We start from the raw sequence: 55,799 nt of genomic DNA, 5'->3' as shown, positions 1-55,799 counted from the left end.
GGTGGTGGCGCTGACCTTCATCGGCTTGCCGTTTGTCGTGCGCACCGTGCAACCGGTGCTGGAAGACGCGGAAAAGGAACTGGAAGAAGCGGCCGCCAGCCTGGGCGCCAATTCCCTGCAAACGTTTCTTCGCGTCATCTTCCCGACAATTATGCCCTCGCTGCTGACGGGCTTTGCGCTGGCCTTTGCCCGTGCCACGGGCGAGTACGGTTCCGTGATCTTTATCGCCGGCAATATGCCGATGGTGTCGGAAATCACGCCGCTGTTCATTATTACCAAGCTGGAGCAATACGATTACGCAGGCGCCACGGCCATCGCCGTGGTGATGCTGGTGGTGTCCTTCCTGCTGTTGTTGACGATTAACCTGCTGCAAGCATGGACGCGCGGAAAGGCGAAGAAATCATGAGTACGAATACGACTGCCATCGCTGGCGTGGACAATGCACGACCGACAGCGCGCCGTTTTGAGCCGAATGTCGGTCCCGTCGTGCTGGAACCTTTGTGGGTGCGCACGGTATTGATCACCATCGCCTTGCTGTTTCTGACGACCTTCCTGATCGTGCCCCTGGTGGCTGTGTTTGCGGAAGCGTTCAAGAAGGGCTGGGAAGCGTATATCGCCGCCATCATCGATCCGGACGCGATTTCCGCTATTAAATTGACCCTGATCACGGCCGCCATCGCCGTGCCGCTGAATCTGGTCTTCGGCGTGGCCGCTTCCTGGTGCATCGCCAAGTTCGAATTCCGCGGCAAGAGCATTTTGCTGACCCTGATCGACTTGCCGTTTTCCGTCTCGCCCGTGATTTCCGGCCTGATCTATGTGCTGATGTTTGGCGCCCAAGGCTGGTTCGGTCCGTGGCTGCAGGCGCACGACATCAAGATCCTGTTTGCCGTGCCCGGCATCGTGCTGGCCACCATCTTCATCACCTTCCCGTTTGTGGCGCGCGAACTGATCCCGCTGATGCAATCGCAGGGCAGCGAAGAGGAAGAGGCCGCCATCGTGCTGGGCGCCTCGGGCTGGAATACTTTCCGCAGAGTCACCTTGCCAAATATCAAGTGGGGGCTGCTGTATGGCGTGATCCTGTGTAATGCCCGCGCCATGGGCGAGTTCGGCGCCGTGTCCGTCGTCTCCGGCCATATCCGTGGCGAAACCAACACCATGCCTTTGCAGGTGGAGATTCTGTACAACGAGTACAACTTCGCCGCCGCGTTTGCCGTCGCCTCCCTGCTGGCCTTGCTGGCGCTGGTGACCCTGGCCTTGAAAGCTTTCATTGAGTGGCGTTTGAACGAGAGCGACGCCGACGATTCCGCCTTACGTTCTACGGAGCACTGATCATGACCATCGCAGTTAAAAACATCCACAAGCGTTTCGGCGATTTCGTCGCCCTCGACAATATCTCGCTGGACTTTCCCGCCGGCGAATTGACGGCCTTGCTGGGCCCGTCCGGTTGCGGCAAGACCACCTTGCTGCGCATTATTGCCGGCCTCGAGCATCCGGACAGCGGCCAGGTGCTGCTGGACGCGGAAGATGCGTCGAACCGCCACGTGCGCGAGCGGCAAGTGGGTTTTGTGTTTCAACACTATGCGCTGTTCAAGCACATGACGGTGTTCGAGAACGTGGCCTTCGGCTTGCGCGTGAAGTCGCGCAGCGAGCGCCCGTCGGAAGACCAGATCCGCCGCAAGGTGAAAGATTTGCTGGAACTGGTACAGCTGGACTGGCTGGCCGACCGCTATCCGCCGCAACTGTCGGGCGGGCAACGCCAGCGTATCGCCCTGGCGCGCGCGTTGGCTGTCGAGCCCCGCGTGCTGTTGCTGGACGAACCGTTCGGCGCTTTGGATGCCAAGGTGCGCAAGGAATTGCGCCGCTGGTTGCGCCGCCTGCACGACGACTTGCACGTCACCAGCATTTTCGTCACGCATGACCAGGAAGAAGCGCTGGAAGTGGCGGACCAGGTCGTGCTGATGAACAAGGGCACCGTCGAGCAACTCGGTTCCCCGGAGCAAGTCTACAACCACCCGGCCTCACCCTTCGTGTATGGCTTCCTGGGCAACGTCAACCTGTTCCACGGCCGCGTGCACGACGGCGTGATGGCGACCGGTGACGCCAGCTTCGAAGTGCCCGATTACGCGGGCGTGAGCGACAGCAAGGGCACGGCCTATGTGCGTCCCCACGACCTGGAAATCGACCGCTACACGCAGGGCGCCGAAGGCATCGTCGTGAAACTGAGCCGCGCGCATGCGATCGGCCCGCTGGCCCAGCTGGACTTGCAGCGCGTCGATAACAGCGAACTGATCGAAGCAGTGATGTCGAACGAGCGCTTCAGCCATTTACAGTTGAAGGAAGGCGAGACCTTGGTTGTCCGCCCGAAACGCCTGCACGTGTTCGTCGAACCAACAAGAACCTAAGAGGCTGGAACACCATGAATTTTCAACAATTGCGATCGATCCGCGAAGCGGCGCGCCGCGGCTATAACCTGACGGAAGTGGCCAACGCCCTGTTCACGTCGCAGCCGGGCGTGAGCCGGCAAATCCGCGAACTCGAGGATGAGCTGGGCGTGGTGATTTTCGAGCGCAACGGCAAGCGATTGACGGGCTTGACGGAGCCGGGCAAGGGCATCCTGAAGATCGTCGACCGCCTCTTGATTGAGGCGGAAAACCTGCAGCAGGCCAGCCTCGAATACAGCGGCCAGACCAGCGGCACCTTGTCCGTGGCGGCGACGCACACGCAGGCGCGCTATGCGCTGCCGAAAGTGGTGCAGGGTTTCCGCGCCGCTTTCCCCGACGTGCGCATTGCGCTACAACAAAGCGCGCCCGAGCACATCGCGGAATGGGTGCTGTCGGGCAAGACCGACATCGGCATTGCCACGGAAGGCTTGAGCCAGTTTCCCGACCTCGTGTCGTTCCCGTGCTACCGCTGGAGCCATCTGATCGTCGTGCCCGACGGCCATCCGCTGCTCGAGCACTCGCCGATCCGCCTGGAAGACCTGGCGAAATACCCGTTGATTACCTACGACAAGGGCTTCACGGGCCGCGGTCATATCGACGATGCGTTTGCCAAGGCGGGCGTGGCCACCGACATCATCCTCACGGCCATGGATTCGGACGTCATCAAACAATACGTGGCGCTGGGCCTGGGCGTGGGCATCGTGGCCTCCATGGCTTTCGATCATGGTCGTGACAAGGGCTTGCGGGCGGTGGAAGCGTCGCACCTGTTCGCCACCAACACGACGCGCCTGGCAGTGCGCCGCGGCGCCTACCTGCGGGCCTATGCCTACGAGTTCATCCTGCAGCTGGCGCCGGATTTGACGCGCGAAGACATCGACCGCGCCATGGCGGGAGAGGACGCCCTCTAGGCGATGGCTGCCCGCTGCGCGCGCGTCAGGCTGGCCACGGCGCGTGCGTAGCTAGCCTGTACCAGTTCCGCCAGGTAATCAGCCGGGAAGCGCGCCACATCGACGATCGTCACCCAGTGAAAGCGGCCCATGTAACGGGCCGGTTTCACGCCGGGCATGTCCGTCAGTTCGATAAAGCGCTCCGCGCCGACCCGCAGGCTGAAGCGCCACTGTTCCGGTGCGCTGGTCTTAAAATAGGCAAACTTCTTGCCGCCCACTTCAACCACGAGGATGTTCGACGGCGCACCGTACAGCACGGCTTGCGCGCCGGGCAGGGCCGCGCAAAATTCCTTCAGTTCATCTGTTGTCATTCTTCAACCGCCATGAATTGTTGCGTGTTGTGGTCGAAAGCATAGGCTGACCCGGCCGGAGAATTCAGCAGGCGGATGAAACGGTCATCCACGCTGAGCACGGCGCCCAGCGACACGAGCGCCACGTTGGCGCTGTCGTTGATGTAGTCGTCGCTTTCGTCGTTGGCCGTGAAGCGCCAGCCGCTGTCGTCGGCATTGTCGGGTTCCTCGCGGTACAGATAGCCGACGGGCGCGCCATCTTCCAGCACGCGTTTTGTAACGAAGCACAGGGCTGCGTAGCGGTTGACGAGGTTATCGTCATCGTCGTGCTGGGTATTGATGATGTGGCGCGCCGTGAAGGCGATGGGGTCTTTGGCGTGCAAATCGGCGATGTAGCCGGGCATGTTGTCGAGCTTGCCGGTGAAGTGCCCATGCGGCTCGATCGTCTCCACCAGCACCCACATGCGTTCGGCACCCGGCGCCTGCGGATCGTCGCTGTGGAAGGCGAAGATCAGCTTGACCACGTCGCCGGGACGCACTTGGGCGATGGCCTCGGGCGGTGATTTATAGAAGGTGTAGGGGTGGCGCGCCGCCAGTTCGGCAGCGTCGGCCAGGTGCCAGCTGGGCATGGTTATCCGTCATCAAGAAGAGTAAGGCCCATGGTAGCCGATTGCAGGCCAGGATGGCCACCCGTACGCCAGGGGGGAGGCCGGAATAAAAAACGGGAGGCAGATGCCTCCCGTGCTGCGTTGCTACTTTTCTGTTACCAGCTATAACCCGCCTTGGCGTAGTAATAGCGGCCGTTGAAGCCGTTCGGCGCGAAGATGCTGTATGGCTGAGTGCCGTTGACGCTCAGGTTGCCAGCGCTTGTCACTTGCGCCGGGTAGCGGTTGGTGACGTTGTCGATGCCGGCCACCAGACGCCAGTTCTTGCCCAGTTTCACGGAACCGGACACGTCCAGCACCCATTGCGGGTCATACGTCTGGTCCAGCTTGACGTCGTTTTGCGGCACGGTGAAGCTGCCGTAGCGCGTCACTACGCCGTGTGCATTCCAGATGCCGAAGCCATAGTCGGCGGCCAGACTGAACTTGTCCTTTGGCGACGCCACCGTGATGCGGTCGATGCTCTGGCGGTCGATCAGTTTCAGGTTGTTGGCCGTCAGGATGGCCGGATTGTCGGCGATTTTCCGTACCGTGCTCTTGTTATGGTTGTAAGCCACGGTGAGGTCCAGGCGGTCCTTGTCCTGCAGGTCGATGCGGTAGGTGCTGACGATGTCCACGCCTTCCGTGCGCGTATCGACGGCGTTGGTGAAGTAGCGTCCCGAGCCCACCGGCGTGCCCTGCGCGGCCAGGATGTTCTTCAAAGCATTGCTGAGGATCAGATTGGCCGAGAACAGGATGCGGTTGTCGATGTCGATGCGGTAGGCGTCCACTGTCGTCGTGAAGTTGCGGCTAGGCTGGAACTGCAGTCCCAGGCTATAGTTGCGGGCCTTTTCCGGTTTCAGGTCCTGTGCGCCCAGAGCGCGCGCCTGCGGCGTATTGACGGCGAAGGTGCCTGTCTCGATCGGCGTGTTGACGCCGTTGACGACCTGGAAGTTGGTGGTGGTGATGGTGTAGTACTGCTGCGCCAGCGATGGCGCGCGGAAGCCGCTCGACACGGTGCCGCGCAGGGACAGGGCATCGGTGAACGAGTAGCGCGCCGAACCCTTGGCCGAGGTGGTGCTGCCGAAGTCGCTATAGCGCTCATGGCGCAGGGCCACGCCACCGGACAGTTTTTTCGTCGCTTCCGCTTCCAGGTTCACATAGATCGACTCGTTGTGGCGCGAGTGGCTGCCTGCGTTGGCCGGACGGAAGCCGGCAAAGCCTTGCGAGCCGCCGCCCGTGTACGACGCTTCGTCGCCTGCACCGATGCTGTATTTTTCATGGCGCGCTTCGGCACCGACAGCGACAGTCAGCGGTCCCGTAAAGTAAGAGACGGGAAATTCGCGCGCCGCATCGAGGTTGAACACGGTCTGTTCATTTTTCAGCGAGCCGGCATAGAAATGCGTGGGGCTGCTTGCGCCCAGCGACTGGTTGACCGTGTTGTCCAGGTCCAGTTCGAACTTGTTGCTGCCGTAATTGATGCTGGCATCCCAGCGCCAGCCGGCCGCTTCGCCGCGCAAGCCCGTGACGATGGACTGGTCGGTCAGAGTGCTGTTTTGCAATGGCAAGAAGCCTTCCGGGAAGAGCGGCGTGCGCTGGACGAACAGCTTCGAATTATTCGGGTCCTGGATCAGGGCCGTGCGCCAGGTGGCGGCGGCCGAGGTGTCGCGCTTGCCGTAGTTGCCGAAGGCGTACCAGTCCACATTGTCATTGATGTGGTATTCGCTGTTGAGGAAAATCGTTGCCGGCTTGCTTTTCGGATCACCATAGCGCTGGTTGACCTTGCCATAGCGCGGCTCCAGCGGATTGCGGAAATCGGCGCCGGCGCGGTTGGTCGGGTCGCGTTCGGCCACTTCGGCCGAAACACGCACCCAGCCGTCGTTGCCCAGGGCGAAGCCGGCCGAACCCTTGATGGATTTTTGCTTGCCGTCGCGTTCCTGCGTCTGGCCATAGCCCACTTCGATATCGCCGCCGGCCGCGCCTTTTTTCAGGATGATGTTGATCACGCCGGCAATCGCGTCAGAGCCGTACTGGGCCGCCGCACCATCGCGCAGCACTTCGACGTGGTCGATGGCGGCCAGGGGAATGGCGTTCAGGTCGACGGGCGCCGAGCCGCGGCCCAGCGAGCCGTTGACGTTGACGACGGCCGAGGTATAGCGGCGCTTGCCGTTCACCAGCACCAGGGTCTGGTCGGGCGACAGGCCGCGCAGCTGAGCTGGACGCACGGCGTCGCTGGCGTCGGCGCCCGTGGCGCGGGCGAAGTTCAGCGATGGCAGCAGGCGCGCCAGCACGGTGGCCAGTTCGGCCGAACCCGTGCTTTGCAGGTCGCGCGAGGTGAGGATGTCGATCGGCGATTCGGAATCGATGGTGCGGCGGTTCTTGGCGAAGGTGCCGGTGACCACCACCGATTGCAATTCACCTTCGGCCGGCAGCTCTTGCTGCGCTTGCGCCTGCATGGGCAGGCTGAAGCAGGCGATCAGGCTGGCGGCGATAACGGTTTTCAAGGGGAGGGCGGGAATCTGGGAGCGGGCAGTGCTTGAACTCATCGACGATATCTCTTCGGTTGGTGGTTGCGCGAACCATGGCGGTCCGGTGATGCAATCAGATTAACAGTGGGCACTTGGCAGGCTTACGAATCGTTCTGTCTATCGATATGCAATAAATATCTGAAACACGCCAAAATGGCGCGAGTAGCGCATATGGCCTCGTATCCAGCATACGACCGGGCATGGCAAGGCCGCAATGCTGCACAGCAGTAAATTGTTAGCTGTTGTATAAATACGACTATGTGCGACGAGAGTGGGTAGTCTGGCGCTACGTTGCGTTGAGCTGCGCCGCCAGACGGAGGGCGTTTACTGTCCCGGATTCGGCAGGCTGGCGTGGATGGCATCGACAGCCGCCACCAGTTCTGGCGACAAGATGACTTGATGGGCATCGATATTTTGCTGCAACTGCGCCACGCTGGTGGCGCCGATGATGGTCGAGGCCACGAACCAGCGCGTGTAGCACCAGGCCAGTGCCAGCTGCGCCGGGGTCAAACCGTGCGCGCGGGCCAGCGCCGCATACTGGCTGGCTGCCGCGATGGTGGCGGGGCGCACGTAGCGGGGACTCCAGCCGGCCGGGAAGCGCGTCAGGCGGCCCTTGGCCTGCGGATCGTCGAGGTATTTCGCCGTCAGCTGGCCGAACGCCAGCGGGCTGTAGGCCAGCAAGCCGACGTTCTCGCGGTGGCAGGTTTCGTCGAGCAGGCTCGTCTCGAAATGGCGCGCCGTCAGGTTGTACAGGTTCTGGATGGACGCGATGCGGGGCAAGCCTTTCAGCTCGGCTTGCTTGATATATTCGCATACGCCCCACGACGATTCGTTCGACACGCCGATGTGGCCAATCTTGCCTTCCTCGACCAGCTTGCCCAACACGGCCAAAGTGTCTTCGATGGCAACCGAGGCGTGTTCCTTGCGCGGGTTGTACACGCTGGCGCCGAAGATGGGCAGGTTGCGGCTGGGCCAGTGCAACTGGTACAGGTCGATGTGTTCCGTCTGCAGCCGGCGCAAGCTGTCTTCGACGGCGGCGCGGATGTTGGCCGCGTCGTGGTCCGTCTTGCCCTTGCGTATCCAGTGCATGCGCGAGTTCGGCCCGGCCACCTTGCTGGCCAGCACGATGTCGCTGCGCCTGCCGCTCTTCTTCAGCCAGCTGCCAATGTAGCGCTCGGTGCTGCCCTGCGTCTGGGCGCTGGCCATCACCGGATACATTTCTGCCGTGTCGATGAAGTTGATGCCCCGCTCGAGCGCGTAATCGAGCTGGCTGTGCGCTTCGGCTTCGCTATTTTGCTCGCCGAAGGTCATCGTGCCCAGGCAGATCCGGCTTACTTCCAGGTTGCTGGATCCCAGCTTGACCTTGTTGATCATTTCGCCTGTTTGCCGTGCAGCGCGCGGGCGCAATCCTTGATCAAGGCCGGACCGGCGTAAATCAGGCCGCTGTAAAGCTGCACCAGCTGCGCACCTGCCTCGAACTTGGCCACGGCGTCGCTGCCTTGCATGATGCCGCCCACGCCGATGATGGGCAGCGCGTCGCCCAGTTCCGCCTTCAGCAAACGGATGACATTGTTCGACAGTTCGAACACGGGCGCGCCCGACAGGCCGCCCGCTTCCGCGCCGTGCGGCATGCCTTCGACGGCGCTGCGCGACAGGGTCGTGTTTGTGGCGATGACGCCGTCGATCCGGTGGCGCGTGAGCGAGTCGGCTATGCTTTTCACCTGTTCTCCATCCATGTCCGGGGCGATCTTGAGGGCCAGCGGCACGTAGCGTTTGTGCTTGTCCGCCAGGCGCGCCTGCGCTTCCTTCAGTTGCGACAGCAGGGCGTCGAGTTCGGACGCGCCCTGCAGCTGGCGCAGGTTCTTGGTGTTTGGCGACGAGATATTGACCGTCACATAGCTGGCGTAGGGGTAGACTTTTTCCAGGCACAGCAGATAGTCGTCGGCCGCCCGTTCGATGGGCGTGTCGGCGTTCTTGCCGATGTTCAGGCCCAGCACGCCGGCGCGGTTCTGGTAAAACTTCGACGCCTGCACGTTGGCGACAAAGGCGTCCACGCCGCCATTGTTAAAGCCCATGCGGTTGATGATGCCCTGCGCCTGCGGCAGGCGGAACATGCGCGGTTTCGGATTGCCCGCCTGCGCGCGCGGCGTGACGGTGCCCACTTCGATGGAGCCAAAGCCCAGGTCGGCCAGCGCATCGATGTACGCGCCATCCTTGTCCAGGCCAGCGGCCAGGCCCACGGGATTGGGGAAGGTGATGCCCATCACCGTGCGCGGATCGGCTGCAGGTTTGCCGGCCAGCTTCGTCAGGCCCAGCGCGCCAGCGCGTTTCAGGGCAGGCAGGGTGAGATGGTGGGCCGCTTCGGCATCCATCGAAAACAGCAGCGGGCGGGCGAGGGAGTACAGGAATTTTTCAGACATGGGGCGCTTTGAGTAGGTGTGCGGGCCGCCGGGAAAGGCTGGCGGCGCGCGAAATAAGTGGCGTATTTTACCGTGTTCCACGCGGCTGCCGGGTGTATAGTTCTTGTTGGTTTAATGCAATGTTGATTCGTTACTAATTCGCATTCGGCCTTGGACTTTCCTGTTTCTTCCCTGTTTTCTTTACTTCATAAGCGAGACATCGATTGAAAAAGACACGCATCCTGACCGCCATCGCGGCCGCCAGCGCACTGCTGCTGAGCCACCCGGCCCTGGCCCTGCCCAATACGCAAGACACCCGCATGCTGAGCGAACCGGCAGTCTCCAGCCGTCATATCGCCTTCATCTATGCGGGCGATGTATGGCTGTCGAACCTCGATGGCGGCGGCGCGCGGCGATTGACGTCGGACCTGGGCGACAAGTCCAATCCCGTGTTTTCGCCCGACGGCAGCCAGATCGCATATAGCGCCAACATCGATGGCAATGTCGACGTGTATGTGATCGCGGCGGCGGGCGGTGTGCCGCGCCGCCTGACCTTCCACCCGGGCGCAGACCTGGCGCAGTCGTTCACGCCCGATGGCCAGGCCGTGATGTTCACCTCGCCCCGCGCCGCCTTCAACAACCGCTTCCAGAAGCTGTTTACGGTACCGGTGGCGGGTGGCGTGGAAACCCAGCTGGAGATCCCGAACGCCTCGCGCGCCACGTATTCTCCGGACGGCAAGCGCATCGCCTATAACCCGCTGATGCCCGCCTTCAAACAGTGGAAGCGTTACCGGGGCGGCACCAATTCCTGGCTATGGCTATTTTCGTCCAGCGATAAATCCATCGAGAAAATTCCCCAGCCCACCACGCGCTCGAACGACGTCGACCCCATGTGGCTGGGCGACACCGTGTACTTCCGCTCCGACCGCAACGGCGAATTCAATCTGTTTGCCTACGACGTCAAGACGAAAGCCGTGCGCCAGCTGACGCAGCACACGGATTTCCCCGTGCTGAACGCATCGGCGGCGAACGGCACCATCGTCTACGAGCAGGCCGGCTACCTGCACTCGTTTGACATCGCCAGCGGCCAGGCGCACAAGCTGAGCATCGGCGTGGCCAGTGACCTGGGGCAGACGCGCCCCCGCTGGGTCAAGAATGCGAAATATATCCGCGACGCTTCGATTTCGCCGTCGGGCGCGCGCGTCGCCTTCGAATACCGGGGCGAGATCGTCACCATCCCCGCGGACAAGGGCGACGTGCGCAACCTGACGCAGACGGCCGGCGCCCACGAGCGCACGCCCATCTGGTCGCCCGATGGCCGTTCGGTCGCGTATTTCTCGGACGAGTCGGGCGAGTATGAATTGCATGTGCGGGCGCAGGATGGCAAGGGCGCCGTGAAGAAACTCAAGCTGAATGGCAGCGGCTTTTATGACAACGCCGTCTGGTCGCCCGACAGCAAGAAGATCGCGTTTGCCGACAATGGCTGGAGCATGTACGTGATCGACGTCGGCACGGGCAAGGTGCAGAAGGTCGCCACGGAACCGATGTATGGCGTCGACAAGAGCATGCGCGCCTCGTGGGCGCCCGATTCGCGCTGGCTGGCCTATACGCTCAATTCACCCACCTACACGCGCAGCGCGTATATCTATTCCGTCGAGCAGAACAAGTCCATGCCCGTGACCGATGGCCTGTCCGACGTGGCCCAGCCCGTGTTCGACAAGAGCGGCAAATACCTGTACTTCTTCGCCTCGACGAATGCAGGCCCCAGCAACAACTGGTTCTCGCAGCAGAATGAAGACAACCTGGTGACGCGCACCGTATGGATGGCCGTGCTGCGGCGCGACTTGCCATCGCCGCTGATCAAGGAAAGCGACGAGGAAAAGGCTGCCAGCTCGGACGCCAAAAAAGACATGGCGAAGGCGGAGCCGGAAGCGAAAAACGAGCCGAAGGTCGATCCGAAGACGGGCCGCGACGACCCGAAAGTGACCGTGGCGCCGGTGGCGCCGATCAGCATCGATTTCGACGGCATCGCCACGCGCATCGTCGACCTGCCGTTGCCGGCCGCGCAGTTCTCCAGCCTGACCGCCGGCGCCGCGGGGCAGATATTTTTGCTGCGCGAAAGCGACGGCAAGAAGGCCGTGCAGCGCTTCGACCTGAAGGAGCGCAAGGCGGAAACCGTGGTGGCGGAGGCCGATGATTTCGAAGTGTCGGCCGACGGCAAGAAGCTGCTGTACCGCCAGAAGGACAACTGGGCCATGGGTAGCGCCACGGGCAAGCTGCTGGCGCCCGGCGAAGGCAAGATCAAGGTCGACGCCATCGAAGTGAAAGCCGATCCGCGTGCCGAGTGGACGCAGATTTTCAATGAAGTCTGGCGCATCAACCGCGATTATTTCTATGACCCGGGCATGCATGGCGTGGACTGGAAGGCCATGCGCGACAAGTACGCCGTCTTCCTGCCCGAGCTGTCCAGCCGCGCCGACCTGAACCGGTTGATTCAGTGGATGTGCAGCGAACTGGCAGTGGGTCACCATCGCGGTGGTGGCGGCGACGATTTTATCGAGGCGAAGAAGGTGCCGGGGGGCTTGCTGGGCGCCGATTATGATGTGAGCAACGGCCATTACCGCTTCAAAAAAGTGTATGGCGGCTTGAACTGGAATCCGGCCCTGCGCGCGCCGCTGACGGAGCCGGGCCTGAACGTCAAGGCGGGTGAATACCTGCTGGCCGTCGACAGCCGCCCTTTGCTGCCTCCGACGAATATCTACAGCGCCTTCGAGAACACGGCGGGCAAGGCGATCGACCTGACCGTGGGACCATCGGCCGATGGCAAGGGCGCGCGCACGATTACCGTGGTGCCCGTGCCCACCGAAGATGCCTTGCGCAACCGCGACTGGATCGAAGGCAATATGCGCAAGGTCAATGCGGCCACCGGCGGCAAGGTGGCGTACGTGTACGTGCCGAATACGGCTGGCCTGGGCCACACCTACTTCAAGCGTTATTTCTTCCCGCAGGCGGACAAGCAGGCGATCATCGTCGACGAGCGTTTCAATGGCGGCGGCAGCGTGGCCGATTACTACATCGAGATCCTGCAGAAGAAGGAAATCGCCTGGTGGACCATGCGTTATGGCGCCGACATGAAGACGCCGTCCGCTTCGATCCAGGGACCGCGCGCCATGCTGATCGACGAGACGGCCGGTTCGGGCGGCGACCTGCTGCCGTGGATGTTCCGCAAAAATAACATGGGCCCGCTGATCGGCAAGGCCACCTGGGGCGGCCTGGTGGGCGTGCTGGGCTTCCCCATGCTGATGGATGGCGGCTTCATCACGGCGCCGAACCTGGCGTTCTGGACGCGCGAGAATGGCTGGGGCGTGGAAAACGAAGGCGTGCCGCCCGATATCGAAGTCGAGCAAACGCCGGCCGACGTCATTGCCGGACGTGATCCGCAGCTGGAAAAGGCGATTGAGGTGATCCAGGCCGAACTGGCGAAGAACCCGCCCGCGCGGCCTGCACGTCCGGCGTTTCCGGACAAGAGCAAGTAAGGATCAATAAGAAAAAGGGGCGCAAGCCCCTTTTTTACAGGATCACCCACTGGCCCTTGATGCGTGCTTCCAGCGGCTTGAAGTTGATTTTATACGCCATCTTCGGGCTTTGCGCGATCCAGTAGCCCAGGTAGATGTAGGGCAGGCCCAGCTCGCGCGCCTGGGCGATTTGCCACAGCACGTTGTAGGTGCCGTACGAGGCACCCGGCACGTCGGGATCGAAAAAAGTGTAGACGGACGACAGGCCATCGGCCAGCACGTCGATGATGCTGACCATGCGCAGGATGCCTTCGGCATCGCGAAACTCCACCAGGCGCGTGTTGACCCGGCTTTGCAGTAAAAATTGCGCATACTGGTCGCGGCTGTCCTGGTCCATGCCGCCGCCCGCGTGGCGCGTGCTCTGGTAGCGCAGGTACAGTTCGTAGTGCTCGTCGAGGAAGGACAGGGTGGCCACGCCCGCCTGCAGATCGGCGTGCCGGTTCCAGGCACGGCGCTGGTTGCGGTTGGGCGTGAAGGACTGCGTGACGACGCGCACGGGAATGCAGGCCTGGCAGCCGTCGCAATACGGCCGGTAGGTAAAAATGCCGCTGCGGCGAAAGCCGTTGCGCACCAGTTCCGAATACACGTCGCTGTTGATCAGGTGTGATGGCGTGGCGACCTGCGAGCGGGCCTGGCGGTCGTCCAGGTAGCTGCACGGGTAGGGTGCCGTCGTATAGAACTGCAGGGTGGCAAACGGTAGTTCGTTCAGGTGCGTCATGCTGATCCTGTCTGGTCTGTCCGCGGCAATGGAAGTCTGCGTGGAGATATCATAGCTTTTTTATGCCCGTGGTGCAGCATGCCAATCCGTGATTTGCGCAGCTTCAATGGCGACGCGTACATGGGCCAGGAAGCGCGCGCGCGAAATGGGCGCCGCGCCCAGCGAGGCCAGGTGTTTTGTTTCTTGCTGACAGTCAATCATGGCCACGCCGCGCGCGTGCAAAAAGCGCACCAGCTGCGCCAGCGCGATCTTCGAGCCATCCGTCACGCGGGCGAACATCGATTCGCCATAGAACATGCGCCCGATCGACACGCCATACGCGCCGCCCACCAGTTCACCATCGAGCCACAGTTCCGACGAGTGCGCGTAGCCCAGCTTGTGCAAGCCTGTGTAGCCGGCGATGATTTCGTCGGAAATCCAGGTGCCCGGGCCATCCTTGCGTGGCGCCGCGCAGGCGCGCATGACGGCGTCGAAATCGCCGTCGAAGCGCAACTGCCAGCGCCCGTCCGTGGCGGCGCTGCGCTCGACCTTGCGGATCGCCTTGGCCAGGCTGTCGGACACCTTGAAGTCCTCCGTCATCAGCACCATGCGCGGATCGGTGCTCCACCACAGAATGGGCTGGCCTTCGGAAAACCAGGGAAAGATACCGCGCCGGTAAGCGTCGAGCAGGCGCGCGGGTGACAGGTCGGCGCCGGCCGCCAGCAGGCCGGGCGCCTCGTCCGTCAGGGCGCGTGAGACGTCGGGAAACGGGGTGTGGGTGTCGAGCCAGGGAATCATGCGGCGTCAGAGGTGGCGGGTGATGGGGGCTTACTCTGCATCCGTGCGCGCCATCGGGCGCGTGATGTCGCCCGTATGGACACCGTAGCTGCCGCCTTCGCGGATTTTCACGCGGTCGGCAAAGAACAGTTCCAGGGTGGCGCGGATGGTGGGGAAGGCCAGGTCATCCCAGGGAATCTGCGCTTCCGTAAACAGCTGCACGTCCAGGCTTTCGATGCCCGGGGCGAAATCGAGGTCGCGCAGGCGCGCCAGATAGAATAGGTGCACCTGGTGCACGCGCTGCACGTTCAGCAGCGAAAACAGGGGGCCCAGTTCGATATTCGCGCCCGCTTCCTCCACCGTTTCGCGCTCGGCCGCGTCGGAAGTGGTTTCATCGTTTTCCATGAAGCCGGCCGGCAGGGTCCAGTAGCCCAGGCGGGGCTCGATGGCCCGCTTGCACAGCAGCACCTGCAGCTGGCCATCTTCTTCCCAGACGGGAATCGAGCCGACCACCATTTTCGGGTTCTGGTAATGGATGGCGTCGCAGTTGGCGCAGACATAGCGCGGACGGTTGTCGCCTTCCGGAATGGACAGGCTGACTGGATGGGCGCATTCGGAGCAGAATTTCATGGGTGGACTTGGGAAAATGGGTGTCTAGTGTAACGCTTACTGTACACCGATTGCGCGCGGCGTGGCGTGATGGGCGGACACATTGTCAGCTGGCAGTTGATCGAACTTTTTCACGCACTTTTAATTTAATGGCTCTATTACAGTCGAAGTTGAGATAGCTATTGCCTAAGCCACCCGTTTGCCCTTATAATTCAAGTGCGGGGTGGAGCAGTCTGGCAGCTCGTCGGGCTCATAACCCGAAGGTCACAGGTTCAAATCCTGTCCCCGCAACCAATACCTGAAAGCCGCTGACTCTTGAAAAAGATCAGCGGCTTTTTTCATCGCTAGCCAAAGCCAAACGCCGCAAGGCGGGGCGCGAATGACATTGTCAAATCATGCCCTTTACGCCGCGCAACAATCTGGTATATAATTCTGCTGCGGGGTGGAGCAGTCTGGCAGCTCGTCGGGCTCATAACCCGAAGGTCACAGGTTCAAATCCTGTCCCCGCAACCAATTCGAAGCCGCTGGTTCCTCGCAAGAGGGCCAGCGGTTTTTTCGTTCTACGGCGCTTCTTCTTGCGGCACTTGGCGCGCATACACGACCAGCCGCAAATGGCGGTCCGCATCGATGGTCAGCGAGGTGTGCTCATGGGCGACCTGCTCGCCATCGATTGTCAGGCGGCGCACGCCTGCACACGGTGCATGCACGTCGTGGCGGCGCCACCATAGCTTGAATTCGGGCGACACTTTTTCCAGTTCTTCGACCAGAGCGTGGATATCGGCTTCCTGCGTGGCGCGCGCGTAGTCGCGGCGAAAGCTCGACAGCATCAGCGGCGCCTGCTCTTCCCAGGCCGTGAAGCGTGACCGCAGCAGCGGGTCGGTAAATAGCAGCCACAGCAGGTTGCGGCGCGCGGCAGCATGCGCGCCGAAGCCGAACAGGGCGTCCGCGCCCGCATTGAACGCCAGCACGTCCCAACGCAGGTTGAGCACATACGCCGGATGCGCCAGTTCGTGCATCAAGCGGCGCACCGGCGGCGGCACCACGCAAAACGTCTTGCCCTCTTCGGCCGGCGGACGCGCATGCGCCAGCAGGAACAGGTGGCGCCGTTCTCCGGCGTCGAGTTTCAGCACTTCGGCCAGCTTGTCGAGAAAGGCGCTGGAGACACCGATGTCGCGCCCCTGCTCCAGCCAGGTGTACCAGGTCAGCCCCACGCCAGCCAGCGCCGCCACTTCTTCTCGGCGCAAGCCCGGCGTCCTGCGCCGCCCGCCACCGGGCAAGCCCACGTCTTCGGGGGACAGCCGCGCGCGCCGCGCCTGCAGGTAGGCGGCCAGTTCGTGGCGGGTGCGGGCCAAAGTGCGCATGGTGCTGCCTTTCCGGTGAAGCTGTTGCTATCAGTAATAGCATAAACAGTTAAATTGTAATTGTTTATATTGTATTCCAGAATGCCTGCTTTCTTCCCGAAAGCTTGAACATGTCTGACTATTCTTCCTCCAGTGGCCTCGCGCCTGCCACTACCACGCTGCCTGCCACCGTCTACCTGATCGCCGTGGGTGCGTTCGCGCTGGGCATGGCGTCGTATGTGACGGCGGGCCTGATGCCGATGATCGCCGGTGCGTTTTCCATTTCCCTGGCGATGGCCGCGCAGCTGGTGACGGCGTTTACCCTGGCCTACGGCCTCGGCTCGCCCCTGGCCGTAGCCTTGCTGCCGGCGCGCGCGCAGCGCTCCGGCCTCTTGATCGCCCTGGCCGTGTTCGTGCTGGCGAACGGGGCCAGCGCGCTGGCGCCCGGTTTCAGCAGTTTGCTGGCATGGCGCGCCATCGCCGGCATCGGGGCCGGTGTCTATCTGGCGCTGGGCATCGCGGCGGCGGCGGGCGTGTCGGCGGCGCCGCAACGGGGCAAGGCCATCGGCGTGATCATGGGCGGCATGGCGGGCGGCACGGTGCTGGGCGTACCCTTGAGTTTGCTGCTGGCGCAGCAGCTGGGCTGGGCCGCGGCCCTGTGGCTGGTCGCCGTGCTGGGCGCGCTGGCGCTGGCGGGCTTGCTGTGGAAGCTGCCCGCGCTGCCAGTGGCGCCGGCCATCTCACTGCGCCGCAAGCTGGCCTTGCTGGCCGATGGGCAGGTGCTGGCCATCCTGCTGGTGTCGCTGCTGGCGGCCGTCGCCAGCCTGGGCATGTACACGTTTGTTGCGCCGCTGCTGGCATGGTCCGCGCACGGCGTAGCGATGTCCGCTACGCCTTTCCTGTGGGCGTGGGGCGTGGGGGGGATCGTTGGCAGCGTGCTGGTCGGGCCATGGGCCGACAAGGTGGCGGCGCCGAAACTGACCTGTTTCATCTTGCTGCTGCTGGCGCTGGCCCTGTGCGTGCTGCCGCTGGCGGCCGGCTGGTCGGCGTGGCTGATGCTGGCGCCAATTGCCCTGTGGGGCGCGGCTGGCTGGGCCCTGCAAGTGCCGCAAAACCAGCAACTGCTGGCCGTGCGCGCGCGGCAGGGCGACGGCAACCTGGCCATCGCCCTCAACGAATCGGCGCTGTACCTGGGCAGCGCCATCGGCGCCGCCGCAGGCGGCCTGCTGCTCCTGCTCAACTGGCCCATGTGGCTGCTGGCGGCCGCCGCCGCCTTTGTCGCCGCCGCAGCGTTGCTGCTGCAGTTGCCTGCTGCGCGGCGCTCCTAGCTACTCAGCCTTTCTTCGCCAGCTGCATGCCGACGGGCAGGGCGCGGATACGCTTGCCCGTGGCGGCGAAGATGGCGTTGCACAGGGCCGGGGCGATGGGCGGCGTGGCCGGTTCGCCCACGCCGCCCAGTTCCATGTCCAGGGTGCCCGGCACCAGGTGCGTGTGGATCACGCGCGGCGCGTCGGCGGCGCGCAGCACGGCGTAGTCGTGGAAATTGCTTTGCTCGACCCGGCCATTCTTGAAACTGATCTCGCCGCTCATGGCCAGCGACAGACCCATGATGCAGGCGCCCTCGATCTGCGAGCGCACGCGGTCCGGGTTGATCTGCGGTCCGCAATCCATGGCGATATCGACCCTGGGCACGATGACTTCGCCGGCCGCATTGATCTCCACTTCGATCACGGCCGCCACATAGGTGACAAAGCTGTAGGACACGGCCAGTCCCAGTCCCCGTCCCTTGGGCAGCTTGCGGCCCCAGCCCGCCTTGGCTGTCGCCAGCTCGATCACGTGGCGCATGCGGCCTATGTCGACCGGATACTTCGCCGGGTCTTCGCCATAGTTCCAGCCATCGGACAGGTCGGCCGGGTTGATCTTGCGCGCAGGACCCAGCAGTGCCAGCAGGTAGTCGCGATGGTCCTTCTTCGCCGCATGCGCCAGTTCGGCCGTGAACGACTGGATGGCAAACGCGTGCGGGATATTCGACACGGAACGGAACCAGCCGATGCGCGTGTGGGCCGGCACCTCGGGCACTTCGACGCGGATGTTCGCAATGGCGAACGGCACGTTGATGGCCGACATGCCTAGCTCGAACGGCGCCTGCTTGTTCGCGCCGGCGGCAAAGGTCGAGGTGATGGTGGGCGCGGCCGTGCGGTGCAGCCAGGCCGTCGGCATGCCTTTCGCATCGAGTGACGCTTCCAGCCGTTCGACGGACACCGTGTGCAGGTAGTCGTGCTGCAGGTCGTCGTCGCGCGTCCACGTCAGCTTGACGGGCGCGCCATCCATGGCTTTTGACAGCAGCGCCGCCTCGACGGCGAAATCGGGTTTCGATTTGCGCCCGAAGCCGCCGCCGAGCAGGGTCACGTGGACGGTCACGTCGTCATACTCCAGGCCCAGGGCCTTGGCCACGTTGCTGCGCGTCGCCTGCGGCGCCTGCACGCAGGCCCACACTTCGGCCTTGCCGTTGGCGATGCGCACGGTGGCGGCGGGCGGCTCCATGGTGGCGTGGGCCAGGTGGGGCAGATAGTATTCGGCGCTGAATTTCCGCGCGGCGGGAGCGGCGGCCAGGGTGGCTACCGTCTTGCCCTGGTCGCGCGCGGGGCTGGCCGGCTGGCGCACGGCCGCTTCCAGCGTCTTGCGGAAGGCTTTCGAATCGTAGCCGCCGTTCGGGCCATCTTCCCATTCCAGTACCAGCGCTTCGCGGCCCTTGATGGCGGCCCAGGTGTTGCTGGCGATGACGGCCACGCCGCCCAGCGGATTGAACATGGCCGGCGGCGGGCTGCCCGCCAGTTCGACGATGCGCAGCACGCCAGGCACTTTCAGGGCCGCCGTCTTGTCCACGCTTTTCAGCTTGCCGCCAAATACGGGCGGACGGGCGATGACGGCATACGCCATGCCATCGAGGTGCGTGTCGATGCCGAAGTGGGTGTTACCCGTGACGATATCGTGCAAGTCGATGCCGCGCGTGCTGGTTTGTCCGATGTAGCGCAGCTCGCCCGCCGTTTTCAGGCTGATGCGCGCGCGTGGCGGCACCGGCAATTTGGCCGCTTCCCCGGCCAGGGCGCCGAAGGACAGCGAGCGTCCGCTGGCCGCATGCACGACCGCATGGTTGACGGCTTTGACTTCCGTCACTGGCACGTCCCAGCGCACGGCGGCCGCCGTTTCCAGCATCAGGCGCGCCGTGGCGCCCACGTGGCGCATGGCGCGGAACGAGTGGCGCATGCTGCGCGAGCCGTCCGTGTCCTGGCTGCCGTAGCGCGCTTCGTCGGCGGGCGCCTGCTGCACGCGCACCTGCGCCCAGTCGGCGCCCAGTTCATCGGCCGCCACCATGGGCAGGCTGGTGCGGATGCCCTGGCCCATTTCGGAGCGGTGCGCCACGATGGTGACGATGCCGTCGGCACCGACCGACAGGAAGACCAGGGTGTCGTCGACCACGCCGCCAGCCATCTTGTCGCCGCCGTATTTGACGGCGTCGGCAGCCATCACGAGGCCGGAAGGACCGGCCACCAGGGTCAGGCCGGCCAGCGCGCCGGCGGCCTTGAGCCAGTTGCGCCGCGCAGGCGAATGTGCGGCAGGAGTGTCATGCATGCTCATTTGGCCGCTCCTTTCGCGTTGATGCTGGTCGCGGCCTGCTTGATGGCCGCGTGGATGCGCGTATAGGTGCCGCAGCGGCAGATATTGCCGCTCATCGCTTCGCGGATTTGCTTGTCGTTCGGCGCCGGCGTCTTGTGCAGCAGGGCCGTGGCCGACATGATCTGCCCGGCCTGACAGTAACCGCATTGGGGCACGCCGTGTTCCTGCCAGGCTTGCTGCAGGGCCAGGCCGACCTTGTCTTCGCCCACTGCTTCGATGGTGGTGATTTTCTTGCCGGCGGCGGCCGATACGGGCGTCACGCAGGAGCGGATGGCGTCGCCATCGAGGTGCACGGTGCAGGCGCCGCACAGGGCCATGCCGCAGCCGAATTTGGTGCCGGTCATGCCCAGTTCGTCGCGCAGGGCCCACAGCAGGGGTGTATCTTCAGGCAGGGCAAGGTCGTGCTGCTTGCCATTGATGGTCAGGGTCGTCATGTTTATTCCTCGGGGTGGGGATGGTACGGGGAAGCGCGACGGCCATCCGCCATACGGATTAGCTCATCAGTATGGGATGGTAGCACCAGCCGCCCTGCGCTGCAGGGTGTGGGGTCGGTGGCGGCCGTCGGGTGCCACCACGTCGACCTGTTTCAGCGTGCCTGCTCCAGCTGCGCATACACGACGTCGGCGATCTTGCCCAGCGCCTGTTTGGGCAGGCTCGCCGAGAGGGCGTAACCGAGCTGGCCGTCAATCCAGTAAAACACGCTCAAGTCCTTTTCCTGCGTGTAGCGGAAAGCCGTTTCCTGCCTGCCGGCCCGCTCCTTGGCCACATACAGGGTCAGGCGCTGGCCTTTGCCATCCTCATACATGAATTGCGCCACGGGGCCGTCGCCATCGCCGGGCAGCAAGCGGCCGCCGATCAGCTGGTAGCCGAGCGGCGACAGCGCGGGCGGCTGCAGTTTCGTGCCCAGGCGTTTCGACAGCCATTGCACCAGGTGGGCCTCTTGTTCAACCCCCACTTCCACAGGGTGGCGCACTTCGGGCGTATAGACGGCGTGGGCGATGGCGGCGCTGCGCGCCAGGGAGATCGGGCTGGCGCTCACGCTGTCGCCGCCACGCAGCAGCCAGCCGCCCGCGCCGCCCGCGATGACCAGCAGGATAGCCGCTGCCGCCTGCATGGCGGGGCGTTGCCAGGCGCCGTACGCCGCCGGCGGGGCCGCCACCTGCCGCAGCGCCGGTGGCACGGCTTCGTCCAGCACGGGATCGAACAGGGCGCGCAATTGCCGGCTCTGCTCGCGCCACGCGTCCACCCTGGCGGCGTCCCCGGGATGCGCGCGCAGGTGGGCGTCGATGGCTGCGCGCTGTTCCTCGGGCAGGACGCCGTCGGCCAGGGCGTGCAATTGCGCTTCGCTGATGGCTTGCGTTGTCATTTCACGACTTTCAGGGTAGGGGTGCCGCCGCCCTGGCTGCCGGCCGGGCGGCCGTCGAGCAATGCGCGCAGCCGGTCGCGCCCGCGCGACAAACGCGACATGACGGTGCCGACGGGGATGTCCAGGGTGGCCGCCACCTGCTCATACGGCATCTGTTCGAGCGCGACGAGCAGGATGACTTCGCGCTGCCCCAGAGGCAAACGGGCCAGCGCCGCATCCATCTCGCCGATGGCGATAGCCTGTCCCGGTGCGTGTTCGGGCGCGGGCAGCAGGGCGTCGTCGTCGAGTTCCTGCAGCGCCAGGCCGGGGCGGCGCAATTGATCCACGTGCAGGTTGTGCATGATGGAAAACAGCCAGGGCCGCATCTCGGCGCCGCGCTGCCACTGGTCGAACTTGCGCCAGGCCCGCTCCACGGTGTCCTGCACCAGGTCGTCAGCATGCACGGCGCCGACCAGCGCGCGCGCATAGCGGCGCAGGCCGGGCAGGCAGGCTTGCAGCTGGCGGCTGTCCTCTTGCTTGGTCATCGTGGAGATGGGGCGGGTAGCTTAAGGCTTGACGACGTGCCACACGTTCTTGAAATTGTCGCCGGCCACGTCGCCCGGCTTCTTGTCTTCCTTGTACAGGTACAGGGGCTTGCCCTTGTAGGTCAGCTGCATGGCGCCGTTGTCCTCGCGCTTGATGCTGCCATACGGGGCGGCGGGCGCCGCTTCGGTGGCGATGACGGCGGGCCAGGCCGCCAGGCAGCCGCCGCTGCAGGCGCTCTTGCCGCTGTCGGCGACATCCTTGTCGAACACATACACGGTCATGCCTGTGGCGTTGACCAGCATGCCGTTGGCGGGCATGACGTCGGCGGCGAAAGCCAGCGGGGCGGACATGGCGGCAAAAAGGGCGGTGGCGGCAAAAGTGGTAAAGCGCATGATGGTCTCCTTGAGGTTTTGAGGGCTTGCAAGTGATAGACGCATGCCGTCCGCCGTTTATTCCCTGGCAGGTAAAATATTTTTTTCCGGCGCGTGCAGGCTGGCCCATAGGTGGGCGGCCGCCATGGTGCGGTGCGGCGCGTACTGACGCAGCCACTGCTCCGTGCGCGCCATGTCCGGTTTTACGTCTTCGCCGAGCAGCTTTTGCAGGGCGGCGCGGATGGCCACGTCGCCGTGCAGCGAGCAGTCGGCATAGCCGTAGCCGCGCAGCAGCGCGTAGTTGACGGTCCACGGGCCGATGCCCTTGACGGCCAGCAGCGCTTGCGAAATGGCCGCCACGTCGCCGGAGGGAGGCAGCTCCAGCGACAACTCCCCGTCGTTGACGAGGTGTGCCAGGCGCAGCACGGTTTCCGCCTTGGCGCGCGAGAATTTGCGGCTGGTCAGGTCGTCGATCGCCAGCTTGGCCACGTCGCGTGCCTCCGGATAGCACCACAGGCCGCTGCCGTGCCGGCGTCCCGCCTTCAAAATGAAGGTGCGGCGCAGAGAAATAGCGAACGGCAGGTTGATCTGCTGGCCGATGATGGCCCAGGTCAGCGCCTCGAACGGGCTGGCCGATTGCACGATGCGCAGGCCCGGATTGACGCGGACCAAAGGCGCCAGCAGCGGGTCGGCGGCGGCCAGTTGCGCAAACGGCTGCGGGTCGATGCGCAGGCCGAGGATGTTAAGGAGGGCGCCGTGCAGCGGCGTTTGAAGGTCGGCATTGTCATCGCCATCGATGTCTGCCTGGCAGATGGCAGTATCCTGCGTGAAGGCGACGTCCAGTACTACGGGTACGCCGGCAAGCAGGATGCCCTTGCGCAGGCCTGCCGGCGTGACTTGTTCGGCAACGGCTTCCGCATCACGGCTGTGGAAGGCGATGACATCGTCGCGGCGGTAGCCGGCGGGCAGGGGGAGGGTCCAGTGCAGCAGGGTCATGGTGGGCCAAAGTCAGGGACGGTATCAGGGAGGCGGCGCGGGCGCACCGCGTTTCTTGCTGTTGTCTTTAACGCGCGCAGATGTCGGTGCCGGGCGGGCTCAGGGCCGCCGCGTGCTGGATCTGCAGCGCGTCGGGCACGCCGTTTTTCACGGCCGTCAGTTCGGCCAGGATGGAAATGGCGATTTCGGCCGGCGTCTTGCTGCCGATGTACAGGCCGATGGGGCCGTGCAGGCGCGCCAGCTGTTCCGCGCTGACGTCGAACTGCAGCAGCCGCTCGCGGCGCTTGGCATTGTTGGCGCGCGAGCCGATGGCGCCTACGTAAAACGCAGGGGATTTGAGCGCTTCCATCAGGGCCAGGTCATCGAGTTTGGGATCGTGCGTGAGGGCGACGACGGCGCTGCGGCTGTCGAGCTTTAATTCCAGCACGAGGTCGTCGGGCATGGCGTGCAGCAGGGGCACGCCCGGCACGTTCCAGCCGCCCCGGTATTCTTCGCGCGGGTCGCAGACGATGACGTGGTAATCCATGGCCGTGGCGATTTGCGCCACGAAGCGCGATAGCTGGCTGGCGCCGATGATCAGCAAGCGCCACCGCGGGCCGTGCTGCGTGGTGAGCGCCCCGTCTTCCAGGGCCAGCACGGCGCCCGGCGCGGCGCGCTGCAGGGTGACGGCGCCGGTGTGCAAGTCGAGGCGGCGTTCGACCAGTTCATGCGCTTCCAGGCGCGCCAGCAGTTCGGCCACGCCGCTGTCCGCATGCAGCGGTTCGATGGCCAGTTCGATGGTGCCGCCGCAGGGCAGGCCGAAGCGGTGCGCCTCGTCGGCGCTGATGCCGTAGCTGACGATTTCGGGCTGCGTGCGCACGATGCCGTGCACGCGGACGGTGTCGATCAGGTCATCCTCGATGCAGCCGCCGGAAACGGAACCGACCACCGTGCCATCGTCGCAGATGGCCAGCGTGGCGCCCACGGGGCGGGGGCTGGAACCCCAGGTCTTGATGACGGTGACGAGTTCGCAGCGGTGGCCGGCGGCGAGCCAGGCGGCGCTGGTTTTCAGAACTTCAAGGTCGATGCTGTCCATGGCGCGCGCGGGTTACATGCCGCATGTTTGCGGCAAAGTATGGAAAAGTATTCAAGATTGTGGATATACTACCTGTTCCACCACCCTGCGGAGAATTTTCATGTCAAATGAAGTCAAGACGCAAGAAGAGGGTATTCCCAAGTTCGGCAAGCTGCTCATCGTCCTGTTTTTAGCCGTGGTGTTCTGCGGGGCCCTGACCTGGATCATGGGTACCTATTTCCCGAATTTCCCGGGCGCCTGACCAAACCTGCTGCGCGTCGCGCTTTGCGGCCTGCGATGCTCACCGTGCTAGAGCACGGTTGCGCTTCTTAGCCACAAATCACTGCCGCTCGCGACGGTTTTGTCAGGCCCCCTCTTTTTTGGCTTAAGGCTTGAGCGGCTTCTTCGCCGCCTGCTTGGCGCGCACGTCGGTGACGGCGCGGTTGATGGCCGCCATGCGCGAGTTGGTGCCAGGATGCAGGGCAGTGTAGCCATTGGCGACCGTCGCCGGCACTTGCGTGGCCAGGCGCTGCCAGAAGCGGGCGGCGTTGTCGACGTTGTAGCCGGCGCGCGCCAGCAGGTAGATGGCCAGGGTGTCGGCCTGCACGTCGAGTTCCTGCGGCATGGCCTTGATGCCGGCGGCGCCCGTCAGCATTGACACGTCGGGCTGCACGGCGCCCAGGCTGTCGATGATGCTGCCGGCCGTACCTGCCGTGCGCTGGCTGCGCGCGTGGTCGAGGATATTGTGCGCCATTTCGCGGGCGATCACGAAGGCGATGCCTTCGTCGTTTTGCGCCGCATTGACCATGCCGCGCGTGAGCATGATGCGCGCGCCGTCCGAGTATGCGTTGATATTGTCCGCATTGCCCAGGGCGACGCGGAAGGCGCAGGCGCGCGTGACGGGAATTTTCAGGTCCTGCTGCTGGCCATCGCGGGCGATGGTCATGTTCAGGCTCGCGCTTTTCGAGGCCAGCGGGCCGACGATGGCGCCGAACGGACCTTCCGCTTTCGGACCGGCCGGCAGCGGCTTGCCTTCTGCAGCCAGCAAGCCGTCGCCCTTGCGCAAGCCGGCGCGGGCGGCGCCGCTGCCCGGCAAGACGCCAGACACTTGCATCTGTTCGCCGTAGCCGAGCGCCGCCTGCGCCGCATCGGCATAGATGCCAGGGTAGGAATACTTATTCTGCGCCGTAAAGCCCAGCAAGTTGCGCGCATACGTCTTGCACAGGTCCGCATTGTTGATCAGCAGGGGCGCGGAGACTTTCGACAGGCGGTCCTGTAGCGCCACCATCTTCACCAGCTCTTCCTGCGCAGCTTTTTGCTGCGCCGTCGGCGCAGGCGCATCGGGCGCCGGCACGACGTTGAACGGGCCGCTGACATTCGTCGTCGGCGTGGTGCAGCCGGCCAGAATGGCCGCGCCGGCCAACAGGAGGGGAGTGGCCAATCGGCGCAGCGAAGTCGGGGCTGGGATCAGATGGCGGAAGCCTGGCATAAGAAAATCCTTAATGTTTGCCGGTGCTGCCGAAACCGCCAACACCGCGTTCGCTGTCGCCGAATTCTTCGACGACGTTAAAGCCCACTTGCAGCACCGGCACGATAATCAGTTGCGCCAGGCGTTCCATGGGATTGAGCGTGAAAGCGCTCTGGCCCCGGTTCCAGGTCGATACCATCAGCTGGCCCTGGTAATCGGAATCGATCAAGCCTACCAGATTCCCCAGGACGATGCCGTTTTTGTGGCCCATGCCGCTGCGCGGCAAGATCATGGCCGCATACGACGGGTCGCCGATGTGGATAGCCAGGCCGGTGGGAATGAGCACGGTCTGGCCAGCTTCGATGGTGATGGCCTCGTCTATGCAGGCGCGCAGGTCCAGGCCGGCGCTGCCGGGCGTGGCGTAGGCTGGCAGCAGTTCTTTCATGCGGGCGTCGAGGATCTTGATGTCGATATTTTTCATTAATCTAACTAACTAAGCTAAGTCGTATAAAGGGTTACTTGAGGAGCGAATTTTTTGCCAGGCGTTTCGATATTTCCGAAATCAGCTGGCGCGCCAGGTTCAGTTTCGAGGCGCGCGGCAGCACGGTATGGCCTTCCTCGTCGAACAGGATAATGGTGTTGTCGTCCTGGCCAAACGTGTTCTGGCCGATATTGCCGACCAGTAGAGGGATGCCCTTCTTTTCGCGCTTGGTCGAGCCGAATTCCACGAGGTTTTCCGATTCGGCGGCAAAGCCGACGCAATACGGATAGCCGGCCAGGTTGGTGCGCGCCGCCACGGTGGCCAGGATGTCGGGGTTTTGCGCGAACTGCAGTTCGGGCACGGAGCCGTCGGCCTGCTTCTTCATCTTTTGTTCGCTGGCGTTGGCTACGCGCCAGTCGGCCACGGCGGCCACGGCGACGAAGACATGCTGGCCGTCGACGTGGGCCAGTACCGCATCATGCATCTGCTGCGCGCTTTGCACATCGATGCGGCGCACGCCGAATGGCGCGTCCAGGGCCGTGGGGCCGGAAATGAGCAGCACCTCGGCGCCCGCTTCGCGCGCCGCGCGCGCCACCGCATAACCCATCTTGCCCGAGGACAGATTGGTGATGCCGCGCACGGGGTCGATGGCTTCGAAGGTGGGGCCGGCCGTGACCAGCACGCGCTTGCCCGCCAGGACTTTCGGCTGGAAGGCGGCGATCAGCTCCGTCAAGAGCTGCTCCGGTTCCAGCATGCGGCCCAGTCCAACTTCGCCGCACGCCTGTTCGCCGGCGGCCGGGCCAAACAGCTTGATGCCGTCGTCGCGCAGCTGCTGCACATTGCGCTGCGTGGCGGGGTTCTGCCACATTTCCACGTTCATGGCCGGCGCCACCAGCAGGGGCAGGTGGGCAGGGCGGGCCAGGCACAGGGTCGACAGCAGGTCGTCGCACACGCCATGCGCCAGCTTGCGCATAAAGTCGGCCGAACACGGGGCGATCAGGATGGCGTCCGCATGGCGCGTCAAATCAATATGCGCCATGTTGTTGTCGATGCGCGCATCCCACTGGCTCGTGTGCACGGGGTGGCCCGACAGGGCCTGCATCGTGACTGCCGTAATGAAGTGGCTGGCCGCATCCGTCATCACCACTTGCACCGAGGCGCCTGCCTTTGTCAGCGCGCGGCACAGTTCCGCCGCCTTGTAGCAGGCGACGCCGCCCGAAAGTCCCAGGACGATTTTTTTGCCGGACAATTCCATGCCGTTCTCCTGCGTGTTTATTTGTTTACCCGGCGCAGTTCATCGATGATGAACAGGGCCGCGCCGATGCAGATGGCGCTGTCGGCGATATTGAAAGCGGGGAAATGGCCCCAGCTTTTCCAGTGGAAGTCGAGGAAGTCGACCACGTGGCCATACATCAGGCGGTCGATGGCGTTGCCCAGCGCGCCGCCGAGGATCAGCGCCAGGGCCCAGCAGAACATGCGCTGGCCGGCATGTTTTTTCAGCAGATAGATGATGTAGATGGCGGCCGCGAGGGCGATGCCGGTGAAGAAATAGCGCTGCCAGCCACCCTGGTCGGACAGGAAGCTGAACGCGGCTCCCTTGTTATACGCGAGCACCAGGTTGAAATACGAGGTGATGACCATCTCTTGCGCATAGCGAAAGGTTTTCAGGATCGTGATCTTGGTGATCTGGTCGAACAGGATGACGATGGCGGCAATGCCCAGCCAGGGCACGAGCGACGAAGAAGATGACGATTTCGATGAAAAACGGTTTTTAGTGGCCATATTTTTCCAGGGAAGATAAAGCCGCCGCCTGTTGGCAGGCGGCGATTGGACTCAAAGCATACAACGGCGGGCAAAATCGTAGCGAGCGGCAGCGAGTTGTGGCCGAGACGCGCAGCTGTACTTTAGTACAGCGAGCATCGCAGGCCGCAAATCGCGACGCGCAGTAGATTTTGACGACGTTGTTTATGCGAAGCGGCGTTTCTCGCCCGCACCAAACAGGTTGCTGACGCAGCGGCCGCACAGGGTAGCATGCGCAGCGTCCGTGCCCACGTCGCTACGGTAGTGCCAGCAGCGCTCGCACTTCGGCGCCGTCGACGCGGCCACGACCACTTCCTCGGCTGCTTCGTCGGCCACTTCGGCCACGGTTGCCTGCGAGGTGATGAAAACGAACTTCAAGTCCTCGCCCAGGGTGGTCAACAGCTTGTACTTCATCGGTGCGGCCTTGATCGTCAGTTCCGCCTGCAGCGAGGAACCGATGGCGCCCGAGGTGCGCAAGTCTTCCAGCTGTTTTGTGACGTCCGTGCGCACGGCGCGCAGTGCCGTGTATTTCTCCAGCAGGCCGGCGGCGTCCGCGACTTCCGGCAGTTGCCACCAGGTTTGCGTGAAGATGGTTTCATCGCTGGCCGCATAGGCCTCCGCACCGGCGAAGACGGCCCACGCTTCTTCCGCCGTGAACGACAGGGCCGGTGCCATCAGGCGCAGCAGGCTTTGCGTGATGTGCCACAGGGCCGTTTGCGCGGAACGGCGCGCGTGCGACGTCAGGCCGGAGGTGTACAGGCGGTCCTTCAGGATGTCCAGGTAGAAGCCGCCCAGGTCTTCCGAGCAGTACGTCTGCAGCTTCGACACCACCGGGTGGAATTCGTAGCGCGCGTAGTTGTTCTCGATCTGCTGCTGCAGCGAGGCCATGTTGGCCAGCGCATAGCGGTCGATTTCGAACATCTCTGCGACTGGCACGGCGTCCGTGGCCGGATTGAAGTCCGACGTGTTCGCCAGCAGGAAGCGCAGGGTGTTGCGGATGCGGCGGTACGATTCCGTCACGCGTTTCAGGATCTCGTCGGAGATCGACAGCTCGCCCGTGTAGTCGGTCGAGGCGATCCACAGGCGCAGGATGTCCGCGCCCAGGGTGTCCGAGATCTTTTGCGGCGCCAAGGTGTTCCCCAGCGATTTCGACATCTTCTTGCCTTCGCCATCGACCGTGAAGCCGTGTGTCAGCAGGGCTTTATACGGCGGACGGCCATTCAGCATGGACGACACGAGCAGGGAAGAGTGGAACCAGCCGCGATGCTGGTCCGAGCCTTCCAGGTACAGGTCGGCCGGGAATTGCAGTTGCGTCGAATGCGAGCCGTGCGCTTGCGGGCCGCCCAGCACCGTCTGGTGCGTGGCGCCGGAATCGAACCACACGTCCAGCGTGTCCTTGTTCTTGGCGTAGATGGCCGCTTCGTCGCCGATCAGGTCCTGCAAGTCCAGCGCCTGCCATGCCTCGATGCCGTTCTTTTCGATCAGCTTGGCCACTTGCTCTAGCAGTTCCGGCGTGCGTGGATGCAGGTCGCCCGTTTCCTTGTGCACGATGAAGGCCATCGGCACGCCCCACTGGCGCTGGCGCGAGAGGGTCCAGTCAGGACGGTTGGCGATCATGCCGTGCAGGCGCGCCTGGCCCCAGTCCGGGAAGAATTCGGTGTCGGCGATGCCTTTCAAGGCCGTCTCGCGCAGGGTCGCGCCGCCGTCTTTCGGAGTCACGTCCATGCCGGCAAACCACTGCGAGGTGGCGCGGTAGATGATCGGCGTCTTATGGCGCCAGCAATGCATGTAGCTGTGGTCGAACATCTTGACTTCGAACAGCGCACCCGCTTCGCGCAGGGCGTTGCAGATCGGCTTGGACGCTTCCCAGATGGTCATGCCACCGAACAGGGGCAGGGTCGAGGCGAACTTGCCGTCGCCCATGACGGGCTTGATGATGTCGTCGTCCTTCATGCCGTGCGCCTTGCACGAGATGAAGTCGTCCAGGCCATAGGCTGGCGCCGAGTGCACCACGCCCGTGCCGCTTTCCGTGGTCACGTATTCGGCCAGGTACAAAGGCGACAAGCGGTCATAGAAAGCGTCAGCCGCATGCAGCGGGTGGCGGAAGCTGATGCCGGCCAGTGCCGCGCCGTCGCAGGTGGCGATCGTCGTGCCATCGAGCTTGAAGCGCGCCAGGCTGGCCACGACCAGGTCTTGCGCCAGGATCAGCAGCAGCGGCTGGCCATCGCGCTCGGCCTTTACCAGCGAATATTTCACTTCCGGGTGCACGTTCAGCGCCTGGTTCGACGGGATGGTCCACGGCGTGGTGGTCCAGATGACGATGAAACCGTTATCGGTAGGCAGGGAAGGCAGGCCGAAGGCGGCCGCCAGTTTTTCCGGCTCGGCGAATTTGAACCCCACGTCGATGGCGGGATCGCGTTTTTCCGCGTATTCCACTTCCGCCTCGGCCAGCGCCGACTGGCAGTCGAAGCACCAGTTGACGGGTTTCAAGCCGCGATAGACATAGCCTTTTTCCAACAGCTTGCCCAGCGCGCGCAATTCGTCCGCTTCATTGCCGTGCGCCATGGTCAGATACGGGTTGTCCCACTCGCCCAGTACGCCAAGGCGGATGAAATCCTTCTTCTGGCGCTCGACCTGCACATTCGCGTAGGCGCGGGCTTTTTCCAGCACTTCGGCCGTCGGCAGGTTCTTGCCATGCAGTTTTTCGATCTGGATCTCGATCGGCATGCCGTGGCAATCCCAGCCAGGTACATACGGCGCGTCAAAGCCGGACAGCGAGCGCGACTTGACGACCATGTCTTTCAGGATCTTGTTGACGGCGTGGCCCAGGTGGATATCGCCATTCGCGTACGGCGGGCCGTCATGCAGGATGAATTTCGGACGGCCGGCGGCAGCCTTGCGCACGCGCTCGTAGATTTTTTTGTCTTGCCATTGCTGTACCCATTGCGGCTCGCGCTTGGCCATGTCGCCGCGCATCGGGAACGGGGTTTCCGTCATGTTGACCGGGTATTTGCTTTCAGGCTTCTTGTTCTGCTTGGGCGTGGCTGGCTTGTTTTGATCGGACATAATCTTCTTTAATAGTGTGGAGTATATTTTTGCAGCGGGTTTGCAGCGGCAAGTGCCGCCAGGCGGCGGAGTTGGCCGGCGTCAAATTCGGTCGGTGGCGGTAATGGCGCCGCTGCGCTGCTCAAAATAGGCGCGCGCCTGGTTCGAGTCGCGCTCGATGGCGGCCGTCAGGGTGGGCAAGTCGTCGTACTTTTCTTCGTCGCGCAGCTTTTGCAGGAATTCCACGCGCACCAGCTTGCCGTAGCAGGATTGGGCGAAATCAAACAGATGCACTTCCAGCAAGACGCGGCCGCTGTCGTCGACGGTGGGGCGCACGCCCAGGCTCGCCACGGCGGGCAGCGGCAGGGGGCCCAGGCCGTGTACCTGCACGATGAAGACGCCTGACAGGGCGGGGCGGTGCGCCACGCGCAGGTTCAGGGTGGGGAAACCGAGGGTGCGGCCCAGCTTCTGGCCGTGGATCACATGGCCGGAGATGGCGTACGGATGGCCCAGCAACTGGGTCGCCAGCGGAAAATTCCCGTCGGCCAGCGCCAGGCGCACGGCGGACGAGGAGATGCGCGTGCTGCCGTTCATCACGGTAGGCAATGTTTCTACGTGGAAACCGTATTGGCGGCCCGCTTCCTGCAGCATGGCCACGTCGCCGGCGCGCCGGGCGCCATAGCAAAAGTCGTCGCCGACCATCAGCCATTTCACGTGCAAGCCGTCGACGAGGACTTTTTCCGTGAATTCCTGCGGCGTCAAGGCGGCGAACTGGGCGCTGAAATGCTCGACGACGACACGGTCGATGCCGGCGTCGTCCAGCGACTGCAGCTTGTCGCGCAGGTTGGCGATGCGCTGCGGGGCTTTGGACAGGTCGCCCGCGCGCTGCGCGAAGAATTCGCGCGGGTGCGGTTCGAACGTCATCACGGCCGCTTCAATGCCGAGCTCGGTCGCAGCCTCGCGCACGCGCGCCAGCAAGGCCTGATGGCCGATGTGGACACCGTCAAAATTGCCGATGGTCAGAGCGCAAGGCGCTCGTGCCTGGGCATTGGGAAGTCCGCGGAATACCTTCATAGGAATCTGATGAAAAACTGTGCCAAAAGGGGGATTATACGGACTGTTTCAGGGATGCACACCCGGCAGGGCGGGCACAGGGCGAATTTCACTGCTGAAATAACAAAAAGCGTTGCCGGCGGGTGTGCTGGCAACGCTTTTGGGACGCGCTAAATACTCAGCGCAATCTGAAGATGAACTTACTTATTCATCAAAGTCCAGTAACGGGCCAGGTCAGCCGCGCCATCCGTACCCTTGACGGCGTTGAGTGCCGTCGTGGCATTGGACTTCTTGCCGGCGTGAATGTAAGCGATGCCCAGATGCAGCTTGGCTTCTTCCGCATATTTGGCGGTGCCCAGTTTCACGGCGTCGTTCATCAAGCCCAGGCCCTTTTCAGCCTGGCCATCGTATACGAGGGCGAAGCCCAGCTTGCTCAAGCTGTCGGCGTCCTTGTTCTTGACGTATTCCGCTTCCGACTTGGCGGCGCTGGCTTTCAGGTCGGCCTGGGTTTTCAGGGCCAGGTCTTTCAGGCGCTGGTGACGTGGCGCATCGGCGCCGGTGCCCAGTGCGCCTTTTTTGTAGCCTTGCTCGATGATGCTCAGCGCTTCGCCAGGATTGCCTGCTTGCAGGGCCAGCTGGCTGATTTCCATGTATTCGGAAGGCTTGCTGAACAGGCCGTTGGCCAGGCGCAGGCGCTGGACGTCCAGGCCCAGGCGTTGCGAGAAGCCAGGCTTACCCGAAACGCGGTTCAGCAGGTCGGCCCAGTAGCTGGTTTTCGGATAGCTCGATGCCAGTTTTTCCAGGGTGGCGACGTAGCCGGCCTTGTCGTTTTGCTTCAACTGGATGTTGGCCAGCATTTGCAGGCTTGCTTCCGAGTTGCCGCCGCGCGCTTGCAGCTCTTTCGCTGCTTCCGCGTAGTTGCCGCTGACATAGTAGGTCTGGATCAGCAGTTCGCGCATTTGCGCATCGTCGCGGTCTTTCAGCGAGCGTTTGATCCAGGTGATGGTATTTGGCCAATCCTTGGCGCGGTAGTACATGCCTGCCAGCGCTTGCGTGAATTTTGGCGCTTCGGCGGCGCTCAAGCGGCCGGAATTGATGACGGCTTCAAAGGCCTTGATGGCGGTGCCATTATCGCCGGAGGCAGCAGCGGCCGAGGCGCGCACGCGCTCGATCTGGTAGCTTTCAAAGGCAGTCTTGCCGCCGACGCTGTCAGCTTCGCGCAGCTTGGCCAGCGCTTCCTTGTTTTTGCCGCTGCTAGCGAGTTTTTGCGCTTCTTGCAATGGCTTGCCCACTTCGGCACGCACGGTGTCCGCGGCGTATGCCAGCGAGCCCAGGCCGATTACGGGAGTTGCTGCGGTAAAACCGATAGCGGCCATGACGAGGCCGAGATGAGCGAGACGAAACTTGGACATGAGAAAGTCTTTCAGTAAAAAGCGAATAGGCAGGAAGTCCTGCCTATTCGGATGTAAAGAGAACCTGATTGCTACAGCTTACTGGAATTGCTCGTTGCCGACCAGACCGATTTTGGTCACGCCCAGACGCTGCGCCGACGCCATCACACCGGCGACGACTTTATATTCCACCAGCTTGTTCGGACGCAAATGCACTTCCGGCTGGTCTGCTTGCGCAGCAACGTTGCTCAGCTTGGCTTCCAGCGAAGCACGGTCAGGAACGACCTGATTGTCCCACAGGATCGTGCCGTCAAAATCGACATCGATCGTGACGACCACTGGTTCGGTTGTCGGTGGCGGCGGGGTGCCGACCGGCATGTTCAAGTTCACCGAGTGGTTTTGCTTAGGAATCGTGATGATCAACATGATAATCAGCACCAGCATCACGTCGATGAGGGGCGTCATGTTCAGTTCCATCATTGGTTCCGGATCCGCGCCTGCTGCGCTTCCCGAACCGACATTCATACTCATAGTGTTTCCTTTAAGAAGTCCAACGAAGCACCGGGCGAAACTGCCGCCCGGTAAGCTTCTGGCAGTGGCGTCCCCATGTTGCCGGGACGCCGCTGCCAGTCGCTATCAGCCCTTGTCAGGTGGTTCGGTGATGAAGCCGACCTTCTGGATCCCGGCACGTTGGGTCGTGTAAATAACCCGGCCGATCGATTCGTAGCGTGTTTCTTGGTCGCCACGAACGTGTACTTCCGGCTGCGGTACTTTCACTGCTTCAACTTTAAGATAATCGAACAACTCGTTCGTGTCTTTCAGTTTGGTCTGGCCCAGGTAGATCTCGCCGTCCTTGTTAACAACGATGTTAACGTTCTCTGGTTTGGTTTGCAGGGCTTGATTGGCCTCAATCGGCAGATCGATTTTCTGCAGCTTGAGGACAACCGGACTGGTGATCAAGAAAATGATCAGCAAAACCAACATGATGTCGACGAGCGGCGTCGTGTTGATTTCTGACATTACTTGATCTTCATCTCCGCTGTCGGAGCCGACGGACATCGACATGATTCTTATCCGATCTTTTTAGCGCCGGCAGCACGGCCAGCTTCGCTGGTCGACATTACGCCGGAAACCAGAACCGAGTGAACGTCGGCGCTGAACGAGCGGATGTCTTCCATTGCGGATTTGTTACGACGAACCAACCAGTTGTAACCCAGAACGGCAGGAACGGCGACCAGCAGACCGAAAGCGGTCATGATCAGTGCTTCACCAACTGGACCTGCAACTTTGTCGATCGATGCGTTACCGGTCATGCCGATAGCGGTCAGCGCGCCGTAAATACCCCACACGGTACCGAACAGACCGATAAACGGTGCGGTCGAACCAACGGTTGCCAGGAACGACAGGCCATCTTGCAGACGCGATTGGACTTTGTCCGAAGCGCGCTGGATCGACATCGTCACCCAGGTCGACAGATCGATTTGTTCCAGCAGGGCGCCGTCATGGTGAGCCGTTGCCTTGGTGCCCGATTCAGCGATGAAGCGGAATGGCGAGCCTTCGCTCAAGGTTGCCGAACCAGCAGCGATCGAAGGGGCTTTCCAGAATTTGGAAGCGGCTTCTTTAGCTTGCTTGAAGATCTTCATTTGATCCAGCAGCTTGGTGATGATGATGTACCAGCTGCCGATCGACATGATGGACAGGATGATCAGGGTGGCGCGTGGCACGAAACCGCCATCCCATACTGCGGACAGGCCGAACGGGTTGTGCACTTCTTCGGTTTTGGCTGGAGCGGCTGCATCAGCGGCTGGAGTTGCTGCTGGAGCGGCGGCATCTGCAGCAACTGGTGCTGGTGCAGCGTCTGCCGCAGGGGCCGAAGCGGCAGCCGATGCTGGCGCGTCAGCGAATGCCGGAGCTGCTACCAGAGCGGTAGTAGCGGTAACGGACAACAGAACCGCGGCAAAAAATGCGGACAAACGGGTATTCTTAAACATGCTTCCTCCAAAATTAAAAATAACAGATCGCTGAACGTAATGACAACGAAATCATAGTGTGAGACAGGGGATAACTGTCTCGGGTTTTAATCCAGCGACCAAACGTATTGCATTTGCTGCCAGCCTTGTTCCGGCTTGCCGTCAACTGTTGCCGGCTTAAATGTACAGCGGCTGATACCTTGCACCGCGGCTTTGTCCAGGTCTCTGAAGCCGCTGGACTTCACGATCTTCGAATCAGCGACCTTGCCGTCTACACCGATCAGGAATGACAGTGTCACCACACCGGTTTCCTCATTGCGCTGCGACGACTTTGGATAAGCCGGTTTTTCGCAGACACTGAAGTCAACCACAGCCGGTGTACGCACCGATTTGGCTGGTCCAGGAGTTGGCGAAGGCTGTGCAGGCGGTGCTGGCGGTGCCAATACATTCGTGGCTGGCTTCACAGCAGTCGTATTTGCAATCACGTTCTGTTGTGGTGGCGGCTGCTGCACGTTCACCTCGACTGGCGGAATGAATGGCGGCGGTGGCGCCTTCATTTCTGGCGGCGGTGGTGGCGGTGGAAGATCCTTCGGTGGAGGCGGTTTGACTTCCTCGATAATCTTGGTTTCAACCGGTTCCATCATTTTGGTGACCAACCGCTTGCCCAAGCCCGTCGCGATCCCGTAAGCCGCGAGAACGTGCAGCAGGACAACGACAGTTATGCCTGTGTAGTTCTTGGGACTTTTCTCGTTCGAAAAATTCATGCCTGCTTTCTCCAAATACCATCTCTTGTCTTGCAACTGAACCCCAAAATGACGACACAAAGCTCCAGCCGTATCCGGGACGTCGCCGAATTATACATACGAATTCTTTATTTTACACAGATTTTTAACGCCTAAAACCGGTTAAATTTTTGGCGCTTTTGCGCCCTGAAAACGTACTTGCTTATGTCATCTTTGCACGCTTTCGGACAGAAAAAAAGGCGGTCTTATCGGTTTTTTACAGCCGTTTTGGGCGACCGCTGCTAAGTTCTCCGATGTGCCTATATGGCGGAATTATATTTCGTGATATTCAATATGGAAACTGCTAAATTTGGAGAAAAATATTTCTTTTTGGAAATGTTTTGGCGCAGAACCAGACCACTTAGCCCGCCGCGCGCACCAAACGGGTGCGAATCGCACTTCACCCAGGTCAAAAAAAGCGCTCCCGGAGGCCGTTTCGACGCCGCCAAGCCATACTGAATTCCTATACAGGCATAGGATACGCTTATATTCTTGCTAAAATTATTGCCAAGACGTCTATATCAAGGCCGTGCCGGCGCATCGTCGCGCCGGTTGCGCTTCTCGCGCCGGCAATTCAAGGTACCCAGGACCACCCCCTGCGGATCGACCGTATCGAGGTGCACATCGAAGCCCCACAGCCGTGCCACATGCTTGAGTACCTCGGCTGCCTGCTGGTTCAGCGGGCGGCGCTGGAATTGCGTGTGGCGCAGGGTCAACGCGCGGTCGTCGCGCGTATTGACGGACCAGACCTGAATGTTCGGCTCGCGGTTGCCCAGGTTGTACTGCTCGGCCAGTTGCTGGCGCACGTAGCGGTAGCCGGCATCGTCGTGGATGGCGGAAATGGCCAGTTTTTCATTCTTGTCGTCGTCGAGCACGGCAAAGAAGTGGAATTCGCGGATCAGCTGCGGCGACAAATACTGGGCGATAAAGCTTTCATCCTTGAAATTGCGCATGGCGAAGTCCAGGCTCTTGCGCCAGTCGCTGCCGGCCATGTCGGGAAACCAGGCGCGGTCTTCGTCGGTCGGGTGCTCGCAGATGCGGCGGATGTCGCTCATCATGGCAAAACCCAGCGCATACGGGTTGATGCCGCTGTAATAGGGGCTGTCGATGGGGGGCTGGTAGACCACATTGGTATGGCTTTTCAGAAATTCCATCATGAAGCCGTCGCCCACCACGCCTTCGTCATACAGCTGGTTCAATATCGTGTAGTGCCAGAAGGTGGCCCAGCCCTCGTTCATGACCTGGGTTTGCCGCTGCGGATAGAAGTACTGGGAAATCTTGCGCACGATGCGCACCATCTCGCGCTGCCACGGTTCCAGCAGCGGCGCATATTTTTCGATGAAGTACAGCAGGTTTTCCTCGGGTTCGGGTGGAAAGCGGGGCGCGGCCTTGCGTTGGTCGTCCTCTTCTTCGTCATCCTCGCGCCGGGGCAGGGTGCGCCACAGCTGGTTGATCTGCGACTGCACATAGGCTTCGCGCTCTTTCTGGCGCGCATATTCCTTTGCCATCGACAGTTTCGCCGGGCGCTTGTAGCGGTCCACGCCATAGTTCTGGATGGCGTGGCACGAGTCGAGCAGCAGTTCCACCGCATCGACGCCATGGCGCTGTTCGCATTCGGCGATGTAATTCTTGGCAAACACCATATAGTCGATGATGGCGTCCGCATCCGTCCAGGCGCGGAACAGGTAATTGCCCTTGAAGAAGGAGTTGTGGCCGTAGGCCGCATGCGCGATCACCAGCGACTGCATGGTCAGACTGTTTTCCTCCATTAAATAGGCGATGCACGGGTTCGAGTTGATGACGATCTCGTAGGCCAGGCCCATCTGGCCCCGCTTGTAGCTTTTTTCAGTGGAAAGAAAATGCTTGCCGAACGACCAGTGGTTGTACGACACGGGCATGCCCACCGAGGTGTAGGCATCCATCATCTGTTCGGCCGTGATGATTTCCAGCTGGTTCGGATAAGTGTCGAGGCCGAACTGTTTCGCCACTCTGCGGACTTCCTCGTGGATTTGCTCGATCAGTTCGAACGTCCATTCCGATTGCTCGGGCAGGGCGTTCGGGTGGCGCAGGCGCACAAACGGTTCGCCCGGGGTGTTGCTGGCGCGGTCAAAGGCTGCACTCATCATTTCACCTGTTTTTTGAACAGTTCGCGGAAGACCGGGTAGATATCGGCCGGCGTGACGATCTTTTGCATGGCGAAATGGGCGTGATGGTCGAGCACGCCCGCATATTGCTCCCACAGGTTTTGCTGCGGGCCGTCGGTGATCTCGACATAGGTGTAGTACTGCACCTTGGGCATGATGGTGCTGATCAGCAGTTGCCGGCACAGCACGGAATCGTTGTCCCAGTTGTCGCCGTCGGATGCTTGCGCCACATAGCTGTTCCATTGCCCAGCGCCATAGCGCTCGTCGATGATGGTGTTGAGCAAGTGCAGGGCGGAAGACACGACGGTGCCGCCCGACTCGCGCGAATTGAAGAATTCATGCTCGTCCACTTCAGCCGCCGCCGTATGGTGGCGGATGAAGACGACCTCGATCTTGTCGTAGGCGCGCTTGAGGAACAGATACAGGAGGATGAAGAAGCGTTTGGCCGTGTCCTTGCGCGACTCGTCCATGGAGCCGGACACGTCCATGATGCAGAACATGACGGCCTGCGTCATCGGCTTGGGCACCTTGATGCGGTTGCTGTAGCGCAAGTCGAACGGGTCGATGAAGGGGATCGCCAGCAAGCGCGTGTGCAGGTGATGGATCAGGCGGCGCAGCTCCGTGACCAGCGGGTCGCTGTCGGGCGCCCCTTCGTGCAGCAGGGTCGCCAGGTCTTCCTCGGCCTGCGCCAGCTGCCTTCGGGCGCCGCCGCCGACGGCGATGCGCCGCCCCAGCGCGCCGCGCAGGGAACGCAGCACGTGGATGTTCGATGGCGTGCCCGACATATTGTAGCCGGCGCGCTGGTTCTTGAATTCCGTGGTGGTCGTCAGCTGGGTTTTCACCATGTGTGGCAATTCCAAGTCCTCGAAGAAATAATTCATGAATTCTTCGCGCGACAATTCAAAGATGAAGTCGTCTTCCGTCGTCTCGTCGCTATTGCCCGCCTTGCCCCGCCCGCCGCCACCGCCGCCTTTCGGCCGGGCGATCTGGTCGCCTTTCAGGTATTCCTTGTTGCCGGGATTGACCACTTCCCATACGCCGCCATGCGCGTGGCCAAACGATGGTTCGCCCACGTCCTTGACGGGGATGCTGACCTTCTCGCCATTCTCGACGTCCGTGATCGAGCGCCCCTTGATGGCGCGCCCCACGGCATCCTTGATCTGGCTCTTGTAACGCCGCAGGAAACGCTCGCGGTTGACGGCGGATTTATTCTTGCTTTGCAAGCGCCTGTCGATGAGGTATGTCAAAGGGTGCCTCCTTGCCTCTCGTCTTGCGCGCTCCGCCAGTCGCCGGGCGGGAGCGCGCCTCCGCTGTCCGCGCTATGACGACTTGCGTACGCGCAAGTACCATTCGCATAACAGGCGTACCTGCTTGGCCGTATAGCCTTTTTCCACCATGCGGGCCACGAAGTCGGCGTGCTTGTTCGCATCGTCGGCGCTGGCCTTGGCATTGAAGGAAATCACGGGCAGCAATTCTTCCGTATTCGAGAACATTTTCTTTTCGATCACGGTACGGAACTTTTCATAACTGGTCCAGGCTGGATTCTTGCCGCCGTTCGAGGCCCGCGCACGCAGCCCGAAGTTTACGATTTCATTGCGGAAATCCTTCGGATTGGAAATGCCTGCCGGTTTCTCGATCTTTTCCAGCTCATTGTTCAGCGATTCGCGGTCGAAGCTTTCGCCCGTGTCCGGATCGCGGTATTCCTGGTCTTGTATCCAGAAATCGGCAAAGGTCACGTAGCGGTCGAAAATGTTCTGGCCGTATTCCGAATAGCTTTCCAGGTAAGCCGTCTGGATCTCCTTGCCGATGAATTCCACATAGCGCTGCGCCAGGTGCTCTTTAATATAGGAGAAGTAGCGCTGTTCGAGCTCCGGCGCGAACTGCTCGCGCTCGACCTGCTGTTCCAGTACATATAATAAGTGCACGGGATTGGCGGCCACTTCGGAATTGTCAAAGTTGAACACTTTCGACAGGATCTTGAAGGCAAAGCGCGTCGACAGGCCGTTCATGCCCTCGTCCACGCCCGCGTAATCGACGTATTCGTGCATGGACTTGGCTTTCGGGTCCGTATCCTTGAGGTTTTCGCCATCGTAGACGAGCATCTTCGAAAAGATGCTGGAGTTTTCCGGGTCTTTCAGGCGTGACAGGATGGCAAACTGCGCCATCATGCGCAGGGTGCCGGGCGCGCACGGGGCCTTGACCAGCGAGGAATTGGCCACCAGCTTGTCGTAGATCTTGATTTCATCGGACACGCGCAGGCAGTACGGCACCTTGACTATATAGATACGGTCAAGGAAGGCCTCGTTGTTGCGGTTGTTTTTAAAGGTCTTCCATTCCGATTCGTTCGAGTGGGCCAGGATGATGCCATCGAAGGGAATCGCGCCAAAACCTTCCGTGCCCTTGTAATTGCCTTCCTGCGTGGCCGTCAGCAGCGGATGCAAGACCTTGATCGGCGCCTTGAACATTTCCACGAATTCCATCAAGCCCTGGTTGGCCAGGCACAGGCCGCCCGAATAGCTGTAGGCGTCCGGGTCGTCCTGCGCATAGTCTTCCAGCTTGCGGATGTCGACCTTGCCCACCAGCGAGGAAATATCCTGGTTGTTTTCATCGCCCGGCTCCGTCTTCGAGATGGCGATCTGTTTCAGCACGGATGGATAGCGCTTGACGACGCGGAACTGATTGATGTCGCCATTGTATTCATGCAGGCGTTTCACCGCCCACGGGCTGGGGATGCTGCGCAGGTAGCGGCGCGGGATGCCGTAATCCTCTTCCAGAATGGTGCCGTCCTCTTCCTCGTTGAACAGGCCTAGCGGCGATTCGTTGACGGGCGAGCCTTTCAGGCAATAGAAGGGCACGTGTTCCATCAGCGACTTGAGTTTTTCCGCGATGGACGACTTGCCGCCGCCGACAGGCCCCAGCAGATACAGGATCTGCTTGCGTTCTTCCAGGCCTTGCGCCGCGTGGCGGAAATACGAGACGACTTGCTCGATGACTTCCTCGGTGCCGTAGAACTCGCGGAAGGCGGGATAGATCTTGATGATCTTGTTGGCGAAGATGCGCGACAATCGCGTGTCGTTGCGCGTGTCGACCAACTGCGGCTCGCCGATGGCGGCCAGCATGCGTTCGGGCGCGCTGGCGTACGTCAGCTTGTCCTTCTTGCACAGGGCCAGGTATTCGGTGAGCGACATTTCCTCTTCGCGGGTGCGCTCGTAACGTGCTGCATAGTTATCAAAAATGGTCATGTCAATGTCCTTTAATGTAAACCTGTACTGCCAGTCACCATGGCCGCCCGCCTGCCACTCGCCTGGGCTTGCCGTCTGAACTTTTCCTGTACCCCGTATCGATTTTTATTGTTGTTTCAAGCCCGGCTGTCTTTGCGAGTCCGGATTGCCCGGACCAAAAAACTGGCGCTTGATGCCGTGTGCTGACGTGGCCAGCCGGCTTTTTTTCACTGTTGATAGCGCTTGTTGCACCTACCTTTACCCCATGAAATTTATTATTGCTCTAAAGGATCAGGAAGTCAAAAGATATGTCGGCATATCCTTAATACTTGTTTGTAAATTGTTGATTTAATTGGATAAATCATCAAATTTTTCAACGGTTTCAATGAACCTTTTTGTACCTTTTAATCCATCATACGACAATTCGCCAGCGCGTGCCGATGCCGGCCATGGCGCTGCCGTTGCCAGCGCCATGGCGGCCGGGCGCCGATGCGGCCGGCCATCTTGCGCTAAGATGCCTGCATGTCTGATGGCCCTGCGCGCCGCGCGCACGCGGGCCAGCATTTTTATCGTCACCCTATAAGGAACACCCATGATGAACCCCCAATTGCGCGCGATCGTCCGCGGCATGCCGAAGGCCGAACTGCATATCCATATCGAAGGTTCGCTGGAGCCAGAACTGATTTTCGCACTGGCAGAGCGCAATGGCGTGCCGCTGGGCTATGAATCGGTGGAACACTTGCGCAGCGCCTATGCTTTTACGGATTTACAGTCTTTTCTCGACATTTATTACGCTGGCGCAAGCGTGCTCTTGAAAGAGCAGGATTTTTATGACATGACGCAAGCCTATCTGCGCCGCGCCGAAGCCGATAACGTGCTGCACACGGAAATCTTCTTCGACCCGCAAACGCACACGGCGCGCGGCGTACCCATGGCCGACGTGATCAATGGCATCCATCGCGCCTGCCAGGACAGCCCCGTCAGCGCGGCCCTGATCCTGTGCTTCCTGCGCCATTTGAGCGAAGAAGAAGCGTTCGAGACCCTGGAAGACGCGCTGCCGCACCGCGACAAATTCATCGGCCTCGGCCTCGATTCCTCGGAAGTGGGCAACCCGCCCGAGAAATTCTCGCGCGTGTTTGCCCGTTGCCGCGAGCTGGGTCTGCACCTGGTGGCCCACGCGGGCGAGGAAGGTCCACCGGCCTACATCCGCACGGCACTCGATGACTTGCAAGTCGAACGCATCGACCATGGCGTGCGCTGCCTGGAAGACGCGGAACTGACGGCCCGCCTGGCGCGCGAACAGATCGCCCTGACCGTCTGCCCGCTGTCGAACACCAAGCTGCGCGTCTTTGACCAGATGCATGACCATAACCTGGTGCAATTGCTCGATGCCGGCCTGCTGGTGACGGTGAACTCGGACGATCCCGCGTATTTCGGCGGGTACATGAACGATAACTTCGACGCCATCTTCGACGCCTTGCCGCTTGGCCTGTCTCACGCGCAGCGCCTGGCGCGCAACGGTTTTATCGCCGCCTTCCTGCCGCAGGCGCAAAAAGACGCCTTCCTCGCTACCGTCGATGCGTATTTTGCCCAGCACGCCGCCGCCCACGGCGCTGTGCAATAACGCATCACGATCCACGTTCATAAAGACCCGCCGCCCATGCTCCGCCTCTCCCTGAAAATGACCGGCCGCGACTGGCGCGCCGGGCAACTGCGTTTCCTGCTCGTCGCACTGATCGTCGCCGTGGCTGCCCTGTCGGCCGTCGGCTTCTTCGTCGACCGCCTGCGCGCGGGCCTGAACCGCGATGCGCACCAGCTGCTGGGGGCCGACCTGGTCATCAGCGCAGACCAGCCCGTCAATGCCGTCTGGCGCGCAGAAGCGCAGAAGCGCGGTTTTATCCTGGCCGACACGGTAACGTTTCCCAGCATGGCGCAGGCGGGCGAGGGCGAGCAATCGCTGTCACAGCTGGCGTCCATCAAAGCTGTCTCGCCTGGCTACCCGCAGCGGGGCAAGCTGAAAATCACGACCAGCACCAGCGAAGCGCAGGATGCCGTCGGCCAGCCGACTAGCCAGGTGCCGGCGCCCGGCACCCTGTGGGTCGATGCGGCCATCCTGTCCAGCCTGAACGCCAGGCTGGGCGACACTTTGACCCTGGGCGACAAGGCCTTTACCGTCACGCAGCTGATCGCCAGCGAGCCAGACCGCGGCGCCTCCTTTCTGAATTTCGCGCCGCGCGTGATGCTGCCCTTGAGCGACTTGGCCGCCACGGCGCTGGTGCAGAACGGCTCGCGCGTGTCATACCGGCTGCTGTTGTCGGCGCCGCCCGCCAAGGCGGCCGAGCTTGCGCAATATCAAGCCTGGCTGGAAAGCCAGATCAAGACGCAGGCCATCAAGGGCGTGCGCATCGAATCGCTGGAATCGGGCAGCCCGCAGATGCAATCGACCCTGGACCGGGCCGACCGTTTTCTTTCCCTCGTCGGCTTGCTGTCGGCCATGCTGGCCGCCGTCGCCGTGGCCATGGCGGCGCGCCGCTTCATGTTGCGCCACCTGGATGCGTGCGCCATGCTGCGCTGCCTGGGCCTGACGCAAAACCAGGTCACGGCCATGTACGTGATCGAATTTCTCCTGGTTGGCCTGGCTGGCAGCGTGGTGGGCGTGATGGTGGGCTTCGGCGGCCACCTGGTGCTGCTGGAGCTGTTGGGCAAGCTGGTGCAGAGCGACTTGCCGCCCGTTTCCATGCTGCCCGCCCTGCAGGGTGTGGCCACCGGCATGTTATTGCTGCTGGGCTTTGCCCTGCCGCCGATTTTGCAGTTGCGCAATGTCCCGCACAACCGCGTGATCCGCCGCGAGCAGGAGCCGCCGCAGGCGCTGGCTTTGGCCACATATGGCCTGGGCATCGCCGCCTTCGTCGTGCTGCTCTTGTGGCAGGCGGGCGACGTGAAACTGGCGCTGCTGACGGCGGCCGGTTTTCTTGGCGGCTTCGCCCTGTTCGGCCTGGCCGGCTGGCTGGGCATCAAGTCGCTGAAAACCCTGCGCGGCGCCTTCAATCACCAGGGCTGGCGCTTTGCCGTCACCTCCTTGCAGCGCCGCCCGGGCGCCACGGTGATCCAGGTGGTGTCCCTGGCCCTGGGCCTGATGGCCTTGCTGCTGCTGACGGTGGTGCGCGGCGACCTGATGGTGGCCTGGCGCAACGCCACGCCGCCGGACGCGCCGAATCGCTTCATGATCAATATCCTGCCGGAACAGAAAGACCCGATCGCCGCGCGCCTGGCCCGGGCCGGCGTGGCCAATGCGCCCTTGTATCCGATGATACGCGGGCGCCTGGTGGCCGTGAACGGCAAGGCCATCACGGAAACCACCTACGAGGATGACCGCGCCAAGGGCCTGGCCGACCGCGAATTCAACCTGTCGACGACGGCCACCATGCAGGAAGAAAACAAGCTCGTCGCCGGCAAGTGGTTCGGCAATGCGCCGGGCGCGCCGGCCGAAGCGTCGGTGGAAGAGGGCATCGCCAAGACCCTGAAGCTGAAACTGGGCGACAAGCTGCGCTTCGACATCGCCGGCCAGCCTGTCGAAGCGGCCATTACCAGCTTGCGCAAGCTGGAATGGGGCTCGATGCGCGTCAATTTTTTTGTCATCATCAACCCGGCCGCCATGGCGGACACGCCGCAGACGTGGATCACGGCCTTTCACCTGCCGCCCGCGCAGGCGGACCTGGGCAATGCCTTGCTGCGCGATTACCCGAACCTGACGGTGGTCGACGTGGGCGGCGTGCTGAAACAGATCCAGGGCGTGCTGGACCAGGTGGTGACGGCCGTCGAATTCCTCTTCGCCTTTTCCCTGGCCTCGGGCTTGCTGGTGCTGTATGCGGCGTTGATGGGCTCGCAAGACGAGCGCACGCGCGAAGCGGGCCTGCTGCGCGCCCTGGGCGCCACGCGGCGCCAGCTGGCGCAGGCGCAGCTGATCGAGTTTTCCCTCGTCGGCGCGCTGGCCGGCTTGCTGGCGGCATCGGGTGCGGCCGCCATGGGCTGGGCCTTGGCCACGTACCAGTTCAAGTTCGCCTGGAGCTTCGCACCCGGCGTGTGGGCTTTTGGTTTGCTGGCCGGCGCCCTGTGCGCAATTGCCGGTGGCTGGCTGGGCTTGCGCAATGTCTTGAAACATCCGCCGCTGCAAACCTTGCGGGAAAGCTGAGGGCGGGCTTAGATGCCGACGCTGTCGGCCGCCTGCGCGCGTAAAAATTGCGCGTAGGACATGACCGGCTGTCCCAACTGGTGCGGCGGCACGTCGAACAGGGCCCAGAAGTAAGTTTCGCGCCCCAGGCAGACGGTTGGCGCGGCGCAGTAGCGGAACCAGTTTTCGCCGATGTGCGCCGCATACATGCCGTCGCTGTCGGCATCGGAAAAATACGGGATCACGCGCATTTCCAGCAAGGCCAGCAGCAAGGACTCGGGCGCGTCGCTGTCGCGCGCCATTTCGTACTGCGTGTGCAGGCTGCGTTCCGTCTCGATGATCATCAGGCGGGCCTGGCCGTCGCGCGTGAAGAACAGGATGCCGCTGGGATTGGGAAAGATGTAAAACTCGACGAAGCCATGGCGCTGGCACAGCTCGTGCACGACGGCGGTCAAGGCTTCGTCTTGCAGGAAACTATAGTCGTGCAGCAATAGCAAGTCGCGCACTGTGTCCGACTGCTGCAGGAAGAATTCGCGTTGCAGGGCATGGACTTCCTGTTCCAGGATATCGAGCGCATCGTCGTCGCTCTTCTTGATGTAGCGGTCGATCAAGCCCCGGTTGAAGGCCGTCACGGCCACTTTTTCATCGGCTGCACCCGTAAATAAAATCTTCTTGCATGGCAAGTCACGCACGGCCTGGCAGAATTCCAGGCCATTCATCTGCGGCATCGAATAATCGACCACCAGCACGGACGGCACGGCAAAGCGCTGTGCCTGGCCGCTGATGCGCCAGATGCGTTCGAGATCGAGCGCCACGTTGCACTGGTCGGGCGGCAGGTTTTGCGTGTCGAAATTGACGTGCAGCGGCGTCTCGCCCAGTTGCGTGCTGTGGCGCAGCCAGTGCAGCGCACTGCTGGTGTCGTGGAAAGTCTTGCGCGCCAGGCCGGGATCGAGCTGGAACGCCAGGCTTTTCAGGAAGGAATCGCTGTCGTCGATCAATACGGTCAGGGTAGGATGGGTGTAGACGGGCAGTTGCATGCGTCACCTTGCGGGAGAAGAGGGTTGGAAGCGGGCAGGCAGGGGCTGGGGAAATTCCAGGATGAAGATCGCATACGCATGTTCGCGCGATACGCAGCGGATGCGCGCTTGCCAGGCGGTGACGATCTGCCGGCACAGTGCCAGGCCGATGCCGCTGCCGTTATGCACGGGATACGAATAAAAACGCTCGAAGATCAACGGCAGGCGGGCCGGCGCGATGCCGCAGCCCGTGTCGATGAACAGCAGCCTGGGCACAGGGCGGGCGCCGTCGATGATGATGCGCACGCGGCCCTTGCCGGCCCGCTGGATGGCTTTCAGCGCATTTCTCAGCAGGTTCAGCAGGATCACCACGCACAGTTCGTCCTGGCCGGCGAACTGGAAGTCGGCGCGCACGTCCACCGTGACGCTGGCCCGCTGCAGCTTGCCGGTAAACGGGTAGCGCTTGAGCACGGAGCTGACCATCGCCAGCATCGAGAGCGTCTGGCTGGGCTGCAGGTTGCGGTTCACGGCACTGGCGCTCATCAGGAACAAATCGATCATGTGCTGCATGTGGCGCACTTCAAACTGGATGCGCGACAGGGCTTCCTGCAACGGGGGGATGTCGTCCGCCTGGCCATCCAGCTGCGGTAGCAGCCGGCGCATGCCCCGCACATTCGCTTCCACGCTGGTCAGCGGCGTGCGCAGTTCGTGCGCCACGGAACCGAGCCCGGCCGCCATGCCCGCCAGCCGTTCCCGTTCCAGTACCTTGCTGCCCACTTTCACCACGGACAGCGCGGCGATGGTGAACCAGTGCACGGGCAATTGCTGCAGCACTTCAGGCTGCAGCAGGTAGGTCCCTTCCCCTTGCAGGATGACGGCCAGGCAGGCTGCTCCCGTGCCGATCAGGTAGGCGCGGCAGGCCAGTCCCGTTTCGAAATGAAACAGCACCACCAGGCCGATCAGCAGCGATTGGCTCCAGATGGACGAGGCATGATTCATCAGAAACATGAAGGTAAAGAAGAAGGGCAGGATGTAGCTGAGCGCGAACAGCAGGTAGCGCGACAGCCAGCGGACCGAGAAGCGGCGCGCAAACAGGCCGGCCACGCAAATGCCCACGCCCGTCAGGCGCAGGGTCAGGTTTTCATAGGCTTGTGGGAAAAAAAATTGCCACAGCAGGTAGTACAGCGGCATGGCGACCGTGCCCACGGCGGCCAGCATGGTGACGCGGCTAGCCAGGTTTTCATGCGGCACGCGTTCATGTAGCAGCGAATGGAGCAGGCGCCTGCGCCAGTGTGTCCATCCTCCTTGCCATTGCTGCGTCATGACTCTGCCTTGATTCTCTTCAGAACATTATCATCGCGTAATTTTTCTTGGTTGTACGGTTATCTCGCTGGACATTGATATACGTCAATGGATGGATTGGCAACACGGTCAAGGCTTTAATCCGCAGCAAACCCTTCCCCAGGAGAAAAACCATGACTATCGCTACCAGCCTGCACGCCCCATCCTTCGTCCGCGCCGAACACTGCCTGCCCGACTACATCGTGCGGCGCATGGATGCGCATCACATCACGCGCATTGAAAAACTGCTGGGTGGCCAGCATCCCCATGCCTGGCAACCGACACCCGCCCATGCCATTTTTCTGGCGGGGAATGACTATCTTTCCATCGCTGCCGAGCCGACGCTGGTGGCGGCCCAGGTGGCTTCCCTGAAGGCGAACGCGGGCGGCATGCTGATGTCGGCCGTGTACTTGCAGGAAGGCAGCGAACAGCACCGGCTGGAAAGCCGGCTGGCCCGCTTCATGGGCTGCGAGGACGGCATCCTGGCGCAGTCCGGCATGGCGGCCAATGTCGGTTTGATCCAGTGTATCGCCGGCCCCGGCATCCCCGTCTACCTGGACATGCAGGCCCACGCCTCGCTGTGGGAAGGCGTGCTGTCGGCGCAGGCCCAGTCCGTTGCCTTCTTGCACAACGACATGGCGCACCTGCGGCGGCAGGTGGAAAAGCATGGCCGCGGCGTGATCGTCGTCGACGCCCTGTACAGCACCAACGGCAGCCTGGCGCCGCTGCTGGAACTGCTCGATATCGCCGAGCGCAGCGACTGCGTGGTGGTGGTCGACGAGTCGCATTCGCTGGGCACGCATGGCCCGCAGGGCGCGGGCCTGGTGGAAGCCTGGGGACTGGGCCACCGCGTGCATTTCCGCACGGCGTCGCTGGCCAAGGCCTTCGCGGGACGGGCCGGTTTCATCAGTTGTTCCAGCCGCTTCAAGGGATATTTCTTGTCAGAGTCACGCCCCGCCATTTTCAGTTCCTGCCTGCTGGCGCATGAGCTGGCGTGGCTGGGCGCGGCGCTCGATTTCATCATGGCCGCCGATGGGCGTCGCGCCACTTTACAGCGCCACACGCTGCAGGTGCGCGAAGGCTTGCGCGAACTGGGCTACAACGTCAGCGACGGTACGGAGCAGATCGTGGCGCTGGAGGCGGGTGGCGAACCGGCCACCCTGGCCCTGCGCCAGGCGCTGGAACGGCACGGCATTTACGGCGCCATGTTTTGTGCCCCGGCAACGGCAAAGAACCGCGCCCTCGTGCGCCTGACCCTCAATGCGGGACTCGACGAGGTACGCATCACCAAGCTGCTGGCCGCCTGCGCCGCCATCCGCGCCGAAGTGGGCGTGGAACACTGGCAATCGACGCGGCGCCTGCGCAAGCTGGCGCTCGTGTAAGCGGCTGGCCGGCTGCCAGCGTCAGCCGGCCAGCCGGCCCAGGATGGCCGATAGCGCTCCCAGCTGTTCTGCCGGCGCATCCTGCAGCAATTCGCGCCCTACAGCATGCGCGGTGGCGCTGGCATGTCCCAATAATTCCTGGCCGGCGGCAGTCAGCACGGCATAACCGACGCGCGCGTCGCGCGCATCGGCCTGGCGCGCCACCAGGCCAATTTTTTCCAGCGGCATCAAGGAGCGCGTGACGCCAGAGGCCGTCAGCGCCAGGCGCTCGGCCAGGTCGATGCGGCGCAGGCGCGCACCGGGTGCGCGCTGCAGCTGATACAGCAATTGATAGTCGCTGAAGCTCAGGCCATGCAAATTGCCCAGGGCGCTGTCGAAGCGGCGCACGATGAGCGCCTGGGCGCGTGCCAGCCGCAGGCAAAAGTCCAGCGCGCCATCGCTGTCCGGCGACAGGGGAGTGTGATCGTTCATGGCTTCCATTGTATTCGCTGCGAAATGCTTGAGTGCGCAAGTGTAAAGCAATGCTGGTCAATACAGTGGCTGACCCTGTTCCAGCCACTGTGCGCGGTGCAGGGCCAGCAGGTCGCCCAGCTCGGCGTCCGCATCGAAGGCGGGGTCGTCAAGCAGCCTGACGGTGTCGATGATCTCGCAGGAAAAAGCCGCCGCGCCGTCGCGCCGCCAGTCCGCCTGCAGCAGGGCGTTGCGGTGCTTGCCCAGCTTGAGCTCGAAGCGGTGCCGGTTCAGCATGCCGGGCGCGTTACGGCTGCATTCGAGCAAGGTCCGTCCGCTGGGCAGGTGCCGCAGGGCGATGATGCCCAGCGGCGGCGGCTGTTGCCGGTAGTGTGCCTTCAATGTTGCCTGTCGTGTCTTGTCCATGTTTCATTGCTCCCCTATCGTTGTTCAAATCGTTTCTGGTCCGGCGATGCGCGGAATGGCGGTGAAGAGCGCCGCCGCCATGGCGGCCGCCAGCAGCAGGGTGCCGCCGCCGCAGAACAGCTCGCCCACGCTCAGGTGGCGCAGCAGCGCGCCCGTGACCGCCGCCGACAGCGGGGCCAGTCCCAGGAAGATGCCCATGAACAGGGCCATCGCCCGTCCCAGCATGGCGGGCGCCACGCGCCGCTGTATCCACGTAAAGATGGCCACCTGCAGATAGCCGCCCAGTATTCCCGTGACGGCCAGCAGGGCCGCGCCTTGCCAGGCCGTGCCGATTTGTCCCAGCGCCATCAGCAGCAGGCCGACGACCGCATCGACGAGCAGCAGGGTGGCGCCGAAGCGGCGGCGCAGCCAGGCGCCGCCCAGGCTTGACGCCAGCATGCCGGCCAGGGTGCCCGCACCATGCGCGCCCATCAGTAAAGCCAGCGCCGAGGCGCCGTGCAGGCGCTCGCTGGCCAGTACGGGCAAGGCCACTTGCAGCGGCCCCATGACGAAGAACGCCACCACCGCCCAGTACACATAGCAGCTGCGCAAGGCAATGTCGCGCCACACCATGGCGAGGCCCGCCGCCATGTCGCGCCACATGCCCTGCGCCGCCGCGACGGCCAGTGGCCGCAGGGTGACTTGCCGCAAGGTCCAGGCCGAGAACAGGAACGTCAGCGCATCGATGGCAAAGGCGGCGGCCAGCGCCGCCATGCCGGTTTGCCGGGCGCCATCGTGAGCGCCGAGCACGAGCGCCGCCAGCAGGGGGCCGGCCAGCAAGGACAACTGGCGCGCGCCCATCTGCAGGCTGTTGGCCGTCTGCAGCGTTTGCGGCGGCACGGCTTGCGGCAGGATGGCCGTGCCGGCCGGGATGGCGAAGGCGGCCGCGATGCCCAGCGCCAGCGCGGCCGCATATGCCAGCGCCAGGCTGGCCTGCTCCAGCATCAGCAGCCCGGCCAGCACCAGCAGGATGGCGGCATTGGCCAATTTGCTCGCCAGCAGCACGCGCCGGGGCGAGTAACGGTCGGCGACGGTGCCGCCCAGCAAGATGAGCACGGCGCGCGGGGCGCCCATCAGGGCCACGGCGATGCCCAGGCTGAGGCTATCGCCCGTCAGGCTCAGCACCAGCCAGGGCAGGGCCAGCATACTGAACTGGTCGCCCAGCATGGACACGAGGCCGCCGCCCAGCAGCCAGCGGAAGTTGATATTGCGTAGCAAGTGGGGTTGGGCGGTGGCTGACATGCTGTTTTTGTCCGTGGTTTAAAATTGCATGGTAATTGATATAAACTTGAGTAGTCAAGTATATTGTTCTTTATTGTGGCAGCGACGGCGGGCGTCGCCTGGGCCGCCGACGCTTGCGCTATCATGGCGGCCATGACTGATACCACTGCCCCCACCCTGTACGAGACCATCGGCGGCGCCCCTGTGCTGCGCGAAATGGTCGACCGTTTTTATGACTTGATGGAACTCGAACCCGAGTTCGCCGGCATCCGCGTCATGCATCCACCCTCGACGGACGGTTCGCGCGACAAACTGTATTTCTTCCTGACGGGATGGATGGGCGGACCGGATTTGTATATCGAGAAATTCGGCCACCCGCGCCTGCGCGCGCGTCATTTGCCTTACGCCATCGGCACCAGCGAGCGCGACCAGTGGCTGCGCGCCATGGCCTGGGCCATGGAAGACACGGGCATCGAAGAATCCTTGCGCGTGCGCCTGATGGAATCGTTCTATCAGACGGCCGACTGGATGCGCAACAAACCTGACTGACACCCATGAGCCCAATCGAGTTTTACAGCCTGCTGGGCGCCGCCATCGTCGCCATCGTCTTGTTGCTATTGATCTTGCTGCGCCCGCGCGGCGGCGCTGGCGATGGCGCCACCACCCTGGCGCTAGTGCAGCAGCACCAGCAGCAAAGCCTGGAACGCATCGACCGGGTCGAGCGCGAAGTGCGGCTGCAGCTGCAGGCGTCGGCGCAAGCGGCGCGCCAGGACCTGGCCACCAGCCTGGCGCAATTCCAGGCGGCGACCTTGCAACAGCTCGACAGCCTGCGCACGCAGATGCAGGCGCAGGGGAAAGTCGGGCGCGAGGAACAGGCGCAAAGCCTGGCGCGCTTTGCCGACAGCACGAACCAAACCCTGGCGCAGCTGACGGAATCGAATGCGCAGCGCATGCTGGAAGTGCGCGCCACCCTGGAAAACAAGATCCGCGATTTGCAGGCCGACAATGGCGCGCGCCTGGAAGAGATGCGCAAGACGGTCGACGAGAAACTGCATGCGACGCTGGAAACGCGCCTTTCCGCCTCGTTCCAGCAAGTGTCGGAGCGGCTGGAAAAAGTTCACCAGGGTCTCGGTGAAATGCAGCAGCTGGCGCTGGGCGTGGGCGACTTGAAGCGGGTGCTGACGAATGTGAAGACGCGTGGCACCTGGGGCGAAGTGCAGCTGGAAATGCTGCTGGAGCAGGTACTCACTGTCGACCAGTACGCAAAAAACGTGGAAACGCTGCCGGGCAGCGGCGCGCGCGTGGAATTCGCCCTGAAGTTGCCGGGCATGGTTGATGGCGGTCCGCCCGTGTGGATGCCCATCGATGCGAAATTTCCCAAGGAACAGTACGAGCGCCTGGTCGACGCGGCCGAGCGGGCCGATGCGGATGGCGTGGCCGTGGCCGGCCGCGAGCTGGAGCGGGCCGTGCGGGGCGAAGCGAAAACCATCGCCGAAAAATACCTGGCGCCGCCGCAGACGACGGATTTCGCCATTTTGTTCCTGCCCACGGAAGGTTTATATGCGGAAGTGCTGCGCCGTCCGGGACTGGCCGACGAATTGCAGCGCATGCACCGGGTCAGCATCGCCGGGCCTTCCACCCTGACGGCCTTGCTCAACAGCCTGCAGATGGGTTTCCGCACGCTGGCGCTGGAAAAGCGCTCGTCGGAAGTGTGGCAAGTGCTGGGCGCCGTCAAGACGGAATTTGGCAAGTTCGGCGACGTGCTGTCGCAAACCAGGCTGACCCTGGAAAAGGCGGCGAAGAATATCGAAAGCGCGGAAGTGCGCAGCCGGCAGATGGCGCGCAAGTTGAAATCCGTGGAAGCCTTGCCGGGCGAGGCGGCCGCCTTGCTGCTGGGTAAGGCAGACACGGGGCTGTCCGCCGAGGCGGACGGCGAATAGCGCCGTCGGCGTTTAGGCCGCCGCCGCTGGCCGGCGGCGCAGCGCGGCGCAGGCACATAGCGCCAGTCCGGCCAGCAGCATGGCCCAGGTTTGCGGTTCCGGCACGGCCGGCAGGACGGACAGGTCGGTGGGCGGCAGCGTCGGCAGGGTCACGGTGGGCGGCACGATGATGCTGCTGCCCGTCGAGCCTGGCGGCAAGCCATTTCCGCCTCCGCCTGCACCGCCGCCCATGCCGGCCGGCGGCGGAGTGTTGCCGACGGTATGCACATAATCGAAGGGCAGGAAGGGAGTGCTGGCCACGACCGGCGGCACGACGCCGCCCGTGAAGGAACCGCCGCGCAAGGCGTCGGGATGATCGACCACGGGTACGCCTGCTGCTTCCGGGGCGGCGGGCGCGGCGGCAACGGGTGCGGCGCCAACGGGTGCGGCAGCGGCTGCAGGCGGCGCTGCCGCTGCCCCTGGCGCCTGTGTAATGCGGCTGACATTGCGGCAGATCGTCGGCACGAGGATGCATTGTCCCTGCACGCAATAGACGAGTCCCCGTTCCTGCATCTGCTCGCTCCAGCCTGCGCGGGTCACATTGCGGCACACGCGGCCTGGGCCGAAATGCATGTCACTGATGCGCGCCTGGTAATTACCCTTGCCGCGGATGGCATCGCGGCTGATTACCACGATTTCATCGTACTGGCGCGCGCGCATGCGCGCCTTCAATTGTTCGCGCACCTGCGGCGCGATGTCCGGATACCTGTCCACGGCGGCCACGACATCGCCCATGAACGGGTCGGCGCCCGGACGATTCCAGCTGCAATTTTCCATCACGTCGGCCCGTGGGAGGGCTTTGGCATAGGCGGGCAGCGGCGCCAGGGACAGCATGCCAAGCAGGCAAACAGCACCCAGCATGCCGGCGCCCGCAATCCATGAATGGTGTCTCATTATTAGTTTCCTCGTGAAAACAATATAAAAATTGAATTTTTATATGGGATTGAATGTTATCACCGAAGAAACTGTAGTATCAACTAATAAATAAAATTCTTACAATTTATGTTGTAATTATTTATACGATATTTAAAGAAATAATTAATATTTTTATCTCGATAGGCGAGCAGTTGCCGCGCAGGGAATTTGATTGTGAAGGGGCAATGCGAACGGCCCGCGCAAGGCGGGCCGTTTGTGCAGAGGAGGGGAGGCAGTGGCGCAGCGTTGAATGCGGCCCAGCCAGCGCGTCAGCCTGGCCAGCGGTGGCGCATCAGGTCAAACCATGGAATAGCACGATATCGACCAGGTCGCCGGCCGCCACATGGCCTTGTGCTTCGTGCAGCACGATCATGCAATTGGCTTGCGTCATCGAGCGCAGGATGCCCGAGCCTTGCGCACCCGTGACGCGCACGTGCTGGCGTCCGTCCGCACCGCGCTCGACGATGCCGCGCTGGTATTCCGTGCGGCCCCGTTTCTTGCGGATAGGCGCTTGCGCCGCCACCTGCAGCAGTGGCAGGGCGGCAGTGTCCGCATCGGCGCCCATCAGGCGCAACAGGGTCGGGCGGGCGAGGAAATAAAACGCCGCCATCACGGCCACCGGATTGCCGGGCAAGCCCAGCAGCAAGGCCGTGTCGCCCTCGCTGGAAATCCGGCCGAAGGCCATGGGGCGGCCCGGGCGCATGTTGATTTGCCAGAAGGCCACTTCGCCGAGGCGCACCAGGATGTCGCGCGTAAAATCGGCCGCGCCGCTGGACACGCCGCCCGAGGTGATGATGACGTCAGCTGATGCGCAGGCGCCGCGCAGGGCCGCTTCCAGCGCTTGCGGCGCATCCTTGACGATGCCCATGTCGAGCACCTCGCAGCCCAGGCGGCTCAGCATGCCCAGCAGGGTGTAGCGGTTGCTGTCGTAGATGCAGCCCGCGGCTAGTGGCTCGCCGATCGAGCGCAATTCGTCGCCCGTGGAAAAGAAGGCCACGCGCAGGCGGCGCCGCACGGGCACCGTGGCGATGCCCAGCGAGGCCAGCAAGCCCAGTTCGGCCGGGCCCAGGCGCTTGCCCTGCAGCAAGGCCGGCTGGCCCTGCATCAAGTCTTCGCCCTTGAAACGGCGGTTGTCGCCGGCGCGGATGCAGTCCGGCGCCAGCGTAATACTGGTTGCGCTGGCCTGTTGCACCATTTCCTGCGGCACCACGCTGTCGCAGCCGTCCGGCATGACGGCGCCCGTCATGATGCGCGCGCATTCGCCACGCCC

The 55,799-nt window shown here is 62.7% G+C and carries 50 protein-coding genes and 2 tRNA genes (2 of these 52 cut by a window edge); 14 read left to right on the top strand and 38 right to left on the bottom strand.

Annotated features, from left to right (window positions below):
• The 4 genes in view from cysT to ACQ4WY_RS08930 are tightly spaced (at most 14 nt apart) and all read left to right on the top strand, a layout consistent with a single transcriptional unit that may run on beyond the window.
• Positions 1 to 406, top strand: the 3' portion of a protein-coding gene (gene cysT / locus ACQ4WY_RS08945) for a sulfate ABC transporter permease subunit CysT (RefSeq protein ID WP_436504420.1). 404 nt of this gene lie to the left of the window's left edge; only the last 406 of its 810 coding nucleotides appear in the window; the start codon falls outside the window, past its left edge; it ends in the stop codon at positions 404 to 406.
• Complete coding sequence (gene cysW / locus ACQ4WY_RS08940; protein WP_436503678.1) at positions 403 to 1,329, top strand: sulfate ABC transporter permease subunit CysW; 927 nt, start codon at positions 403 to 405, stop codon at positions 1,327 to 1,329. The genes cysT and cysW overlap by 4 nt, the downstream gene beginning before the upstream one ends.
• 2 nt (positions 1,330 to 1,331) lie before the next feature.
• Positions 1,332 to 2,402 (top strand): sulfate/molybdate ABC transporter ATP-binding protein, encoded by a 1,071-nt coding sequence (locus tag ACQ4WY_RS08935; RefSeq protein WP_071075790.1) that lies wholly within the window; start codon positions 1,332 to 1,334, stop codon positions 2,400 to 2,402.
• Positions 2,403 to 2,416: 14 nt separating this feature from the next.
• Positions 2,417 to 3,349, top strand: coding sequence for a CysB family HTH-type transcriptional regulator (locus ACQ4WY_RS08930; RefSeq protein ID WP_436503677.1), 933 nt, complete (start codon positions 2,417 to 2,419; stop codon positions 3,347 to 3,349).
• On the opposite strand, the gene ACQ4WY_RS08925 is transcribed toward ACQ4WY_RS08930, so the two are convergent.
• The 5 genes from ACQ4WY_RS08925 to ACQ4WY_RS08905 all read right to left on the bottom strand — a co-directional run bounded on the left by ACQ4WY_RS08925 (position 3,346) and on the right by ACQ4WY_RS08905 (position 9,267).
• Positions 3,346 to 3,699, bottom strand: a complete 354-nt coding sequence (locus ACQ4WY_RS08925; RefSeq protein WP_436503676.1) for an MmcQ/YjbR family DNA-binding protein — start codon at positions 3,697 to 3,699, stop codon at positions 3,346 to 3,348. The two genes, ACQ4WY_RS08930 and ACQ4WY_RS08925, sit on opposite strands and share 4 nt — an antisense overlap.
• Positions 3,696 to 4,307: an immunity protein Imm33 domain-containing protein gene (locus tag ACQ4WY_RS08920; protein ID WP_436503675.1), complete on the bottom strand. Its 612-nt coding sequence runs from the start codon at positions 4,305 to 4,307 to the stop codon at positions 3,696 to 3,698. Before ACQ4WY_RS08920 ends, ACQ4WY_RS08925 begins: the two co-directional genes overlap by 4 nt.
• A 134-nt stretch (positions 4,308 to 4,441) precedes the next feature.
• Positions 4,442 to 6,865 carry a TonB-dependent receptor plug domain-containing protein gene (locus ACQ4WY_RS08915; RefSeq protein ID WP_436503674.1) on the bottom strand — a complete coding sequence of 808 codons (2,424 nt, stop codon included), beginning with the start codon at positions 6,863 to 6,865 and terminating at the stop codon, positions 4,442 to 4,444.
• Positions 6,866 to 7,171: 306 nt separating this feature from the next.
• Entirely contained in the window at positions 7,172 to 8,218 is a 1,047-nt protein-coding gene (locus ACQ4WY_RS08910; protein WP_436504419.1) for an aldo/keto reductase, read from the bottom strand.
• The gene (locus ACQ4WY_RS08905; RefSeq protein WP_353660310.1) at positions 8,218 to 9,267 is read right to left on the bottom strand and encodes a quinone-dependent dihydroorotate dehydrogenase; all 1,050 of its coding nucleotides are present in this window, start codon (positions 9,265 to 9,267) and stop codon (positions 8,218 to 8,220) included. Before ACQ4WY_RS08905 ends, ACQ4WY_RS08910 begins: the two co-directional genes overlap by 1 nt.
• A gap of 203 nt (positions 9,268 to 9,470) precedes the next feature.
• Between ACQ4WY_RS08905 and ACQ4WY_RS08900 the strand changes: the two genes are divergently transcribed.
• On the top strand, positions 9,471 to 12,782 hold the full coding sequence (locus tag ACQ4WY_RS08900; RefSeq protein WP_436503673.1) for a S41 family peptidase: 3,312 nt from the start codon (positions 9,471 to 9,473) through the stop codon (positions 12,780 to 12,782).
• Positions 12,783 to 12,816: 34 nt separating this feature from the next.
• Here ACQ4WY_RS08900 and ACQ4WY_RS08895 read toward each other — a convergent pair whose 3' ends face one another.
• The 3 genes from ACQ4WY_RS08895 to ACQ4WY_RS08885 are packed head-to-tail and all read right to left on the bottom strand — an operon-like array spanning position 12,817 to position 14,925.
• Positions 12,817 to 13,539: an arginyltransferase gene (locus ACQ4WY_RS08895; RefSeq protein WP_436503672.1), complete on the bottom strand. Its 723-nt coding sequence runs from the start codon at positions 13,537 to 13,539 to the stop codon at positions 12,817 to 12,819.
• Between the two features lie 60 nt (positions 13,540 to 13,599).
• Positions 13,600 to 14,316: a leucyl/phenylalanyl-tRNA--protein transferase gene (aat, locus tag ACQ4WY_RS08890; RefSeq protein ID WP_436503671.1), complete on the bottom strand. Its 717-nt coding sequence runs from the start codon at positions 14,314 to 14,316 to the stop codon at positions 13,600 to 13,602.
• Between the two features lie 30 nt (positions 14,317 to 14,346).
• Positions 14,347 to 14,925, bottom strand: coding sequence for an NUDIX hydrolase (locus ACQ4WY_RS08885; protein WP_099666811.1), 579 nt, complete (start codon positions 14,923 to 14,925; stop codon positions 14,347 to 14,349).
• A gap of 196 nt (positions 14,926 to 15,121) precedes the next feature.
• Between ACQ4WY_RS08885 and ACQ4WY_RS08880 the strand changes: the two genes are divergently transcribed.
• Both ACQ4WY_RS08880 and ACQ4WY_RS08875 read left to right on the top strand, forming a co-directional pair.
• Positions 15,122 to 15,198 (top strand) — tRNA-Met (locus tag ACQ4WY_RS08880).
• Positions 15,199 to 15,340: 142 nt separating this feature from the next.
• A tRNA-Met gene (locus ACQ4WY_RS08875) sits at positions 15,341 to 15,417 on the top strand.
• A 47-nt stretch (positions 15,418 to 15,464) separates the two neighbouring features.
• Here the strand turns inward: ACQ4WY_RS08875 and ACQ4WY_RS08870 are convergent.
• Positions 15,465 to 16,265, bottom strand: coding sequence for a helix-turn-helix transcriptional regulator (locus tag ACQ4WY_RS08870; protein WP_436503669.1), 801 nt, complete (start codon positions 16,263 to 16,265; stop codon positions 15,465 to 15,467).
• 110 nt (positions 16,266 to 16,375) lie between these two features.
• Here ACQ4WY_RS08870 and ACQ4WY_RS08865 point away from each other — a divergent pair, with 110 nt between their 5' ends.
• A complete protein-coding gene (locus tag ACQ4WY_RS08865) occupies positions 16,376 to 17,572 on the top strand; it encodes an MFS transporter (protein WP_436503668.1) in 1,197 nt (398 codons plus the stop codon).
• 4 nt (positions 17,573 to 17,576) lie between these two features.
• Here the strand turns inward: ACQ4WY_RS08865 and ACQ4WY_RS08860 are convergent, their stop codons facing one another.
• From ACQ4WY_RS08860 to ACQ4WY_RS08830, 7 genes are all read right to left on the bottom strand, one after another.
• Positions 17,577 to 19,883, bottom strand: coding sequence for a xanthine dehydrogenase family protein molybdopterin-binding subunit (locus ACQ4WY_RS08860; protein ID WP_436503667.1), 2,307 nt, complete (start codon positions 19,881 to 19,883; stop codon positions 17,577 to 17,579).
• Entirely contained in the window at positions 19,880 to 20,356 is a 477-nt protein-coding gene (locus ACQ4WY_RS08855; protein ID WP_353660317.1) for a (2Fe-2S)-binding protein, read from the bottom strand. The genes ACQ4WY_RS08860 and ACQ4WY_RS08855 overlap by 4 nt, the downstream gene beginning before the upstream one ends.
• 152 nt (positions 20,357 to 20,508) lie before the next feature.
• On the bottom strand, positions 20,509 to 21,288 hold the full coding sequence (locus ACQ4WY_RS08850) for an anti-sigma factor family protein (protein WP_436503666.1): 780 nt from the start codon (positions 21,286 to 21,288) through the stop codon (positions 20,509 to 20,511).
• Positions 21,285 to 21,812, bottom strand: coding sequence for an RNA polymerase sigma factor (locus tag ACQ4WY_RS08845; RefSeq protein ID WP_436503664.1), 528 nt, complete (start codon positions 21,810 to 21,812; stop codon positions 21,285 to 21,287). The genes ACQ4WY_RS08850 and ACQ4WY_RS08845 overlap by 4 nt, the downstream gene beginning before the upstream one ends.
• Positions 21,813 to 21,833: 21 nt before the next feature.
• Complete coding sequence (locus ACQ4WY_RS08840; protein WP_353660320.1) at positions 21,834 to 22,205, bottom strand: COG4315 family predicted lipoprotein; 372 nt, start codon at positions 22,203 to 22,205, stop codon at positions 21,834 to 21,836.
• 57 nt (positions 22,206 to 22,262) lie between these two features.
• A complete protein-coding gene (locus ACQ4WY_RS08835; RefSeq protein ID WP_436503663.1) occupies positions 22,263 to 23,180 on the bottom strand; it encodes a DNA-3-methyladenine glycosylase family protein in 918 nt (305 codons plus the stop codon).
• A 67-nt stretch (positions 23,181 to 23,247) separates the two neighbouring features.
• A complete protein-coding gene (locus ACQ4WY_RS08830) occupies positions 23,248 to 24,255 on the bottom strand; it encodes an XdhC family protein (RefSeq protein ID WP_436503662.1) in 1,008 nt (335 codons plus the stop codon).
• Positions 24,256 to 24,355: 100 nt separating this feature from the next.
• Between ACQ4WY_RS08830 and ACQ4WY_RS08825 the strand changes: the two genes are divergently transcribed.
• Positions 24,356 to 24,496 carry a hypothetical protein gene (locus ACQ4WY_RS08825; RefSeq protein WP_162835767.1) on the top strand — a complete coding sequence of 47 codons (141 nt, stop codon included), beginning with the start codon at positions 24,356 to 24,358 and terminating at the stop codon, positions 24,494 to 24,496.
• A gap of 123 nt (positions 24,497 to 24,619) precedes the next feature.
• Here the strand turns inward: ACQ4WY_RS08825 and ACQ4WY_RS08820 are convergent, their stop codons facing one another.
• From ACQ4WY_RS08820 to ACQ4WY_RS08750, 15 genes are all read right to left on the bottom strand, one after another.
• Positions 24,620 to 25,723 (bottom strand): M48 family metalloprotease, encoded by a 1,104-nt coding sequence (locus ACQ4WY_RS08820; RefSeq protein WP_436503661.1) that lies wholly within the window; start codon positions 25,721 to 25,723, stop codon positions 24,620 to 24,622.
• Positions 25,724 to 25,733: 10 nt separating this feature from the next.
• On the bottom strand, positions 25,734 to 26,183 hold the full coding sequence (dut, locus tag ACQ4WY_RS08815; RefSeq protein ID WP_034785229.1) for a dUTP diphosphatase: 450 nt from the start codon (positions 26,181 to 26,183) through the stop codon (positions 25,734 to 25,736).
• Between the two features lie 34 nt (positions 26,184 to 26,217).
• The gene (gene coaBC / locus ACQ4WY_RS08810) at positions 26,218 to 27,438 is read right to left on the bottom strand and encodes a bifunctional phosphopantothenoylcysteine decarboxylase/phosphopantothenate--cysteine ligase CoaBC (RefSeq protein ID WP_353660324.1); all 1,221 of its coding nucleotides are present in this window, start codon (positions 27,436 to 27,438) and stop codon (positions 26,218 to 26,220) included.
• A gap of 17 nt (positions 27,439 to 27,455) precedes the next feature.
• Complete coding sequence (lspA, locus tag ACQ4WY_RS08805) at positions 27,456 to 27,965, bottom strand: signal peptidase II (protein WP_076568171.1); 510 nt, start codon at positions 27,963 to 27,965, stop codon at positions 27,456 to 27,458.
• A 183-nt stretch (positions 27,966 to 28,148) separates the two neighbouring features.
• On the bottom strand, positions 28,149 to 31,049 hold the full coding sequence (gene ileS, locus ACQ4WY_RS08800) for an isoleucine--tRNA ligase (protein WP_436503660.1): 2,901 nt from the start codon (positions 31,047 to 31,049) through the stop codon (positions 28,149 to 28,151).
• Positions 31,050 to 31,130: 81 nt separating this feature from the next.
• Positions 31,131 to 32,102, bottom strand: a complete 972-nt coding sequence (locus ACQ4WY_RS08795; protein ID WP_436503659.1) for a bifunctional riboflavin kinase/FAD synthetase — start codon at positions 32,100 to 32,102, stop codon at positions 31,131 to 31,133.
• A gap of 179 nt (positions 32,103 to 32,281) precedes the next feature.
• Positions 32,282 to 33,493, bottom strand: coding sequence for a tetratricopeptide repeat protein (locus tag ACQ4WY_RS08790; RefSeq protein WP_436503658.1), 1,212 nt, complete (start codon positions 33,491 to 33,493; stop codon positions 32,282 to 32,284).
• A 78-nt stretch (positions 33,494 to 33,571) separates the two neighbouring features.
• The gene (locus ACQ4WY_RS08785) at positions 33,572 to 34,003 is read right to left on the bottom strand and encodes an ExbD/TolR family protein (RefSeq protein ID WP_180977327.1); all 432 of its coding nucleotides are present in this window, start codon (positions 34,001 to 34,003) and stop codon (positions 33,572 to 33,574) included.
• Positions 34,004 to 34,108: 105 nt separating this feature from the next.
• Positions 34,109 to 34,537, bottom strand: a complete 429-nt coding sequence (locus ACQ4WY_RS08780) for an ExbD/TolR family protein (RefSeq protein WP_152285027.1) — start codon at positions 34,535 to 34,537, stop codon at positions 34,109 to 34,111.
• 5 nt (positions 34,538 to 34,542) lie between these two features.
• A complete protein-coding gene (locus ACQ4WY_RS08775) occupies positions 34,543 to 35,463 on the bottom strand; it encodes a MotA/TolQ/ExbB proton channel family protein (RefSeq protein WP_353660328.1) in 921 nt (306 codons plus the stop codon).
• A gap of 86 nt (positions 35,464 to 35,549) precedes the next feature.
• On the bottom strand, positions 35,550 to 36,206 hold the full coding sequence (locus tag ACQ4WY_RS08770; protein WP_353660329.1) for an energy transducer TonB: 657 nt from the start codon (positions 36,204 to 36,206) through the stop codon (positions 35,550 to 35,552).
• A gap of 539 nt (positions 36,207 to 36,745) precedes the next feature.
• Positions 36,746 to 38,347: a SpoVR family protein gene (locus ACQ4WY_RS08765; protein ID WP_353660330.1), complete on the bottom strand. Its 1,602-nt coding sequence runs from the start codon at positions 38,345 to 38,347 to the stop codon at positions 36,746 to 36,748.
• Positions 38,347 to 39,615, bottom strand: coding sequence for a YeaH/YhbH family protein (locus tag ACQ4WY_RS08760; protein ID WP_353660331.1), 1,269 nt, complete (start codon positions 39,613 to 39,615; stop codon positions 38,347 to 38,349). The genes ACQ4WY_RS08765 and ACQ4WY_RS08760 overlap by 1 nt, the downstream gene beginning before the upstream one ends.
• Positions 39,616 to 39,687: 72 nt before the next feature.
• Positions 39,688 to 41,610, bottom strand: a complete 1,923-nt coding sequence (locus ACQ4WY_RS08755) for a PrkA family serine protein kinase (RefSeq protein ID WP_436503657.1) — start codon at positions 41,608 to 41,610, stop codon at positions 39,688 to 39,690.
• Between the two features lie 327 nt (positions 41,611 to 41,937).
• Positions 41,938 to 42,183, bottom strand: a complete 246-nt coding sequence (locus ACQ4WY_RS08750; RefSeq protein WP_436503656.1) for a hypothetical protein — start codon at positions 42,181 to 42,183, stop codon at positions 41,938 to 41,940.
• Between ACQ4WY_RS08750 and ACQ4WY_RS08745 the strand changes: the two genes are divergently transcribed.
• Both ACQ4WY_RS08745 and ACQ4WY_RS08740 read left to right on the top strand, forming a co-directional pair.
• Positions 42,182 to 43,213 (top strand): adenosine deaminase, encoded by a 1,032-nt coding sequence (locus ACQ4WY_RS08745; RefSeq protein ID WP_436503655.1) that lies wholly within the window; start codon positions 42,182 to 42,184, stop codon positions 43,211 to 43,213. The two genes, ACQ4WY_RS08750 and ACQ4WY_RS08745, sit on opposite strands and share 2 nt — an antisense overlap.
• A gap of 36 nt (positions 43,214 to 43,249) precedes the next feature.
• Entirely contained in the window at positions 43,250 to 45,781 is a 2,532-nt protein-coding gene (locus ACQ4WY_RS08740) for an ABC transporter permease (protein WP_436503654.1), read from the top strand.
• A gap of 8 nt (positions 45,782 to 45,789) precedes the next feature.
• Here ACQ4WY_RS08740 and ACQ4WY_RS08735 read toward each other — a convergent pair whose 3' ends face one another.
• Both ACQ4WY_RS08735 and ACQ4WY_RS08730 read right to left on the bottom strand, forming a co-directional pair.
• Complete coding sequence (locus ACQ4WY_RS08735; protein ID WP_436503653.1) at positions 45,790 to 46,797, bottom strand: response regulator; 1,008 nt, start codon at positions 46,795 to 46,797, stop codon at positions 45,790 to 45,792.
• A 3-nt stretch (positions 46,798 to 46,800) separates the two neighbouring features.
• Positions 46,801 to 48,099, bottom strand: coding sequence for a sensor histidine kinase (locus ACQ4WY_RS08730; protein ID WP_436503652.1), 1,299 nt, complete (start codon positions 48,097 to 48,099; stop codon positions 46,801 to 46,803).
• A gap of 152 nt (positions 48,100 to 48,251) precedes the next feature.
• Between ACQ4WY_RS08730 and cqsA the strand changes: the two genes are divergently transcribed.
• Positions 48,252 to 49,499 (top strand): alpha-hydroxyketone-type quorum-sensing autoinducer synthase, encoded by a 1,248-nt coding sequence (gene cqsA, locus ACQ4WY_RS08725; RefSeq protein WP_436503651.1) that lies wholly within the window; start codon positions 48,252 to 48,254, stop codon positions 49,497 to 49,499.
• 21 nt (positions 49,500 to 49,520) lie between these two features.
• Here cqsA and ACQ4WY_RS08720 read toward each other — a convergent pair whose 3' ends face one another.
• Genes ACQ4WY_RS08720 through ACQ4WY_RS08710 form a run of 3 tightly spaced genes read right to left on the bottom strand, consistent with a single transcriptional unit; the run spans position 49,521 to position 51,656 of the window.
• Positions 49,521 to 49,970: a MarR family winged helix-turn-helix transcriptional regulator gene (locus ACQ4WY_RS08720; protein WP_436503650.1), complete on the bottom strand. Its 450-nt coding sequence runs from the start codon at positions 49,968 to 49,970 to the stop codon at positions 49,521 to 49,523.
• 57 nt (positions 49,971 to 50,027) lie between these two features.
• On the bottom strand, positions 50,028 to 50,375 hold the full coding sequence (locus tag ACQ4WY_RS08715; RefSeq protein WP_436503649.1) for a GIY-YIG nuclease family protein: 348 nt from the start codon (positions 50,373 to 50,375) through the stop codon (positions 50,028 to 50,030).
• Between the two features lie 24 nt (positions 50,376 to 50,399).
• Entirely contained in the window at positions 50,400 to 51,656 is a 1,257-nt protein-coding gene (locus tag ACQ4WY_RS08710; protein WP_436503648.1) for an MFS transporter, read from the bottom strand.
• Positions 51,657 to 51,788: 132 nt separating this feature from the next.
• Here ACQ4WY_RS08710 and ACQ4WY_RS08705 point away from each other — a divergent pair, with 132 nt between their 5' ends.
• Positions 51,789 to 52,184 carry a group II truncated hemoglobin gene (locus tag ACQ4WY_RS08705; protein WP_034754244.1) on the top strand — a complete coding sequence of 132 codons (396 nt, stop codon included), beginning with the start codon at positions 51,789 to 51,791 and terminating at the stop codon, positions 52,182 to 52,184.
• A gap of 5 nt (positions 52,185 to 52,189) precedes the next feature.
• Positions 52,190 to 53,575, top strand: coding sequence for a DNA recombination protein RmuC (locus ACQ4WY_RS08700; RefSeq protein WP_436503647.1), 1,386 nt, complete (start codon positions 52,190 to 52,192; stop codon positions 53,573 to 53,575).
• A 12-nt stretch (positions 53,576 to 53,587) separates the two neighbouring features.
• Here ACQ4WY_RS08700 and ACQ4WY_RS08695 read toward each other — a convergent pair whose 3' ends face one another.
• The gene (locus ACQ4WY_RS08695; protein ID WP_436504418.1) at positions 53,588 to 54,391 is read right to left on the bottom strand and encodes an MHFG family PEP-CTERM protein; all 804 of its coding nucleotides are present in this window, start codon (positions 54,389 to 54,391) and stop codon (positions 53,588 to 53,590) included.
• Positions 54,392 to 54,821: 430 nt separating this feature from the next.
• Positions 54,822 to 55,799 carry the 3' portion of a molybdopterin molybdotransferase MoeA gene (gene moeA, locus ACQ4WY_RS08690; RefSeq protein ID WP_436503646.1) on the bottom strand. The gene runs 870 nt beyond the window's last position, so only the last 978 of its 1,848 coding nucleotides appear in the window; its start codon lies beyond the right edge, outside the window; its stop codon occupies positions 54,822 to 54,824.

The sequence above is a fragment of the Janthinobacterium salmonicoloratum genome (assembly GCF_051380845.1).
In the GTDB taxonomy this organism is placed as follows: Bacteria; Pseudomonadota; Gammaproteobacteria; order Burkholderiales; family Burkholderiaceae_D; genus Janthinobacterium; species Janthinobacterium lividum_F.
This window is presented reverse-complemented; position numbering and strand designations above follow the sequence as displayed.

Bases quoted from the DNA above. Each gene is read 5' to 3' on its own strand.
- cysW (WP_436503678.1), top strand. From the start codon at position 403: ATGAGTACGAATACGACTGCCATCGCTGGCGTGGACAATGCACGACCG.
- ACQ4WY_RS08935 (WP_071075790.1), top strand. From the start codon at position 1,332: ATGACCATCGCAGTTAAAAACATCCACAAGCGTTTCGGCGATTTCGTC.
- ACQ4WY_RS08930 (WP_436503677.1), top strand. From the start codon at position 2,417: ATGAATTTTCAACAATTGCGATCGATCCGCGAAGCGGCGCGCCGCGGC.
- ACQ4WY_RS08925 (WP_436503676.1), bottom strand. From the start codon at position 3,699: ATGACAACAGATGAACTGAAGGAATTTTGCGCGGCCCTGCCCGGCGCG.
- ACQ4WY_RS08920 (WP_436503675.1), bottom strand. From the start codon at position 4,307: ATGCCCAGCTGGCACCTGGCCGACGCTGCCGAACTGGCGGCGCGCCAC.
- ACQ4WY_RS08915 (WP_436503674.1), bottom strand. From the start codon at position 6,865: ATGAGTTCAAGCACTGCCCGCTCCCAGATTCCCGCCCTCCCCTTGAAA.
- ACQ4WY_RS08905 (WP_353660310.1), bottom strand. From the start codon at position 9,267: ATGTCTGAAAAATTCCTGTACTCCCTCGCCCGCCCGCTGCTGTTTTCG.
- ACQ4WY_RS08895 (WP_436503672.1), bottom strand. From the start codon at position 13,539: ATGACGCACCTGAACGAACTACCGTTTGCCACCCTGCAGTTCTATACG.
- aat (WP_436503671.1), bottom strand. From the start codon at position 14,316: ATGATTCCCTGGCTCGACACCCACACCCCGTTTCCCGACGTCTCACGC.
- ACQ4WY_RS08885 (WP_099666811.1), bottom strand. From the start codon at position 14,925: ATGAAATTCTGCTCCGAATGCGCCCATCCAGTCAGCCTGTCCATTCCG.
- ACQ4WY_RS08870 (WP_436503669.1), bottom strand. From the start codon at position 16,265: ATGCGCACTTTGGCCCGCACCCGCCACGAACTGGCCGCCTACCTGCAG.
- ACQ4WY_RS08865 (WP_436503668.1), top strand. From the start codon at position 16,376: ATGTCTGACTATTCTTCCTCCAGTGGCCTCGCGCCTGCCACTACCACG.
- ACQ4WY_RS08860 (WP_436503667.1), bottom strand. From the start codon at position 19,883: ATGAGCATGCATGACACTCCTGCCGCACATTCGCCTGCGCGGCGCAAC.
- ACQ4WY_RS08855 (WP_353660317.1), bottom strand. From the start codon at position 20,356: ATGACGACCCTGACCATCAATGGCAAGCAGCACGACCTTGCCCTGCCT.
- ACQ4WY_RS08850 (WP_436503666.1), bottom strand. From the start codon at position 21,288: ATGACAACGCAAGCCATCAGCGAAGCGCAATTGCACGCCCTGGCCGAC.
- ACQ4WY_RS08845 (WP_436503664.1), bottom strand. From the start codon at position 21,812: ATGACCAAGCAAGAGGACAGCCGCCAGCTGCAAGCCTGCCTGCCCGGC.
- ACQ4WY_RS08840 (WP_353660320.1), bottom strand. From the start codon at position 22,205: ATGCGCTTTACCACTTTTGCCGCCACCGCCCTTTTTGCCGCCATGTCC.
- ACQ4WY_RS08835 (WP_436503663.1), bottom strand. From the start codon at position 23,180: ATGACCCTGCTGCACTGGACCCTCCCCCTGCCCGCCGGCTACCGCCGC.
- ACQ4WY_RS08830 (WP_436503662.1), bottom strand. From the start codon at position 24,255: ATGGACAGCATCGACCTTGAAGTTCTGAAAACCAGCGCCGCCTGGCTC.
- ACQ4WY_RS08825 (WP_162835767.1), top strand. From the start codon at position 24,356: ATGTCAAATGAAGTCAAGACGCAAGAAGAGGGTATTCCCAAGTTCGGC.
- ACQ4WY_RS08820 (WP_436503661.1), bottom strand. From the start codon at position 25,723: ATGCCAGGCTTCCGCCATCTGATCCCAGCCCCGACTTCGCTGCGCCGA.
- dut (WP_034785229.1), bottom strand. From the start codon at position 26,183: ATGAAAAATATCGACATCAAGATCCTCGACGCCCGCATGAAAGAACTG.
- coaBC (WP_353660324.1), bottom strand. From the start codon at position 27,438: ATGGAATTGTCCGGCAAAAAAATCGTCCTGGGACTTTCGGGCGGCGTC.
- lspA (WP_076568171.1), bottom strand. From the start codon at position 27,965: ATGGCCACTAAAAACCGTTTTTCATCGAAATCGTCATCTTCTTCGTCG.
- ileS (WP_436503660.1), bottom strand. From the start codon at position 31,049: ATGTCCGATCAAAACAAGCCAGCCACGCCCAAGCAGAACAAGAAGCCT.
- ACQ4WY_RS08795 (WP_436503659.1), bottom strand. From the start codon at position 32,102: ATGAAGGTATTCCGCGGACTTCCCAATGCCCAGGCACGAGCGCCTTGC.
- ACQ4WY_RS08790 (WP_436503658.1), bottom strand. From the start codon at position 33,493: ATGTCCAAGTTTCGTCTCGCTCATCTCGGCCTCGTCATGGCCGCTATC.
- ACQ4WY_RS08785 (WP_180977327.1), bottom strand. From the start codon at position 34,003: ATGAGTATGAATGTCGGTTCGGGAAGCGCAGCAGGCGCGGATCCGGAA.
- ACQ4WY_RS08780 (WP_152285027.1), bottom strand. From the start codon at position 34,537: ATGTCGATGTCCGTCGGCTCCGACAGCGGAGATGAAGATCAAGTAATG.
- ACQ4WY_RS08775 (WP_353660328.1), bottom strand. From the start codon at position 35,463: ATGTTTAAGAATACCCGTTTGTCCGCATTTTTTGCCGCGGTTCTGTTG.
- ACQ4WY_RS08770 (WP_353660329.1), bottom strand. From the start codon at position 36,206: ATGAATTTTTCGAACGAGAAAAGTCCCAAGAACTACACAGGCATAACT.
- ACQ4WY_RS08765 (WP_353660330.1), bottom strand. From the start codon at position 38,347: ATGAGTGCAGCCTTTGACCGCGCCAGCAACACCCCGGGCGAACCGTTT.
- ACQ4WY_RS08755 (WP_436503657.1), bottom strand. From the start codon at position 41,610: ATGACCATTTTTGATAACTATGCAGCACGTTACGAGCGCACCCGCGAA.
- ACQ4WY_RS08745 (WP_436503655.1), top strand. From the start codon at position 42,182: ATGATGAACCCCCAATTGCGCGCGATCGTCCGCGGCATGCCGAAGGCC.
- ACQ4WY_RS08750 (WP_436503656.1), bottom strand. From the start codon at position 42,183: ATGGGTGTTCCTTATAGGGTGACGATAAAAATGCTGGCCCGCGTGCGC.
- ACQ4WY_RS08740 (WP_436503654.1), top strand. From the start codon at position 43,250: ATGCTCCGCCTCTCCCTGAAAATGACCGGCCGCGACTGGCGCGCCGGG.
- ACQ4WY_RS08735 (WP_436503653.1), bottom strand. From the start codon at position 46,797: ATGCAACTGCCCGTCTACACCCATCCTACCCTGACCGTATTGATCGAC.
- ACQ4WY_RS08730 (WP_436503652.1), bottom strand. From the start codon at position 48,099: ATGACGCAGCAATGGCAAGGAGGATGGACACACTGGCGCAGGCGCCTG.
- cqsA (WP_436503651.1), top strand. From the start codon at position 48,252: ATGACTATCGCTACCAGCCTGCACGCCCCATCCTTCGTCCGCGCCGAA.
- ACQ4WY_RS08720 (WP_436503650.1), bottom strand. From the start codon at position 49,970: ATGAACGATCACACTCCCCTGTCGCCGGACAGCGATGGCGCGCTGGAC.
- ACQ4WY_RS08715 (WP_436503649.1), bottom strand. From the start codon at position 50,375: ATGGACAAGACACGACAGGCAACATTGAAGGCACACTACCGGCAACAG.
- ACQ4WY_RS08710 (WP_436503648.1), bottom strand. From the start codon at position 51,656: ATGTCAGCCACCGCCCAACCCCACTTGCTACGCAATATCAACTTCCGC.
- ACQ4WY_RS08705 (WP_034754244.1), top strand. From the start codon at position 51,789: ATGACTGATACCACTGCCCCCACCCTGTACGAGACCATCGGCGGCGCC.
- ACQ4WY_RS08700 (WP_436503647.1), top strand. From the start codon at position 52,190: ATGAGCCCAATCGAGTTTTACAGCCTGCTGGGCGCCGCCATCGTCGCC.
- ACQ4WY_RS08695 (WP_436504418.1), bottom strand. From the start codon at position 54,391: ATGGAAAATTGCAGCTGGAATCGTCCGGGCGCCGACCCGTTCATGGGC.